We start from the raw sequence: 57,671 nt of genomic DNA on the forward strand, positions 1-57,671 counted from the left end.
CGCGTTGTTCGTCACTTGCCCGTGAACCAGTGCCACCCATCAGCAACATCTCCCCATCTCAGAGAGCGTGTTGCATCCACCCCTTGAGCCCGCCTCATCGGAACCGGTGTGACATTGGTCAGGGTGCACAGTGCAAAATGAACGGGTGTTCGACGCACACGTACATATACTCGATCCCCGCTACCGGCTGATCGAGAATCACGGCTACCTACCCGGCCCGTTCACTCTGGCCGATTACCGGGCCCGGACGAAGGGGCTCGGGGTCACCGGCGGTGCCGTTGTTTCTGCGTCTTTCCAGGGCACCGACCAGCGTTATCTTCGTGCAGCACTCGGCGAACTCGGTGAGGGCTGGGTAGGCGTCACCCAACTGTCCCCCGACGCCACGGACGAGGACATCATCGCGCTGAACGAAGCGGGGGTTCGGGCTCTTCGATTCAATCTGCGGCGCAGCGCGATCGACCTGACCCAATTGGCGATCCAGGCGATCAGGGCGCACCAGCTCGTTGGCTGGCACGCCGAGTTCTATGTGGACGCGTCACTGCTGATGTCACTCGAGCCGGTCTTCGCTCGCCTGCCGGCCGTCAGTATCGACCATCTCGGCATGTCCTCCGAGGGCCTGCCCTACCTGCTGAATCTGGTGGATCGTGGCGCACGGGTAAAGGCCACCGGGTTCGGCCGCGTCACCATCGACGACATCCCGGACGCACTGCGCCGCATTCACGCCGTCAATCCCGAGGCACTGATGTTCGGCAGCGACCTGCCTGGCACGCGCGCTCGACGTCCGTTCGAAGCATCGGATCTCGACATCATTTCCGACGCGGTCGGCGAGGACCTCGATGCCGTTCTGTCGACCAATGCGCTCCGTTGGTATCGCTGCGAACCGGCCGTGAAGAAGTAGCTACCGAGAAGTAGCTGCGGGCGCACACCTGCCCCACCTATGATCGTGTGATCGGGGAATATCGGCCTGCAGGTGGATCGAGGAATCCCAATGCGCATCGCTGAGGTACTCAGAAACAAGGGCTCGTCGGTCACCACCGTGAGTCCGGAAACGTCCGTCGAGGATCTACTCGAAGAACTGACACGGCGAAACATCGGCGCTCTCATCGTCGTCGATCACGATGCGGTGATCGGCATGGTGTCCGAACGCGATGTGGTTCGCCGAATCCAGAAGCGCGGTGCGGCGGTACTCCAGGAGCGGGTATGCGACATCATGACCACCGAGGTCTTCACCTGCTTGCCCACCGACAGTGTCGACAGTCTGGCCGAGACGATGACCGAGCATCGCATTCGGCACCTACCGGTGATGGTCGATCGTTCACTCGTGGGAATCGTCAGTATCGGAGACGTGGTGAAGAGCAGGATGGACGAACTCCGGCACGAGCGTGATCAGTTGGAGTCCTACATCGATCAGGCCAGGTGAGCCCCTATACCCGCGAACGCGATTGCGAGATCGACCCAAAACTGGATGGTGAGTGGGCACGCCAAGATGCCCGGCAGAGTCGTATCCGGGCCCGAAATCGCAGAACTCGACGTCTGGGTCCGAGAGCAGGTGGAAGATGACGGTGACCTCCGAGTTGCCTTGGCCACGATCGCCTTCTGTTTGCCGCAGCGTCGCTCGAGGCACCGATAGCGGGTGTCCAGGAAGGTGTAGGTGCAGGAGGTGGCGAACGCGATGCGGCCAAGAGTGCCGGCTAGCCACAAGTTGCCCTTGCCGCGGCCCTTGCTCATGGACCTGCCAGGCGGACTGGTAGGTCTGCGGGCAGAACTTCTACCGCGGCAGCGCAGCGACCGTGCGACGATTCCCTGAGCCACTCCCAGCACAGCAGTATCCGCCCTTACCGAAGAAGTTCGTTCCGAGAGAGATGACCACATACGTATACAATTGCCGTTGCCCTAACTGTTCTTCCCGCAGACGGCGCGGACCGCTCGAGACGGTCCTGCCTGATGGCGGCCTGCAAGGAAAGCCTTCAGCTTCGACGTGGAATGATGGGCAACACGACTTGGCAGCTGCGGTGTCCGGCACGCCGTGCAACGCAGAATCGGAGTAGATACGTATGGCAACGAGCAGGGACGTCGCGAGGCTCGCAGGGGTGTCCCAGGCCACGGTCTCGCGCGCGCTCAGCAATGGCAAGGTCAGTGCAGTCACCCGTAAGAAAATTCTGGAAGCTGCGGCATCGGTGGGGTATGTCCCGAACCTCGGTGCGCGGGCAATGAAGACGGGCCGCGTCGAAACCATTGGGGTGGTCGTTGCGGATCTGACCAATCCGTTCTACCCCGAGATCCTCGACGCACTGACCGAGTATCTGGACCGAGCGGGACAGAAAGTGACGCTGTGGAATTCCGACGGGCCCGGCAATGATGCTGCATTGGAAGCGATCAACGCCGGATCGATCGACGGCGTCATTTTCACCACGGTGGTCGAAGCCTCGGCTCCGCTGCGCGCCGCGCTGGCCAAGCACAGTCCCGTCGTGCTGATCAATCGAGTCGTCGAGACATTGCGGTGCGATCAGGTGGTCAGCGACAATGCGGTCGGCGGCAGAACGGTCGCCGACTACTTTCTCGCCAACGGGCACACCAAGATTGCGATGCTCGGAGGCCCGTCCAGCGCGAGCACCGCCCGTGACCGGACTCGTGGTTTCGCTGAGCGGTTGAGCGAGGCCGGGGTGCCTTTGCGGGCCGACTGGACTATGGAGGGAACCACGTTCAGTCACGACTACGGGTACGCCGCTGCGAGCGAGATCCTCGCGTCCGAAGACCGGCCGACGGCAATCTTCTGCAGCAACGACCTGATCGCGTTCGGTGCGCTCGACGCCGCACGTTCCGCGAATATCGCTGTGCCGGAAGAACTGTGGGTAGTCGGATACGACGACATCGCGATGGGTGCGTGGCCGGCGTTCGATCTGACCACGATGCACCAACCGACGCGAACGATGGCAGAGGCAGGGGCTGAAGCTCTGCTCGAACGAATCGAGAATCCGAACGCACCGTACAAGACACTGGCTTTTCGTTCCCACCTGGTTCAGCGGAGGTCGACGGCGGCCACACCACCGACCGCTTCGGCACCGCCCCGAACCGACGAAACTCCTCGACGCGACGAAGACGGAGCGCCGGTGTTCAGCCGCGGCGGGTAGCTCTCCGCCCGGGCGCTCGCACCGACAGAGACCAACGTCCGGGTCGCGAAGTCGCGACCCGGACGCATCTCACGCCGGTCAGTGGTCTCGCATCTACCGACTTGTGGTGGGGTCGTGTTCTTCGCTCAATCCTCGGCTCAGCCGCACCCGAGGTGCCGTTTCCGGGGACCAGAACGCACCCGTGATCGTGATGACCGAGGTGAGCACCATGTATCCGGCGACGAGCCAGTAGCGATCGAAGTCGGGGCCGACCAGGGCGGTGGCGAGCAGTGGCGCGAATCCACCGGCCAGCACGGCGGCGACCTGAGGTCCGACCGACGCCCCCGAATAACGCAGCTTCGGCTCGAACAGCTCGGTGAAGTAGGCCGGTTCCACCGAATAGCACAGGTCGCGGCCGATGTTGCAGGTCAGGATCAGCATCAGCAGGATCATCAGGAGGTCGCCGGTCTGCACGCCCCAGAAGAACGGATACGCCATCAGCGCCATGACCACCGCGCCGGCGATCACCGAGGACCGGCGGCCCCACCGGTCCGAGACCCAGCCCCAGAACGGAATGGTGAACAGGCCGAGGCCTGCCATGATCATCGTCGCGAGCAGGATGTCGTTCTTGGCAACCAGAATTTCGGGACCGTAGGCCAGCAGGAACGTGGTGTAGATGTAGTAGTTCGCGTTTTCGGCGAAGCGCATCATGATGACCCGCACGATGGTCGCCGGCCGGGTCCTGATGACCGTGACGACGGGCATCTTCTCGATTTCGCCCTTCGCCTTGATTTCTTCGAAGACCGGGGATTCGGCGACCTTGCTGCGAATGTAGAAGGACAGCGCGACCAACACGATCGACGACAGGAACGGAATCCGCCAGCCCCAGGATTCGAAGGCTTCCTCGGGCAGCAACCCGACGACCAAGAAGAAGGCTCCGTTCGCCAGCAGAGTGCCGGCCGGCACGCCGATCTGCGGCCACGAACCGAAGAATCCGCGACGCTTCGGTGGCGCGTACTCGGTCGCCATCAGCGCCGCGCCGCCCCATTCTCCACCGACCCCGAGGCCTTGCACGATGCGCAGCAACACCAAGATGATCGGGGCTGCGATGCCGATCGACGCGTAACTAGGCAGGCAGCCGATCATGAACGTCCCGAAGCCCATGAGGCCGAGGGTCATCATGAGCATCTGCTTGCGGCCGACCCGATCGCCGAAGTGCGCGAAGATCACACCTCCTATCGGGCGCGCCGCGAAGCCGATCGCATAAGTGCTGAACGACAACAAGATCCCCACGAAGGGGTCGACGTTCGGGAAGAACTGGCTGTTGAGGATGATCGCCGCGGCGACCCCGTACACGTAGAAGTCGTACCACTCGATACACGAGCCCAGTACCGAGGACGCCATCGCCCGTCGGCGCATGACCGGATCGACGGTCACTGCTGGGGCCGCAGAACTCGGTGGTGGCGGGTTCGTCGACGCGTCGACAGACATGTGAGCTCCAATACTGAGGAAACGGAGAGTGGCGCAGATTGCATCTAATCCAGCCTGACACAGAGTGTATACGTAATCACTCTTAATGCGAAGAAGTTTCTGCACGCCTCGGACCCGATGCGTGACCCCATCAAGGGAATCGCACATATACGCAGTTCAGGGAGCGGATTCCACGGGGGCTGCCGACGGAAATCGCGCAACACTCTTGCAAGTTCGATGTGCATACGTATACAATACGTATCAGTGACCGGCGCCACGTTGGGAGCGGTCACGTGACTTCCATCGGCGGGCGACCGTCCGCCGACCACTCGATGGAGGAGTTCTCTGATGACGACCGCCGCAGCTCACCGCCCAGCTATCCGTACCCTCGACCTCAAGATTCCCCAGAAGGAGAGCGTCGAGCGAGGCAGCACCTCGTCGGTGCGGTCGACCGTGGAGAACGTCATCGAGGACATTCGGCAGCGCGGCGACGCCGCCGTGCGGGAGTACTCGGAGAAGTTCGACAACTACGCGGCCGACAGCTACCTGCTCAGCGACGAACAGCTCGACGAGATCGTTGCGCGGGTGCCGCGCCAGGTGATCGAGGACATCACGTTCGTTCAGGAGCAGGTCCGGCTGATGGCCCAGAAGCAACTCGAATCGCTCACCGATTTCGAGATCGAAACCCTCCCCGGCGTGTTCCTCGGGCAGAAGAACGTCCCGATCCAGGCGGCCGGCGCGTACATCCCCGGCGGCAAGTACCCGCTGCTCGCCAGCGCGCACATGACGATCATCACCGCCAAGGTAGCCGGCGTCGAACGCGTGGCCGCCTGCACACCGCTGATCCGCGGTGAGGTGCCGGACGCAACCATCGCCGCGATGCGCCTGGCCGGGGCCGACGAGATCTACCTGCTCGGAGGCATCCAGGCGGTCGCCGCAATGGCCGTCGGTACCGAGACCATCCGCCCGGTCAACATGCTCGCCGGCCCCGGCAATGCCTTTGTCGCCGAAGCCAAGCGGCAGCTGTTCGGCGAGGTCGGCATCGACTTGTTCGCGGGCCCGACCGAGGTGCTCATCGTCGCCGACGAACACGCTGATCCGTTCATCGTCGCGGTGGACCTGCTTTCGCAGGCCGAACACGGCCCCGACTCGCCGGCGGTGCTCATCACCACCAGCGACGAACTCGGCCGCGCCGTGATCGAGCACGTCGACACCATCTTGGTCGACATGCCCACCCGTGACTACGCGGAAGTGGCCTGGCGTGACTGGGGTGAGGTCCGGGTCGTCGAGACCTTGGACGAGGCGTACGCGCTGGCCGACGTGTACGCATCCGAGCACGTGCAGATCCTCACCGAGAATCCACGCGAAGCGCTCGACAAGATGCACGACTACGGCGCTCTTTTCCTCGGTGAAGGAACCTGTGTTTCCTACGGGGACAAGGTCATCGGGACCAACCACGTGCTGCCCACCCGCGGTGCGGCCCGCTACACCGGCGGCCTGTGGGTCGGCAAGTACCTGCGCACCGTGACGTACCAGGAGGTGACCAACACCGAGTCCAGCGCATTCTTCGGTGAACTGTGCGGCCGTGCGGCCCGGGTGGAGTACTTCGAGGGCCACGCTCGGTCCGGGGATGTGAGGGCCGCCAAGTATCGGGGCGAGGCGCTGTCGTGGTCTGATCACCGCTTCACCAAATAGGCAGAACCGAACTCGGCGGATACACCATCCGCTGACCGGCCGTGGTCTCCAACGGGGTCGTGTCCCGACAGCTTTCGATGCGACTCGGCCCCTTCGGGGCTCCGCTCCCAATACTTCGGAGCCCTGCTCACCGAGACTACGACGCAGTGTTACCTCCGGAATCCGAAAGTAGGCTATGACCAATCTGGACAAGATCTCACGCACCAGCGTCGTGGGATCGGGGTACATGGGTGGAGGGATCGCGCAGGTCCTCGCCTTGGCCGGGTACCCCGTTTCACTTGCCGATGTCGACGAGGCAATCGCGCGCAAGTCGCGTGAGCGGCTGATCGACCAAGCCGCGCAGTACGAATCCCTGGGGCTGTTCGCCGTCGATGCTGCCGCCACGGTCGCCGACAATCTCAGTGCAGCACGCTCGATCGAGGACGCGGTCTCGGACGCGGACTACATCACCGAAGCGGTCCCCGAAGTCATCGACATCAAGCTGGACACACTGCGCCGGGTATCGGCCTCGGCGCGGACGGACGCGATCATCGGCACCAACACCTCAGCGATCCCGATCGAGGACCTCGCGAAGGAAGTTCACGGTCCCTCCCGCTTCCTCGGCGTGCATTGGATGAACCCCGCACCGTTCATTCCCGGTGTCGAGCTGATCGCCGGCACCGCCACCGATCCGGAGGTTGTCGGCATCGTCGAAGCGTTCATCGGATCGCTCGGCAAGATCACCGCCAGGGTGGCCGACACGCCAGGCTTCGTGGCCAACCGTTTGCAGTTCGCACTGTACAAAGAGGCCCTGTCGATCGTGGAGGAGGGGACCGCGGCGCCGGAGGAGGTGGACGCCGTCGTCAGCAGCACATTCGGTTTCCGGCTCGCCCTGTTCGGACCCTTCTCCATCGGGGACATGGCAGGGTTGGACGTCTACAAGGGTGCCTACGACACTCTCGAACAGGCCTACGGTAAGCGGTTCGCCGCGCCCAACCTTCTCGTCGAGCTGATCGAACAGGGCCGGCTGGGGATCAAATCCGGTCGTGGACTGCTCGACATCGCCGATTCGGACAGGGATGCGCTCGTTGCCTACCGCGAACAGGCCTACGCCCGATTGTCCGCGCTGCGAACGGAACTCGGTCCCGCACCCGGTCTGTAGACAAGGCAATTCGGAAGCATGGTCCACGCAACCGCACGGCTCGTCGCGGTTGCTCACATCGAGGCCCCGCCCCGCGGTCGGAGTGTGCACCCCATTTGTCGGTTCCCACCCAACCTGCAGGTAGCGCGGCGCGCTGAACCTCACGGCAGCGTCGGAAACGCTGGGGTGCGGATTCATCCGGCTGTCGGCTTCGACCAGAACGCTTCTCCTGAGCTCGACCGCATTCTGGACTTTGCGTGCTCCCTACCGCGGTGTTCGCCGGGTAAGGCTCCATCCGGTCCGGTGAACGAGTGCACCGACGAGTGCCCCCAGCACGCCCACGGCCCAGAACCAGTGCGGCCATGTACCCGAAGGGCGAGGGAGAGTCGATGCTGACGGACGCGAAGTCGAGCGGCTGGTAGCCGGCGATGTAGAAGTCGAACGGCCGCGAGGCGAACCACCACAGCACGGCAGCGCCGGCGATACCGCTCAACACACCGAAACCGGTGAACACCAGCACGGTCACGATCGTCGTCCGCGGCTTCATGACCCGTCCGTCACCGAGCCGCCGGATCCGTCCGCCACGGATGGGTGTTCGTCGGGATGCCGTACCCGGGCATCTCCCACAGTTGTGCAGGGTCGAGGCCGCTGTCGTCGTAAATGTCCTCGGGTCCGCCGTCGAGACAGAACTGCCCGTAATCCACCACCGTAGATTCCACGACCGGGCTCGTCTGAGCGTTCACGGCGATGATTCTGGCACGGCTACCCGACAACCGTGCGGTGTCGCGCCGCCGGGAGCCCGGCCCGCCAACCCGGTGGACGCGGCTCCCGGCGGCCACCCGCTACTGGGCGGTCCAGCCTCCGTCGACGCGAATGGACGTTCCTGTGATCATGCGGGAAGCGTCACCCGCGAGGAACTCCACGGCAGCGGCGACGTCGGCGGACTGGGCCATCATGCCCAGCGGGATGCTCCCGAGCACGAACTCTCGAAAAGCAGCATCCTCGAAGAACTCCCGAGTCATTTCGGTCTCGACGAAGGTCGGGGCGACGGTGTTCACCCGGATACCCTCGGGCCCGAGCTCGAGCGCGAGCGCACGGGTCATGCCCTCGACCGCCCACTTCGATCCGCAGTACACGCTCCGCTTCGGTCCGCCGACATGCCCCATCTGCGAGGAGATCATGATGATCGACCCGCGACAGCCGTCTCTGCGCATGGCACGTACGGCCTGCTGCGTGACGAAGAACGCGGCTCGCACGTTCACATCGAACACCGTGTCGAAGTCGTCGGCGCGCACCTCGTCGAGATTCTGCGGAATGTTCGTCCCCGCCGAATTGACGAGCACGTCCACGGTTGCACCCTGGATCAACTCGGTGACGGCGTCGATGTCGGTGACGTCCAACGGGTAGGTATCGGGACGGCGCCCCACCACCGACGCGATGTCGGCTGCGGCCGAGTCGAGCCGGTCCGCGTCGCGGCCGATCAGATGAACGTGGGCCCCGGCGCGGGCCAACGCGAGAGCGCTGGCCCGGCCGATGTCGCCGCCGCCACCGGTCACCCACGCATGTTTGCCGGTGAGTGAGGTGCCGGTTAAGGAACGAGATTCCGGCGCGCTCACTTGATCGCCTGCGGGTTCAGCGGCGACCCGACGGCGGCGGGAATGTTCAAGGGCGGTCCGACGAAGAGGAACTCGTACGTATTGTCCTCGGCGCAGTCAGCGGCGAGATCGTCGAGCTGCCAGATTTCGCCCACGAGCAGCCCCATCGAGACCAGCATGATCAGGTGCAGCGGCTGGAACGTCTCGGGAAGCTCGTTCGGCCGGACCTCTGCGCCCCACGTGTCGGTGGCAATGGCGGCGACTTCCTTCGCGTGCAGCCACGACGCGCACGACAAAGACAGTCCCGGGGCGTCGCCTGCGGAGTAGCCGCCCCATGCCGGCAGATGCTTGCGGGCCTGCATGTCACCGGTGCGAATGAGCACCACGTCGCCCCGCTGTACCTGGACACCGAGCTTCTCGCACGCTTCGTCGAGATCTTCAGGGTAGATCGCCTCGCCCGGCTCGAGGTGTGTGCGTCCCTTCACCTTCGGGATGTCGAGGAGGACACCGCGAGAAACCACGGTCGGGAAGTTCTCGACGCCGCCCTTCTTCGCTCCCGTGGACGTGACCTCGCCGGCGCTGAACCCGTTGTACATGACACCGTCACGGAAGATGTGCCCGAGCGCATCCCACTGCGTACCGCCCTGCAGGAACAGGAAGAGGCTGTCGTCGGCGAACCCCCATCCGAGCGGATCGCTGCTGTACGTCTGGGTACGCGCCAGGTGGTCGGTTCCGGTCGCGGCCATCTGATGCACGGGGTTCACCCTGCCGAATGCGCCTGTCTGCGGACCGTTGCCGTCGAGCGGGAGTTGCAGCGAGATCGCCTTGCCGGTGCGGACGAGCGACGCGGCGTTGCGAATTACTTCGGGGGTGATGTGGTTGAGGGTGCCCCGCTCGTCGTCGTCGCCCCATCGACCCCAGTTGGAGCAGGACTTGTACAGCTGGTGGAACAGATCGAAGGTGATCTCCGGGTGTGCGGTTGACATCGTTGTCGACTCCTTTGTCCAATGCCGGGTGATCAGGGCGTTCTCGCGGATTCGGTGAGCGCACCGCCGTGCTGGGTCACGAATCCTCCTCGAGATGTGACACACATATCATTTATGCATACGTATGCTAAGTCAAGCCCATGCGGTAATACGCGGGCGCGATCTCGACGTGGAAATCGACGCGTGCGTCCCAGCGGGCGCACGAACGGAATGCCGGACTCCGGGCAGCATTGCAACGCATCCGGAACCCCGTCGCCTCGATGGCCCCGTAGAACAAGGCAAATTCACACACGGCGTCGGCGGCACAGCGACCACCAGACCGGTATCGCGCATTGCCTCGATACCATCTACACGAACACGAGAATTGAATGCTTGCGCCGCTGCCACATGTATACGTATTCTACTGCGCAGGGAACTCAGCGATATCTATGCCGCCGGGTTGCCCGAGCGCAGTGCAGATGCGTTACCACCAGACCAGGATGAGGCAGGGGCCGAGAACTTGCCCGACGATTCGACATCGACTCGCCGCCCGAAATGATCTGGATACGGGACGACATCAACCGGTGAAACTTCCGGCGCGGACGAGACGAGAGGCCGGACCATGTTCGAACTGTTGGATCAGCAGCAGAGGCTTTCGCGGCGGCAATTTACGCTGGCTGTGATCGCCGCCTGGGCGGTGTGCCTGGAATTTCTCGACTACTTCCTCATCGGGTTCATCCTGACATTCGTTGCGGGACCCTGGAACCTGAGCTTCGGGCAAAGTTCGGTGATTCTGCTGTCCTCCGGAGTCGGCGCGATCTTTGGGGCGATCTTCTTCGGTCGACTGGCGGACCGGATCGGGCGGCGACGCGTTTTCCTGATGACCATCCTGATCTTCACCGCTGCGACGGCAGCCTTGGCTCTCACCCCTGATTCGGAATCGTACGGGTGGCTGTATCTGACGTTCTTCCGCGTCATCATCGGATTCGGGGCGGGCGGACTCTATGTCGTCGATCTCCCGCTCGTACAGGAGTACATGCCGGCGTCCAAGCGTGGGCGCGTAGCGGGAGTTGTGACCGCATCGGTGCCGCTGGGATTCCTCGCCGGTTCGCTCATGGTGTGGTTGCTTGCCGATGTCATCGGGTGGCGCGGCATCCTGGTGATTGCAGCAGTCATGGGGTTCTTGGTCCTTCTGCTCCGTCTCGCCATCCCCGAATCTCCACGTTACCTGGCTCGCAACGGGGACTTCGAAGGTGCGCGCCGATCGATTGCGTGGGCACTCGACCGTCCTGTCGACGAGGTTCCTCAAGGCGTCGGCTGCGTGGACGAAACGGCAAGCGCCCGTGCCTCGTTCCGTGATCTGATCCGGTACCCCCGGAGCTTCTGGACGTCTGTGCTGGCAAACCTGGGCATGCAGACGGGCTACTACGGACTCACATTGTGGACGCCGACGTTGCTGGTTATCGTCGTTGGAATCTCCCCGACGGAGACCGGATTCTTCATGATCTTCGTGACCTTGGGTGCGCTGGCGGGCCGGTTCGCACTGTCCTATCTCTCGGAGATGATCGGTCGACGCCTTGCGGGCGGTCTCGCCGGAATCTGCGCTGCTGTCACCATTGTCGTGGCAGGGTTGATCGGCGACGTCACGTGGATGGGCATGTCCGCTTTCTTCTTGATAATGGTCGCGGTCTACTTCTTCGGCGAGGGGGGATTCGCGATCGTCGGCCCGTACTCGGCAGAGGTATGGCCGAGCAAGCTGCGCACCACGGGGATGGGATTCTCGTACGGAATTGGTGGTTTGGGCAAGATTATCGGCCCACTCGGTCTGGGCTTGATTCTGGGATCGTCGGATCTCGTCAAGCCCGAGGCTTCCGAGCAGAACCTCCTTCCAGGATTCAGCTACTTCGCGGCGTGGTATCTGCTGTGTGCCGCGATGTTCCTGTTCGTAGGATTCGAGACTCGCGGGAAGTCGATCGAAACGCTGGACGACGAAATCGAAAAGCAACGTACCCGCCGGCGGGGCGCATCGGTGCGCTGAGTCACCGCACGGACCACCGGGCTTGCCGAGCAACGAGTGAAGATACGCTGGCCTCATGTCTTCCGATGAGAGTGGGCATGTCACGTCCGCTCATGATCTGTCGGATCGTCGAACGTCGGGTGCCCGACCAACGAATCGAACCTTCGCATCGATGCTCGGGAGCGGGTTCGTCTATCCGGTGACGACGATCGGTCACGGATCGGAAGTTCGTGACGTCACCGGCGTCGCGATCTATGAACCGACCTCGGATCTCGCTGATTCCCATGATGTTCAGCTGTGGTTGAGCCAGCCCGAGCGGGCCGATGTGGCCCTGCTCGTGGCTTCGCTCGCGGCCTCCTCCGTTCCCGGTGTTGTTCTCGACCACGTTCCGGACTCGTGCGACGTCGCCGCTGTCCAGCGGGTCACCGAGGAGACCGGGGTTGCCGTCTGGTGCAAGCTGGATGGGGTGCCCTGGATCCAGGTGCTGGACGAGGCGAGGTCGGTCGTCGAGTCCGCCGGAATGCGGCCCGGCATGGTCGGCGGTGCGGTCGCGCTGGGGGATATCCACCGACTGGCGGACTCGTTGGCGGACTACCTCGGTGGCGCGGTCATCATCGAGGACGCGCGGCTGTCCGTGCTCGGCTATTCGATCGACTGGGCCGGCAACGATCCGGGTCGCGACGCTGCCATTCTGACGCGCAGCATGCCCGCCGAGTGGGTGCACTATCTGAGAACGACAGGAGCACTCGAGCGGCTTCGCGCGACCGAAGACACCATCGAACTCGACGGCGGACCGTTCCTAGAACGTCACCGCTATATCGCTCCGATCAGAGTGGATCGCCAGTTCGGAGGTGTGATCTGGTTGGCCCAAGGGACTATTCCCTTGCCGGCCGACGCCGCAGAGAGGCTACGCGTCGCGGCTGCTACAGCCGCACCACATCTGCGGCGGCATTTGGAACTCTACGCTTCCGAACGGGCCGCGAAGGCCGGTCACATGCGGGCCCTCCTCGCAGGCGAGCCGGTATCACATTCGGACATCGAAGAACTCGGACTTTCGAATGTTGCCGCAGTCGTACTCATCGTGATTCGCACCAGCGACGCGGCCGACCTTGACGATCGTCAGAAGGAGCGGTTGCAGGACGCCGTCGCACTGGCGTGTCGCGCCGCCCACTCGAAATACGCGGTGTCGACGATCGGGAACGCGGTCTACTGCATTGCGGCGCCACCGTCCACGGACAGCGGAAACGACACCGATTTCGGGGAAGGGCTGTTCGCGTCCTGTTCTCGCACACTGAACACTCCACTCCACGTGGCGGTGACGGACACGGTGGACAGCCTCGACGACCTGTCGTTGCTGCGTGCTCAGGCCGACTTGATGCTCGAATCGCTCCGGCGCCATGAGGCGGGCAATTCCCGCGTGACGACGATTCCCATAGCTGCAGCGGCACTGCTGCTCGATCGGTTCGCCGAGGTCGCCCGGGACATGCAGCGGGTCATCCCGTACGACAGAGTGGACGAGATTCGAGCGTACGACCTCGCGCACGGATCGGAGTACGCGCGGACGTTGCACGTGTACCTCACAAAGAACGGACAGGTCCCGGAGGCAGCACGAACGCTGAATCTGCATCCGACGTCGTTGCGATATCGACTGCGGCGAATTTCCGAACTGTTCGACATCGACTTGAACAGTCCTGATGAGCGCCTGCTGTGCCTCGTGCTCCTGCGCTCGTAGTCCGACCCTCCGAACCGAAGAGCCCGACTTCTGCGGGGACCACCCGCGACTTCATCCTCCAGATCAAGGAGAAATCCAGTCTCTTCTCCTCTTTTTCGAGGAATACATTCCCGCGCTTCTGTGATGGACTCGTACATAACCGGTTGATGTGACACAGACCACCAACCCACTCGACGAAGAGAGTCGACGGTGACCGAAGCAACTTCTCCCCCGCGGGCAGCAACCACAATCCGCGACCACGCTCTTGGCCCTAATCGGCTGATGATCGTGCTCGCGATCATGGCAACGACGAACATGCTGAACGCGATGGATCGTCAGATATTCCCCATTCTCCTGCCGCAAATCCAGGGCCACTACGGCTTCTCGATCGAGGCGGCAGGGCTACTGGCTACCATCTTCACTCTGGGGATCGGCTTGGCGGGCATACCCGCCGGCATCATCGCGGACCGGTTCGATCGCAAACTGGTCATCGTGGCCTCCATCGGCATCTTCTCCGTCGCGACGGGACTCCAGGCGATGGCGGTCTCGTTCGCCGACATGTTCTTCTATCGTGTGCTCACCGGAATCGGCGAGGGCATCCAGAATGCAGCGCTGTTTGCTGTGGCCGGCGCCTTCTTCCACCACCGCCGTACGATGGCTCTGGGGGTGCTGACGGGTGCCTACGGTCTGGGCGCCGCGCTGTCGCCTGTGTTCGGTGCACGCATCATGGAGATGACGGGCCATTGGCAGGCACCGCTGATCGCGCTGGCACTCTTCGGTGTGGTCGTCATGCTGCTGTGGAACTTCGTTCCCCGCTCGGTCACGCAATTGGGAACATTCGATAGCGGCGCCTCGCCCGCCGCGCAGGATCAGCCCTCACGCGAACGAAGCCGACAGTCCACCCGGAATGTCATTCGCCTTTGTGCCATTGCCGCGGTAGCGGGCTTCATGATCTACGGCTACTTGGGCCTGTACCCCACGTACCTCGGCTCGGTGCGCGACTTCTCGACCCAAGAGGCGGCAATTGTCATGAGCAGTTTCGGAATTGGCGGGATCACCGCAATTCCGCTCGGGATGTTGGCTGATCGCTGGAACCAGAAGTGGCTCAACGTGATCGCTTTGTTCGGTTTCATGGTTGTCGGCAGTTCGATATTCCTCGTATCGTCCGATGCGGTCGTGATCCAGTTGATTCTGTCCTTCCTGATGGGCATGCTGTTCACCGGCATCGTCTACCCGAACAGTATGTCTCTGTTACAGAAGAACATGCCCGCAAGCCGGGGCGGATTTGCTACCGGCCTCTTCGTCGCAATGTTGTATATCCCGTCGAGCATCTCCGGCTACGTGATTGCATTCCTCGCCACCGAGTTCGGCTGGCAAGTTGCCGGCGTGTCGACAATGGCCTCCCTCGCCATCATTTCGTTGATCGTCATGTTCACTTATCGGCCCAGTGACCAACTGGTCCGGTAGAAAGTCTTCCCCTCCCCTCGGCGTACCTCTACGCCACAGCAACAATTATCGGATTGGACGCGACCATGTATCTCATCTCCACTGACACCGGCGGCACCTTCGTCGACACCGCCATCGTCGACGCGGACGGCGAATTGTTCGTCGGCAAGGCACCCAGCACGCCACACGAACCGGCCAAGGGCCTCCTGGAATCCATCGATGCCGCCGCCGGCCGGTTCGGGGAAAGTGTGAGCGGAGTCCTGTCCAAGTGCCGACTGTTCGTCAACGGCACGACCGTGACGACGAACGCCCTCATCCAGCGCAAGGGCACGAAGACCGGCTTCATCACCACGGCGGGCTTCGAGGACACACTGCTCATCGGGCGAGTGCGGTCCCGCACGGCAGGCCTCGACGCGATGGAGATCACCGACTACCGGCACGCCGAACGCCCGGACCCGATCGTCCCCCGCGACCTGATCCGTGGCGTTACCGAACGCGTGAACTACCAGGGCGAGGTCATCGCCTCGCTGGATGTCGAGCACGCAACTCGCGTCGTGGATGAACTCGCTGCCGAAGGGATCGAGGGCCTGGCCATCTGCCTCCTCTGGTCGTTCCGCAACTCGGTTCACGAGCAGGAACTGAAAAAACTTGTTGCAGTACGACACCCGCATATCTATGTGACGACATCCAGCGATCTGGTTCCGGTCATCGGCGAGTACGAACGGGCCAACACGACCGCGATCAACTCCTTCCTCGGACCGACGCTGCAGAACTATGTGCGCGGGGTCGAAGACGTCGTATCGAGCACCGGGTATGGCCGCGAGATCCTCATCATGCAATCGATCGGCGGGTTGTCCCCGGCCAGCGAACTCGCCGAGCGTTCGGTCACCTCGCTCCACAGCGGGCCCGTCGGCGGCATCGTAGCGGCGCAGAAACTCGGTGAGCAACTGGGCGAACCGAACATCATCACCGCCGACATGGGCGGAACCAGTTTCGATGTCGGGCTGATCGTCGATGGGGCGCCTCAAACTGCGAGCCAGACAATCGTCGAGCGCAACATCCTGCGGGTGCCCGCGGTGGAAGCCGTGAGCATCGGCGCAGGCGGCGGCAGTGTGGCCTGGCTGGACGAGGTCGGCGCGATCCGGCTCGGCCCCCAGAGCCAGGGGTCGTACCCCGGGCCGGCATGCTACGGACGCGGCGGCACGCTTGCCACAGTCACCGATGCCGACGTCGTCCTCGGCTACATCAGCGCGGACTATTTCCTCGGCGGCGCGATGAAACTCGACCGCGAGAAGGCCATCGAAGTTGTCAACGAGAACATCGCGAAGCCGCTGGGCATCTCGGTTGAGGAGGCCGCGTTCGGGATCTACCGAATTGCCAACTCCCACATGGGCGATCTCGTCCGCCAGATGACGATCGAACGCGGCTACGATCCGCGCACGTTCACCCTCGTGAACTTCGGCGGCTGCGGGCCGACGCACTGCACCGGGTACGGCCCCGAGGTGGACGTGAAGTCCAGCGTCATCCCGTCTGCGGCAACGGTTTTCTCCGCCTTCGGTATCGGGCAGTCGGACATCCGCCATTTCTCGAGTCGTTCCCTCCGTCCGATGACGATCATCCGACAGGGCGAACCCGTCGACTCCTCTGTCGCGGAAGAAGTCAACGAGATCGTCCTCAGTCTCTCGGACGACATGCGCGAGCAGCTGCAGCGCGACGGCGTCCCAGGAGACGACGGTACGTTCGAGATCCACATGGAGTTGCGGTACAAAGGCCAGACGAACGAACTCACGATTCCCGTGCTGGCCGATCTTCCCATCGACCAGGCACACTTCGACGAGATCGTCGCGAACTTCGAGCGCCAGTACGAGATGCTGTACGGCAAGGGCGCACGCTCGACACTGTCGGCATTGGAGCTCATCACCATCCGCGTCGACGCGACGGTGACTCCTCCCGGCAGCGCCTCGACAATCAGCCGACCTCGCTACCAGGAGTCGGGTGACCCACTGGTCGGCGAGCGAGAGGTCTACTGGCCGGATCGCGGGTACACGCCGACGCCGGTCTATCGAGGCGAACTGCTCACCTCCGATCAGCCTGTCATCGGCCCGGCAGTCATCGACACCTACGGAACCACCATCCCTCTCCACCCCGGTCAAATCCTCGAAGTGGATGAAACCGGCAACTACTACGTCCGCCACTGAGGATTGGAACAGACCATGAGTTTGGCACCTACCGAAACAGAACGCTTCGCTCCCCGAACCGACCCCATCACCTTCGAGGTGCTGCGCCACCGGCTGTGGCAGATCAACGACGAGCAGGGCAGGACGGTGATCAACGTCTCCGGTTCGCCGGTCGCGTCGGAAGCAAACGACTTCGGGGTCGCGCTCACCGACGCCGAGGGCAACCTGGTCACGCTCGGCCAGTACCTCATCCATCACACTGCCGCGATCTCCGAGGTGGTTCGGAATGCGATCGAATCGCTGGGAGACGAGGTCGGTGTCGGCGACGTCTACCTCACGAACGATCCATGGATGGGCGCCCTGCACCAGAACGACGTGTGCTGTGTCGCACCTGTGCATCACGACGGCACACTCATCGCCTGGACTGCCTGCATCGTGCACCAGATCGACGTCGGCGGGCCGGTGCCCGGGAGCTGGAACCTCGACGCCCACACCGCATACGAGGAGGCGCCGCGCTATCGATTCCTGCGGGTGATGCGGGACGGACGGATCCAGAACGATGCCGTGTCGACCTACCTGACCAATTCGCGAACGCCAAGCTCCCTCGAGCTCGATCTGCGCGCGATGATCGCGTCGTCGAACGTCGTCAAGGAGCGGCTCGCCGAGACGATCGAGCGTTACGGTGTCGGGGCGGTCTCGGACACCATGCAGGACTGCATGGACTACACCGAACTCCTCCTGCGCCAACGGCTCGCATCGATCGCCGACGGGGAATGGTTCGCCGAGGACTTCATGGACCACAACGGCCATGAGGACGGCGCCTACGGCATCCGGCTCAAGCTCAGCAAGGCCGGCACCACACTCCATTTCGACTACATCGAGACCGATGATCAGACCGACGGTTCGATCAACAGCACCTATGCGGGGGCACTCGCCGGGTCGCTGTCTCCGGTCATGACGCAGCTGTGCGCCAACATCCCGTGGAACCAGGGCGTGATGCGTTGCGTCGAGATCGCGACACGTGAAGGCACTCTCAATCACGCCCGCTTCCCGGCCCCCGTCGGGGGCGCATCCATCAGCGCGACACACCACACGTCCAACGCCGCGATGTCCGCAGTGGCACGGATGATCACCGACAGTGCGTCGGCCGGCGTGGAACCGGCAATGGCGAACTGGAGCGGTTCACCGTACGTGTACAACGTGTTCGGTGAAAACCAGTACGGCGAACCGTTCGGCACCATGCTCATCGACTCCCACTTGGGCGGCGGAGGTGCACGGTCGTTCGACGACGGCTATACGGCCGCCGGGATGCTCTCCGTTCCCCAGGCCAACGTGCCCAACGTGGAATCGGTCGAGGGACTGAGCCCGTTCGTGTATCTCTACCGTCGTCGCGCACAGGACTCCGGTGGCGCGGGTGGTCATCGCGGTGGTCTCGCCGTCACCAGCGCAATGGCGCTCAGTGGTACGAGCCGGCTCAACGTCACTGTGAGCACCCAGGGCGCGCAGCACTCGTGCGCCGCGGGGCACGACGGCGGCTACCCGGGTGCCGGCGTCAACACCAGCGTCGTCCGGCAGCCGGACACGTTGGACCGACTGGTGCGCGAACATCGGGCTGAGGACCTCGTCGAGTTGGGAGGGGAGGTCGAACTGCTGTCGTCGAAGGCCCGACTCCTCCTCGAGGCCGGTGACATCCTCGTGACCTCACCCCACGGCGGTGGCGGACTCAAGGATCCGATTCTGCGCGATCCGGCCTCCGTCGCGGCCGACGTGACCAGAGGGGATGTGTCGGAACAGCAGGCGCGCACGGCCTACGGCGTCGTGATCTCGTCGGGTGAACTCGACACGCACGCAACACGGGAGTTGCGCCTGCAGATCCGAACCGAGCGGCTCGACGGCACCGCCCCGGTGCAGGATTCGATCACCACGCATCGGTCGGACCCCGCGCTGATTCAGCGCGTCGGTGCGGTGGGCGGTGCGGGACCGCTCATCGGACGCAAGTGGGATGGCGACAGCCCGTTCTTCCAATTGCACGAGTACATCTGCCCGGCGAGCGGCTACCTGGTGGACGTCCAGATACGTAAGCGCGGCGACACCCGTCGCGAACTCGGCCCGATCATCTCCGACGACTGAAGGACACGACACATGCTGTACACACGATCGAACGCCAAAACCTATGCGCGCGAGAATATGACAGGCGTCTGGGGAGCAATCCCCTATCCGTTCACGTCCGACTTCGAACTGGATGAGGCCGGGCTGCGAAGCAACGTCCGCTACTACGTCGAGAACAATCTTCTCGACGGCATCTTCTGCGGCCACTTCATGAGCGAATTCTGGTCACTGGATCTCGACGAGAGGCGCAGCGCCGCCGAAGCCGTCGTGGAGGAGGCCGCCGGGCGAGTCCCGGTCGTCGTCCAGACAGGCCATCACTCGGCGCGGGAGAGCGTGTCGCTGACACACCATGCCGAGCAGATCGGTGCCACCTACGCCGCACTGGGCAACCCGTACTTCATGGTGAGCCCGACGGAGGGAATCTACGACTACTTCAAGTGGATTTCGGACCGGACGGACATCGGGATCCTCATCTCGAACACAGGCTACACCGGCATCAATCTGACCCCGGACATGCTCAACCGGCTCGCCGACCTCGAAAATATTGTGGCGGTGAAGAATCCACAACCATTGGAGCACACCCTCGAAACCGTGCGAGTGGCAGGAGATCGCCTGATCGTCGCGGATCCGGACGAGCGGAAGTGGCTGAAATTGATCACAGAGCACAACTTCCGTCTCTACACGTCCTCTCCCGCGCCGTACATCATCCAATATCCCGGTCACACCCCTATCAAGGACTACACCGCGCTCGCCTTCAACGGCGACATCGAGGGAGCCAAGGCGATCGCCGACACGCTGGACGCACAGCGTGACCTCATGGACAAGTGGCTACACCACCCGTGGGGTGCATCCAAGCTGATGCCGATCGCGAATCTCAAGGTGTGGACCGAGGCACTCGGAATGGCCGCCGGCCCGGTTCGCGCGCCGCTGACACAGATGGACGACGCTGCGCGCGACGAACTGCACGGCGACCTCCGCAACATCGGTCTGCCACTCACGCTCCAGCGGGCGTAGCGCCGGCGGGGAACGAACGGCCAGGTAGCGGACCTCGCTCACAGCGCGTGCTGGTGTCTCGTGCCTCGTCAGGCAACCTTGGCGGATAATGCGGGTGCTCGGCCCACGACCGGATATGTGAGTCCGGCGCGAAGTTGGTCTTCGGTTCGGCGTGGGCGTTGTGCCACCGCATGTAAGCGGCGTTGGCGGCGTTCTGTTCGGCGTGACTGCGGCGATCGGTGCCCGAAGTACCGCAGCGCGGCGAACTCGGACTCGATCCAGTCAGCCACGACCCGTACGTCGGCAGGAACACAAACTCGACATCGTGGGCGGCACCCCATTCCCGGAAGGTCGGGTGCCGGTGCGGGGAGAACTTGGTGGTCGACTGCCAGGTGATCCTGCCGTCCCGCAAGATCCAGCGCAGCGTCTCGCGGCTGATCGCCGGCACCACATTCCTGGCGATCAGGTGCTCGGGCGAGCTTTGTCAGACTCCACGTGGAGAACGCCGTGCCCCCAGTCTGCTGGGGACGTCCGAGCGATCGGGCAGATCCTCTCTCGGGCCTGCTCATCGATCGTTCTCGGTCGTCCCCCGCACGCCGAGGAGCAACGGCTACGCGAGATTGTCGACAGGGTAAACCTTGCAGGATGCGGCACTAGTAGGACTTTGTTAGGTCGGAAAACGGTGGTGACACAGTGGGCAGGTGCCGATCCAGATGGCAAGTGCGCGTTGGATGTCGCGGACGATGCCGTAGAGGGTCAGCCCTGCCCATCTGCTTTGGGTCGGTCAACCGAAGGGTGGTGAGGAACAGATGTGCGGCGGTGACGAGGGTGGCGTGGTGGTGCCAGCCAAGCCAGGAGCGGCCCTCGAAGTGGTCGAGACCGAGTGCGACTTTCAGTTCGCGGTAGTCGTGTTCGATGCGCCAGCGCAGTTTCGCGAGTCGGACGAGTTCGTCGATCGGCGTGTCGGCGGGCATGGTGGATATCCAGTAGTCGGTGGGTTCTGCCGCGTCGGTGGACCATTCGGCCAGGAGCCACACCTGTTCGACCGATCCGTCGTCGGCGCGGGGTACTCGATGGCCCGCGGGGCGAGCCCGCAGCGCGACGAATCGCGAACGCATAACGGCATCAGGGTTGTTCGGTGCGGTCTTGGTGCCGCGCCGCCACCACACCTGCTGCAGCGCCTCCGACCCGGCGGTGAGCACCAGGTCCTTGCAGCTGGATTTCGGAACTCGGTAGCGGGCGGTGAAGGGGCGGCCGGGGCCAATGCGGGGCGGGGTCTCGGGCACCGCGTCGTCCGGGTAGACGCTGGTGGTGGCCTTGACCGCCACCATGTACGGAAGGTTGCGGTCGGTGAGGGCGGCACGGAACTGCGCGCACTCCCCGTAGCCGGCGTCCGCGACCACGACACCGGGCAGTGGTCGGCCCCAGCCGAGGAGTTCGTCGATCATTTCCACCGCCATCTCCCATTTCGGGCGGTGCCGCTCAACCTCGGGTATCGCCGACTTCTTCCGGAGGGCCGCGATCACGCTCGCGGTCCGGGTCGTCGGTGCAGGTATGGTCCCAGCTCTGCGGCACGAACAACCGCCAGTCCAACGGGCACGACGCGGTGTCGGAGGCGGCGTGCACGCTGACCGCGACCTGGCAGTTGCCGACCTTGCCCAACGTGCCCGAATACTGCCGGGCCACACACGGGGAGGATTCGCCGTCCTTGCCGAACCCCGTGTCGTCGACCACCCACGCATCCGGTGTTATCAGCTCACACGTCTTGCGTGACAGCGTCATCCGCACCGGTTCGACCTTCCACGGTGAGCTCGTCACGAACTGCTGCAACCGCTGATGATCCACGCCAAGCCGCTGTGCCATCGGCTGCATCGACTTACGCTCGCCGCCCATCATCAACCCACGCGCGTACACCCCCGCAGTCGCCACCCTGTCCTCACGCGTCAGCGACGAGAACACCTCACTCACAAAGGAATCGAGACGTTCATCGACTTCGGTCAGGGCTGCGGCATCCACTCCGTCATCGTCTCGAGAATCACGCCTAATCTTGAGTCCCCACACCCAATCGTGACAAACCTAACAAAGTCCTACTAGGCGAACACCACGGCACCCAACCACACGGCAGAGGCCAGTAGCGCACCGAGCAGCTCGACCAGTATCGACAGACCGACCGCCTTGCACGCATGCCACGTCGACGCCCACGCCCTCGTGTGGCCACGAAGGCGATAGAGTTCGCCCGCATAGGTTCCTGCCACGAAACCGAGGAACAATCCGACGACGGGGATCACGAAGAATCCGATGATCCCGGCTGCCCCGCCCACGATCAGCGAGTCGGTGGGGACCCCGGCGGTGCGCATTCGTTTGCCCGGCCAAGCGTACTTCACGACCCCCGACACCACGAGAAGTGCTGTGACAACACCGAATACGGCCCACGCCGCCACATCCGCGGTGATGATCGCCCACACCAGCACGGCCGCGAAGATCAGGATCGTGCCCGGCAGGATCGGAACGACGATCCCGAAGAGCCCCACCAGAATGACCAGACCGACGAGAAGCTCGCCCCCTGCACTCACCGAACGGGCCGCACCTTCGATGCCGCTTCGCGAGCGCGGGCCCGCGCCGTCTCGATGTCCGCAGCGGTCGAGACCGCGACTCCCATACGACGACGAACGAAGCTCTCCGGCTTGCCGAACAGACGCAGGTCGGTTTCGGGAACGGACAGGGCTTCCGCGACCCCTTCGAATCCGATTCCGGTGGCGTCGATTCCGCCGTAGATCACTGCAGAGGCGCCCGCTGCGATGGCAGTGGTGTCGACTGGAAGGCCGAGTATCGCGCGGGCGTGAAGTTCGAACTCCGACAACCGTTGCGACCGCAGTGTCACGAGTCCGGTGTCGTGCGGGCGCGGGCTGACTTCCGAGAAGTAGACGTCGTCGCCCTTGACGAACAGTTCGACTCCGAAGACGCCGCGGCCACCGAGGGCGGAGGTCACCTTCTCGGATATCTCGCGAGCTCGTTTCGACGCGAGTTCGGTCATCGGCTGTGGCTGCCAGGACTCGACGTAGTCCCCGGAGTCCTGCAGGTGGCCGATCGGGTCGCAGAAATAGGTGCCCGTTTCACCGTCGGCACCGATGGCGCGGACGGTGAGCTGGGTGATCTCGTAGTCGAAGTCGACGAAGCCTTCCACGATCACACGTCCGTGGTTGATGCGGCCCCCGGCCAGCGCGTACTCCCATGCTGCCTCGACATCGTCGATGCTTCGGATCGTCGACTGTCCCTTGCCGGACGAGGACATCACGGGCTTGACGACACACGGTGCGCCGATGCGCTCGACCGCCGCCCGAACACCGTCGAGCGAATCGGTGAACTCGTACGGCGAGGTCGGTAGGCCGAGTTCCTCGGCAGCCAGTCGGCGGATCCCTTCACGATCGAGTGTGAGCTGCGTGGCGCGAGCCGTCGGAATTACCACGGCGAGTCCACGCTCCTCCACCTCGGCGAGGGAGTCGGTGGCGATGGCTTCGATCTCCGGGACGACGAAATCGGGCTTCTCGGTCTCGACGAGCCGCAACACGGCCTCACCGTCGGACATGTCGATCGTGTGCGCACGGTGCGCAACCTGGTGCCCGGGAGCGTTCTCGTACCTGTCCACGGCTACGACCTCCACCCCCAGCCGCTGCATGGCGATGACAACTTCCTTACCGAGCTCCCCCGAGCCGAGAAGCATGACGCGTACCGCGCCGGGTGCGAGAGGTGTACCGAAACGCGTGAGTACCTGTTGCTGCATGCCGGGAACTATATTCGGCTGTCCCCGCCGGCCGCCCGGTCGTGGTGCTCGAACAAGGACAACACGTTGCCGTGTGGATCGCGGAACCACGCGACTCGCATGCCGTCGGGTGCCGTCCAGGTAGCGTGTTCGTCCTGGTCGAGCCCTCGATAGACGGTGAAGTCGATTCCGTGGCCCCGGAGTTCGTCGACGGTGGCATCGAGGTTCGGTACCTCCCAGCCGAGAACCGTGTATCCGGTGTCCGCTTTCGACTGCACGAGGGTGATTCGTAGTGGACCACCCCCTGCTTCGACGGTGAGGGCAAATTCGTCACGTGCGAGCACCGGCAGCCCGAGGGTGTCCACGTAGAACATCGCGGAGACGTCCAAGTCGGTACTGGCCACGAAGCTCACTAACCGGCCGGGGAAGGTCATTCGTCAACTGTGCTCCAAGTCACAGTCGGTAGCAAGCGACACACCGCGCCTGGACCGGTAGTCGTGACCCGGGGCACACTCGTGCAACCGAACAAGTTAACGTCCATTCCACAGGGTCGTCACCACGGAAGTCGAGGAAACGCGTGTCCGCTGAAACCACCGAGAAGACAGGCCCGCTCGCGGGCATTCGCATCGTCGAATTCGCCGGACTCGGCCCCGCACCACACGCGGCCACACTCCTCGCCGACATGGGCGCCGACATCGTCTGCATACAACGCGCCGGACTCATCCCGCAGGACGAGAACGCACACGACCAGATCAAGCGTGGCCGACGCGTCGTCGAGGCCAATCTGAAGGATCCCGCCGACGTCGAGAAAGTACTGCAGCTCGTGGAACGCGCCGACGTACTGATCGAAGGATTCCGCCCTGGCGTGACCGAGCGGATGGGCCTCGGCCCCGACGTGTGCCTCGAGCGCAACCCCCGCCTCGTCTACGGCCGCATGACCGGATGGGGCCAGGAGGGGCCACTGGCGAACGCGGCAGGCCACGACATCAACTACATCTCCCTCACCGGTGTCCTGCACGCCGTCGGACGCAAGGGTGAGCGCCCGGTACCGCCACTGAACATGGTCGGCGACTTCGGCGGCGGATCCATGTTCCTCGTGTTCGGCATCCTCTCGGCGATCGTGGAACGCCAGACGTCGGGCAAAGGCCAGGTCGTGGATGCAGCCATGGTCGACGGTGCACTCGCACTGTCACACATGATATGGGCATTCCGTGGTCGCGGCGTCTGGTCCGACGAGCGGGGCGTCAACCTCCTCGACACCGGTGCACCGTTCTACGACACCTACGAGACTGCGGACGGCAAGTACATGGCTGTCGGGTCCATCGAACCGCAGTTCTACGCACTGCTCCTGAAGGGCCTCGAACTCGATCCGGCCGATCTGCCTAGACAGATGGACGTCTCTTCCTGGCCGAAGATGAAGGACATCTTCGCCGAGAAGTTCCTGTCCAAGACGCGAGACGAGTGGGCGTCCGTGTTCCTGGGCACCGACGCGTGCGTGTCGCCCGTGCTGACGTTCGCGGAGGCACCGACGAACGAGCACATCGCCGCCCGGGCGTCGCTCGTCGAACTCGACGGGGTCACCCAGCACGCCCCTGCGCCTCGCTTCTCCCGCACCCAACCCGATCTACCGTCGGTGCCCGCGCGCGAGGCGACGGACATCGACACGGTCTGGGCCGACTAGTCAGACGACCAGGCTGGGCTCGGCCCGGGTTCGGTCGAGCGCCAGCAGGTCGTAGGCCGAGGCGATGGCGTCCACTCCGCGAACCAACTCCTCCGACGAGCGCGCATACGGAATTCGGAGGAACCGCTCGAACGCGCCCTCGACGCCGAACCTCGGGCCGGCTGCCAGGATCGCCCCGTGGTTCGGTGCCGAGGCGGCCAGTGCCGTCGACACCGGTGCGGTCATCCGCATCCACAGCGACATACCGCCGGTACCGACCGTGGGCTCCCAATCGGGCAGCCGATCGGCGAGCGCCGCGAGCAGGGTGGCGCGCTGGCCCCGCAGTTGTTCACGCCGCTGCTCCAGCACGTCGGTGTCGTTGGCGAGCAGGTACGCCGCAGCGAGTTGATCCATCACCGGGGTGCCCAGGTCGGTGGCCGCCCGGGCGCCCACGAGACGAGTGATCAACGCCGGATCCGCCCTGATCCAACCAACTCTCAGACCACCCCAGAACGATTTCGCGGTCGAGCCGATGGTGACCATGTCCGCTTTCGCACCACCACGACTGTGCGCGGCCACAGGGCCGGGAGCGGGCGCGTCGAGCCACAGATCGACCATGGTTTCGTCCACCACCAACAGCATTCGGGTGTCCCTGGCGATCTGCGTCAGCTCAGCACGACCCAACTCGTCGAGGCACATGCCGGTCGGATTGTGAAAATCCGGAATGAGGTAGGCCATCCGCGCCGCCGTCTGGCGGGCCGCATTACGGATACCTTCGAGATCCCAGGCCATCTCACCACCACCCTCAGGCCGTACCGGAACCGGAACCGGACGTGCACCTACCCTTCGAATCGCTTCCAGCGCATTGGGATACGTCGGATGATCGACGAGTATCCGCTCACCGGGCGCCGTCATCGCGTCGAGCAGAAGACGCAACGCGTGCTGGGCACCCGAGGTGATCATGATCTGGTCGGGTGACGTCGCGACCCCACGTGCGGTGTAGCGCGCCGCGACGACCTCTCGCAGGCCTTCCACACCCATCGGCTCCATCCCGTGGGTGGACAGGAAGTACGGAAGTTGTTGCAGCGCAGAGTCGTAAGCACTCGCAACAGCCTCTGATGGAGCGGCCATCGCCGCATAGCTCAGATCCACGACACCAGCGGCGGAACCGGAACCGGGCTGATGGGGGCGGAACATCAACCCGTTCGGCCTCGCGTCGTCGGGCAATACGACGGTGCTCCGCGAGCCCTGTCGGCTCGTCAGATATCCCTCATCGCGCAACAGTGCGTATGCCGACGTGATGGTGGTCCGACTCAGTCCGAGCACGGCCGCGAGTTCACGTTCGCTCGGCAGTGCCACTCCCAGCGGGATGCGTCCGTCGTGTACGAGCAGGCGAATCCCGGCCGCGAGAGCCCGATAGACGGGCCGTGCCGTGGAACGGCGACCCGGTTCGTCCTGCCAGTTACCCAGATCTCGCGACAGACTTCGGGCACCCAGCACACGGTTCATCATGCAGTCCAGTATCGACCCTTTGGCTATTTAATCCAAGGCCACTGCCCGTCAAGGTGGGTGCATGAGCAGCCTGATCGCAATACTGGTCCTTGTCGGGTCCGCGTACCTGTTCGCCCGATACGCGCCGGCCGACGGCAAACGCGGAGTCTTTCGAGCCGAGCAGTTCCGCCTTGCAGCCCCACTAGCTGGCATTTTCCCTACCGAACCATCCGAACCTCGCCCGACGAATGTCACACCCGTTCAGCTGGGCTGAACGCGTGTGACATTGGTCAGGGGTGGCAGTCCAGAAATTGACAACTGGACTGGTTGAATCAGCGGGTCGGCGGCGCGAGCACCTGAGTGAACAGCACTCGACCGGTCGCATCGAGGAGGTCCACTCGCAGTTCGGACGTCTCTCCGTCGATGAACACCTCACCGAAGTGCTGATATCCATCGAGCGGAGACGAGTTCGACTCCGGCGGTGCGTGCACGAACACCGCCTCGGGTCCGAACGTGCCGTCGAGATCGTTGGGCCCGAATCCGCCGGCATTGAGTGGACCGGACACGAATTCCCAGAACTCGACGAAGTCCTTGAACGCGGCGCGATCCGGGGAGTACTTGTGCGCGGCGGTGTAGTGGACGTCAGCCGTCAACCAGACGGTGCCCGTCACCGCCTGTGCCTTCACCGCGGACAGAACTCGGGCGATCTCCGACTCGCGCCCCGACGGCAAACCCGGGTCACCGTTGGCAACACCTTCGAACGCAGTGTCACCATCCGGGACGACCAGGCCGATCGGTAGATCGTTCGCAATGATCTTCCAGGTCGCCGTCGACTTGCCCAACTCGTCGATCAACCAGTTCGTTTGTGCCTCACCGAGAATCCGGCCCGGCGCACCCACGTTCGCGCCGTTCGCATCCTTGTACGTTCGCATGTCCAGCATGAAGACGTCGAGCAGCGGACCGTATCCGATCTTGCGGTACACCCGGCCGTCGACGGACTCTGCGGGGTCGACGGGCTGCCATTCGTGAAAGGCCTGGATCGCACGGGCCGCCAGTACGTCGACGTTCTTCTCGCGGTACTCGTCGAGGTCCAGAATCTCGCCCGGGTACCAGTTGTTGACGGTCTCGTGATCGTCCCACTGAACCAGTTGCGCAACCGAGGCGTTGAATCGTCGGTAGTTCTCGTCGGTCAGGTTGTAGGCGTACTGACCGCGGTACTCGTCGAGCGTCTGGGCCACAGCACGTTTCGCATCGGAGACCGTGTTCTTCCACACCCGGCCGTCCGGGAGCGTAACGGTCTCTTCGAGCGGTCCGTCGGCGTACACGACGTCGCCCGAGTGCAGGAACAAGTGCGGGTCACGATCGGCCATCGTCCCGAAGATCCTCATTCCACCGATGTCGGGATTGATGCCGTAACCCTGGCCCGCGGTGTCCCCGGACCATTGGAGGCGAATGTCGCCGGGCTCGCTCGGGGCGGTCCGGAACATGCCCGAAATGCCTTCCGACGTTTCGCCGTCCTCACCCTCGAGAGTCACCCGATAGTGCACCTGCTCTCCCGACGGCAGTCCCGAAATACGCAGTCTCCCCGTTCCGTCCGTGTCCGGGGTGAGCAAGCCACCCTCGAACCGTTCGGGGTTCGCGAACGACTCGGACGCAGACGTCTCGACGATCAGCTTGGCCGGGCGGTCCGACCGAGCCCAGATCAGAGCACCGTCCGCACGCACGTCACCGGCAGCGACACCATGCGTCAGACGTGGCCGATCCCGAACGAGAACAGGACCGGACTCCCCCGAACATGCGGCGGCGACGGGAACGGACATGAGCCCGAGTGCGGTGGCACGCAACACGGCGCGGCGAGACAGATACATCGGAAGCTCCTCCTGAAGTAGTTTCTCGAAGATCGTCGATCGAAGCCAACAGTCGGTGAACCCGAGGTATGCAGCGCATACTGAAGAAGTGACCACCGGATTCGCACTGTTCGACACGTCGCTCGGAACCTGCGGCGTGGCGTGGCGAGCGGCGGGCCTGGTGGGCGTGCAGCTCCCCGAAAGATCACCCGAATCGACCCACGCTCGAATGGAGGAGTGTTTCCCGGACGCGATGGAACACGCCATTCCAGCACCGGTTCAGCAAGCTGTGGACGGAATCCGCGACCACCTCGCGGGGTCGCTCGACGACCTACGTTGGATCGACCTCGATTTCGAGGGCCTCACCGAATTCGACTGCGCCGTTTACGAGATCACCCGCACTGTCGGCCCAGGTTCGGTGCTCGAGTACGGCGAGGTTGCGGCCAGACTCGGAAACACCGGCGCGGCCCAAGCCGTCGGGCAGGCACTGGGACGCAATCCCCTACCGATCGTGGTGCCCTGTCACCGAATCCTGTCGAGCGGCGGCGGGATCGGCGGGTTCTCGGCGGGTGGCGGGACGGTCACCAAACGGGAACTGCTCGCCCTCGAACATGCTCCGGGTTTCGACGACCCGGTCCTCTTCTAACTCTCACCCCGACCAATGTCACACCGGTTCGCGTGAGCTGAACCGGTGTGACATTGGTCGGAAAAGGTCAGCGGACGACGTCGCGGCGCACGATCGTTTCGTCGCGGCCGGGGCCGACCCCGATGCAAGAGATGTACGCACCCGAGAGTTCTTCGAGTCGGAGAACGTAATTCTGTGCGTTCTGCGGGAGTTCCTCGAACGTGCGCGCGTGCGAAATGTCTTCCCACCAGCCGGGCATCTCTTCGTAGACGGGCTTGGCGTGATGGATGTCCGTCTGCGACATGGGCATTTCCTCGTGCCGCACTCCGTTCACGTCGTAGGCGACGCAGATCGGCACGGTAGCGAGGCCGCTGAGCACGTCCAGCTTGGTGAGGAAGTAGTCGGTGATTCCGTTGACACGTGTTGCATACCTGGCGATGACAGCGTCGAACCAACCGGTACGGCGGCCGCGACCGGTGGTGACACCGACCTCCCCACCCTGCTTCGCGAGGTACTCACCGTGGTCGTCGAACAGCTCGGTGGGAAACGGACCGGCACCCACACGAGTCGTGTAGGCCTTGAGGATTCCGAGCACCGTGGTGATGCGTGTCGGCCCGATTCCCGAACCCACCGCTGCGCCACCGGAAGTGGGGTTGGACGACGTCACGTACGGGTACGTGCCGTGGTCCACGTCGAGGAGGGTGCCCTGCGAGCCTTCGAGAAGAACGGTCTCGCCGCGCTCGAGAGCCTTGTTGAGTTCGAGCCGGGTGTCGGCGATGCGGTGCTTGAATCCCTGTGCCTGTTCGAGGACTTCGTCCACGACCTGCTGGGACTCGAGCGCCTTCCGGTTGTAGATCTTGGCCAGAATCTGATTCTTGACCTCGAGCGCAGCCTCGACCTTCTGAGTGAGGATCTTTTCGTCCAGAACATCCGCCACGCGCACGCCGACGCGAGCGATCTTGTCCTGGTAGCAGGGCCCGATTCCCCGCCCGGTGGTGCCGATCTTCTTGGCGCCGAGGAAGCGTTCGGTGACCTTGTCGATGGCTACGTGGTACGGCATGATCAGGTGCGCATCGGCCGAGAGCAGAAGCCCGCTGGTGTCGACGTCACGCTTCTCGAGGCCTTCGAGTTCTTCGAGCAGAACACCCGGGTCCACGACGACGCCGTTGCCGATCACGTTGGTGACGCCGGGGGTCAGGATTCCCGAGGGAATGAGATGAAGTGCGAACTTGTCGCCGTTCGGGAGAACCACCGTATGCCCGGCGTTGTTGCCGCCCTGGTAGCGAACGACCCACTGCAGGCGTCCGCCCAGTAGATCGGTAGCTTTGCCCTTACCTTCGTCGCCCCACTGGGCGCCGATCAGGACGATTGCCGGCATGACGTTGTCTCCTACTGTCGACGTACAGTCGTGTCCGACTGCGTGGTCCTGCCGCATGAAGGCAGTGGCCGGGGAAACAGTCTAGCCGAGCGCGGACGGAACAAACCCGACAGTCCACTGGAACGCGCGGGGCACGTGTGGCCTGCGAGGCCACGCCGCCCCGACCACTAGGATGGTACGGCGAGGACGCTGTGAACGACTCACGGCAGGACGACCGGGCTAGGAGTGGTTTTGACCCCCATAGTGCTCATCTGTGGCGACGCGCCGTTGCCGCTGCCGCTGGGGTCGATCAATGCCACTCGCGTGCCCGCCCTGCCCGAGAAGGACGACTTCGACGAGGCGTTCTCGAAGCTTCAGGTGGTACCCGAGCCGCGATTGATCGTGGTGGGTGACGATGCGGCCTTCGCCGCCACGCTCACCCGGCTCATGCGCACGGACCGTCTGCACATCGAGTTGGCGTACGTGTCCGAGCACAGCACCGCGGGCACCGACGCCTACCGGCTGGCCACCGGCGCGAAGGCCGCGAAGGCCGCCCTCGAGGGCAAGGCGAAGTCGGTTCCCCTCATCCGTGACGATGCGGGGATCGCACTGGTCGGCGCCGCAACCCTCGAGGGCCCCGAGGGCGAGAAACTGGTCGGCGAAGCTTATGCCGACGACAGCCTGCTGTTCTCCGGAACCACCCGACAGGTGACGATAGTGCCCAGCCACCGGATGCCGGGTGTGCGTACGGCGGCGGCGCCCAGGTGGCGGTGGCTGCCGCACAAGTGGCTGGAAGGCCGCGCTGTCCAGTTGGGTTCCCCTGCCGCAATGCTCACCCGCGACGGCGTCCGCAATCCGCGACCACTGAAGCGATCGACCTTCTACCGCCACGACGAGGAATGGCTGCTCGTTCGGTGACGATCCCGTTTTCGAGCGCGAAAGGCCACCGGTCGGTCCGTCCGAGTCCGGTGTTTCTCGCGGTCGTCGCGGCTGCCGTCGTCGGCGGCCTTCTCGCGTGGCAGGCAGAACCGAGATCCGTACTCGGTCATGCCGGCGTCATCGTGCTGGTCGTGGCCGGTTGGGTCGTGACGCTGTGCCTCCACGAGTTCGCGCACGCCTACACGGCATGGCGGCACGGCGACACCGACGTCGAGATTCGCGGATACCTGACGCTCAACCCCCTGAAGTACAGCCACCCTCTGTTGTCCATCGGGCTGCCGGTGCTGTTCATCGCGCTCGGCGGAATCGGACTGCCGGGCGGGGCCGTCTACCTGCGAACGGGACTCTTCTCACCCCGAGTACAGGCACGTGTTTCCCTGGCCGGGCCTGCGGTGAATGCCGTATCGGCGATCGTGTTGCTGGTGGTGATCCGGATCTTCGCGTTCGGAAGTGAGCACGTCGCGTTCTGGACCGGACTCAGCTTCCTTGCCTTCCTGCAGGTGATGGCCACCGTCTTGAACCTTCTCCCCGTCCCGGGCCTGGACGGGTACGGGGCACTGGAGTCGTTCCTCGCGCCGAACACCCAGCGCCAGGTCGCGCAGTTCAAGCCGTACGGACTGCTGATCCTCGTGGCGCTGCTGTTCGTGCCAGAGATCAACGTGATCTTCTTCGATGCCATCTACTGGCTGTTCGAACTGTCCGGAGTTCCGGCAGCGTTTGCCCAGTTCGGTGGACAGTTGATGCGGTTCTGGCTCTGACTCAGGCGAGCGAGGTGACCCATCCGTGCACGTCGTCGGTTCGCAGTGCAGCCGTGTGCCGCTTACGCAGCGCCGTACTGATCGGGCCGTGCGCACCGCCGGACACGAGGCGCCCGTCCACCTCGGTGACCGGTGCGACTCCGGCGGACGTGCCCGTCACGAACACCTCGTCGGCGATGTACAGCTCGGTGAGGTCGACAGCGCGCTCCACGAAGCGGATTCCGTCCTCTTCCGCGAGCGTCAACAAGGTGCGGCGGTTGATGCCGTCGAGGATGTCGAACGACACATCCGGAGTGATCAGCGTGTCGCCGCGGACCAGGAAGATGTTGGCTGCGCTCAACTCGCACACGTGCCCGTTGACGTCGAGGAAGATGCAGTCGTCGTAGCCACTGTCGATGGCATCCTGCTTCGCCAGCACCGAATTCACGTACGCGCCGTTCACCTTGGCCCGCGAAGGAATCGCGTTGTCCGGGATGCGGCGCCACACACTGGTCTTCAACCGCATGCCGTCCTGCGGCACGATCGGAACGGCGTCGTACACGAACATGCTGACCTTCACGCTGCAGCCACGCACCCGTGTGCCCGGAATCGACGCATCGACGTGCACCGATGCACGCACGAACACGTCTGTCCGCGGGTCGTTCTCGGCGACGAGCTGCTTGGCGACGGACACGAACTTCTCGTAGTCCCATTCGGGCGCGAACTGGTCGATGCCGATGATCTTGCACGATTCGAGCAGACGCTCGAAGTGATCACGGAGCCGGAACGCGGTACGGCTCGTGCCTTCGACGTGCACCGGGAACACGGTGTACACGCTCAGCCCGTACAGCAGCGCCGAGGTGGCGACACCCAAGGTCGCCTCTCCGGCGTCGACGAAACGGTCACCGAAGTACACGCGGGGATACGGGTTTGCCATGCGGTGATGTTATAGACGGCCCCCGACCCCGGCAATCGATTCGACCTCAGGCGTTGCGCGCCGCGACAGCTGTCCCGACTTCACGCAACGCTTCCCGGAGTGACCGTGGTTCCACCACTTCCACGTCTGCACCGAGAGCGGTCAATTGGTGGAGCGCGACCTCTTCGGTCTCCAATCGGAGATCGAAGGTGAACCAACCGATGTCGTCGGGTGGTCCGGGTTCAACGCGGGCTGCCTCGGTTCCGACTGCCTCGGGCAACCTTCGGAGACCGGTCTCGGACAGGCGCAATCGACACGGAAAGCGCAGCAGTGAGCGGTCGAACTCGGCGACCGAGTCCGCCCACCAAGCGGCAAGATCGAAGTCGTCCGGCCGCGTCACCTCGGTGTCGAGCACGTCGGCAGCCTCGATTCGTGACACTCGGTAGGACAGGATGCGCCCCCGGTTGCTCGCGACGAGGTACCACACCCCGGCCTTTGCGACGAGTCCCAGCGGCTCGAGGATCCGTGTGCCGGCACGACCGTACGAGATCTGCAACTCACACCCCTCGAGGACGGCCCTCGCCACCTCGTGGAGTCGGCCGGTGTCACTCGGAGTGCGGAACCATCCCGGCGCATCGACGTACAACCGGTCGCGCCACACCTGGGCGTCGGCACGCAATGGCAGCGGAAAGGCATCGAGCAGCTTCGACCTGGCAGCTGCGGTCACGTCACCGAGTCCGAGGTCGTCTGCGATGCCGGGCACACCCAGCAGCATCAGCGCGGACGTCTCCGCACCGGTCATCCCGCTGAGGTTCGACTGCCATCCGTCGAGCAGCCGGATACCGCCACCGGGGCCGCTCTCCGTCCACAGCGGAACGCCGGCAGCCGACAGTGCCGCCACATCCCGGTACACGGTCCGCACGGATACTTCGAGCGCGTCCGCCAATTCCTGTGCGGTCGATCCCCGCGTTCCCTCCAAGCGCAGCATGATCTCGACGAGACGACTCGATCGCATGTTTCGCAGTCTAGGCAGAATCACTGACAGGAGGTGTCAGTGATTCGCCCGCACACTGAACCCATGACCACATGGACGCAGTTCGCGCACGAATCCCCCGACCTCGCACGCGCCGTGAAGGCACGCCTGGATGCGCACAAACATCACGTGATCGCCACCCTCCGCAAGGACGGCTCACCGCGGGTGAGCGGGACCGAGGTGGAGTTCTTCGAGGACACCCTGCTTCTCGGGTCGATGGTCGATGCCCGCAAGGCCGAGGACTTGCGCCGGGATCCCCGGTACTCCCTCCACAGCAATCCAGGACACCACTCCATGGAGGGCGGGGACGCGAAGATCGGCGGGAAGGCACACGAAATCGTCGGCACCGAGAAGGATCGGATCGTCGCGCACTACCCCGACGACATCGACGAGGCCGACGTGTTCGAGCTCGACATCGAGGAAGTCACGCTGACCACCGTCGACGACGACCACCTGTACGTCGACCACTGGCAACCGGGCCGAGGCGTCACTCGCTTCACCAAGTGACGTCCTTCTCGCAGTGACGACCCGCAGCGTTCGATTCGATCTGGACCGTGGCGTGGGACAGACCGTGCGACTCGAGCAGCGTCCGCGCCGAGTGGAGCACCGATTCACCGTCGCCGTCTGCCGTCAGGTGCACAGTCACCACGTCCATGCCGGTTGTCAACGTCCACACGTGCAGGTCGTGGACGCCGGAGACACCGGGCAGAGCAGCCAGATCCGCTTCGACGGAGTTCACGTCGACGTGCTCGGGTGAGGCCTGGGTGAGGATCCGTAGAGACGCGGCAGCGAGTTTCATCGCGCGGGGAACGACCCAGATCGAGATGAGAACGGCCACCACGATGTCGGCGTACCCCCAGCCGAACGCGAGCACGAGACCGCCGGCAACGAGGACACCCACACTGCCCACCGCGTCCGCGAGGACCTCGAGATATGCGCTGCGCACCGCCAGACTGCCCTTGGCGTCTGCCCTCAGCATCACCATGACCACGATGTTCGCGGCGAGACCGAGCGCTGCGGTGACGATGAGTGCGACTCCGGGGATTTCCGGCGCATCGCCGATTCGTTGGATTGCCTCGTAGAACACCCACACGGCCACACCGAGCAGAAGGACGGCGTTCGCCATCGCGGTCAGCACTTCGGCCCGATGCCACCCGAAGGTGCGAGCAGCGGTCGCACTGCCCTTTCGCGCCAGTAGCAACGCCACGAGGCCCATGGACATACCGACGACGTCGGTGAGCATGTGGCCCGCGTCGGCGAGCAGCGCGAGGGAGTTGACGAGGATTCCGACGCTCGCCTCGACGATCAGGAAGATCACCAGGATGACGAGGGCGATCACCATTCGCCGTATACGCGCCTTCGACGGCCCGACATCATCCGCACCGGACTGCGGTATGCCGTGTGAATGCCCGTGACCCATGCCTTGTCCATTCCCTCCCGAACGTGAACGACGATCATATGCATGATCGTGCATGTGTTTCAACAGGGTCGTCGCCCTGGCGGCAGTATCTGCAATTCAGAGCGTGGGTGGATACGCCGGATGTTCGACGGTCGGCGGCAATGTTGCGATGGACGAGATACGACTGACACCCGCAACCTGCATCAAGTCCACGATCAGTGATCTGATCTGCGCGAAGACGACGGTCGCGGACAGTCCCGCGTTCTCCACCACGGACGGTTTCATTCCGGATGCCACCAAACGCAGGACGCGCGCGGCTTCCGCCTGATCCGGCTGCTTACCGGGATCGGCCATCACCATCTGCCGAAGCACTTCGACTGCGTGAGACAGCTTCTCCACTTGGTCCACCAGCCGCGGGTCCAGGATCTCGTCGTCTCTGACCAGGGTCAACGACCGCCGGGCGAGAACTCGGATGTTGCGCATCGCGTTGTCGATCGGATCCGAAGTTGCCTGCAACTGCTCCAGTCGACGACGCGTGTTCCAATAGAGCGGAGAGATCCGGCTGATCTCGCGACCACCGAGAAGATGAGTACGCATCGTGTCGATGTCGTCCTGGGTGGTGCGCGCCTTCCGCAGCGCCGATTCGATCGGCTTCTCGTCGTTCTCCATGAGGCCGTCGGCCACGAGTTGCAGAGTCTCGGCCGCAGTAGCCAACACCTGCCCGGCGTACTTGCGAGCCCGCCCGACCGGATGCGTCGGCATCAGCGCCACGATCAGGATTCCGACGACACCGCCCACGAGGGCGTCCACCATCCGGTCCAGCCCGCCGTGTCCACCCGGGGGAAGCAGGGTCGCAACGAGCACCGCCGAGTTGCCGGCCTGCATCGAGAAGATCGGACCACTGTTCAACAGGACGGCCGCCGACATCGCCAGCAGCACCACCAGCGAGATCTGCCAGACACCTCGACCGATCACCGAGACCAGAAGGTCACCGATTCCGACCCCGATGACCACACCGGCCACCAGTTCGACCGACCGACGCATCCGCGCGCCCAACGACAGACCGAGCGACACGACCGCGGCGATGGGCGCGAAGAACGGCGCGGAGTGTCCGACGACGACGGTCGCCACCCACCATGCGAGGCCGGCTCCGGCCGCACATTGGACGATCGGCAATGCGGAGACCCGCAGCCGCTGCAATGACTTCTCGACTCTCGCCCTCGTGGAAACCTCGGGGACCCGAGAGAGAGGAAAGCGCTTAGCCGAGTCCAAGCGCTTCAGCTGCTCGCGGATCGCTGTCCTCGAGCAGGTCGAGGCAGCGTGCGTACTCGTCGCCCTCACCGATCGCCTTCGCCGCCTTCGCGAGGACCGCGACGCAGCGGAGGAACCCGCGGTTCGGTTCGTGGCTGTACGGGACCGGGCCGAAGCCCTTCCAACCGTTGCGACGCAACTGGTCGAGACCCCGGTGATATCCGGTACGGGCGTACGCATAGGCGGCGATGGTCTCGCCCGCCTCGAGCGCGCCTTCCGCCAGGTAGGCCCAGGCGATCGACGCGGTCGGATGTTCGGCAGCCACCTCGGCGGGTGCCTTGTGATTCAGCAGATCGGACTCGGCGTCCTCGTCTCCCGGAAGGAGAGTGGGCTGCGGTCCGAGAAGGTCACCGAAAGACGTCATGCGTTCATTGTGCCCCGCCACGGCCCCGTCGTGCGCTCCGGTACACCGTCGTGTCGATAGGCTGCTACGAAGTCAACTTCTCTGCAGACCGAGGGGCATCGCGTGCAGCACCCGAAAGACGACGAAACACCAGCCGAGCGTTCGGCAAAGGCCGAAGAATCGGGTAAGCCCGACGCCCCTTCGAAGACCGAGAAGACCGACAGCTCGGACAAGGCGGCCGGCACCGAGAGGGCAGAAGGCTCACAGAAGGCGGCAACACCGGAGAAGGCTGCAACACCGGAGAAGGCTGCGCCCGCCCCATCAGTCGGGGCGGAGAAGAAAAAGCCCGGGACGGAGAAGAAGCAGCCCGAGGCAAAAGTAGAGAAAGCAGAGACGAAGGAGGCGGAGTCTTCGACCGCCGCGGTCCCTGCCTCCGAAGCGAAGACGCAGGCGATCCCGACAAAGAAGAAGCCCGCCGATTCCGAGGCTCCGACAACCGCGATCCCCAAGTCGGATACCGGCAAGAGCAATGCTGCCAACAGCGACGCGACCAAGTCCGATACCGCTAAGCCCACCGCTGCAGCGGCCGGCAAACCTGGGGCGCCCGGCAAACCTGCGGCGCCTGGCAAACCTGCGGCGCCTGGCAAACCTGCGGCGCCTGGCAAACCTGCCGCGCCTGGCAAACCTGCGGCGCCTGGCAAACCTGCGGACGCTTCCAAGGACTCGGAGGCGAAGACCGAGGCCATTCCGACGCAGAAGCCGAAGGCCGACTCCGAAAAACAGGCTTCGCCTGCTTCGGAAGCGAAAACCGAGGCGATCCCGTCACAGAAGCCGCAACCGCCTGCGCCGCGTCCGGCAGCAGGTGCGGCGCAGCCGAAGAACCCTCCCCCGCCCTCACGTCCGACACCGCCCGCACGTCCGACACCGCCCGCACGTCCGACACCGCCTGCCCAGTCGGCTCCCTCGAACCGTCCGGCTCAGCAGCAGCCCGCCCAGCGTGCGCAGCCACAGCGCGTTCTCCCCCCGCAGCAACAACAGCGAACACCGCAACGCGTCGAGACGGCTGCCGCTGCACCCACCGCAAAACCCGACAGCGGAAAAGAGAAGAAGGAGCGGACGTGGCTGTTCTCCGCCGTCACCGCGGGAGTCGTGGTTCTGCTCGTCATCGTGATCGCTGCGGTCGTGCTGTATCAGAAGTACCAGTCGGAGAACTCACCGGAAGCGAAGGTGCAGGCCAGTATCGACACGTTCGTCAATGCTCTACGCGACGGTGACCTCACCACGTTGCAGAACTCCACGTGTGGGGGGCTCGCCGAGTACTACAACACGATCAGCCCGGAAGAGTTCGCCAACGTCCACAAGGTCGCCACGGCGCAACAGAACCTGCCGGTGGTGGGTGAGGTCGATGCGGTGCAGTTCAACGACAACACCGCGATTGCCCAGGTGAACGCCCACACCGTCGCCCATCCCGGTGAGCAGTCGTGGCGCACGTTCAATCTCGAGCAGGTCGACGACACCTGGAAGGTCTGCGACCCACCGCAGTAGCGCATCGAAACGTCGAGCCTCCTCCCGACATTTCGGGAGGAGGCTCGATGTTCGTCCTGCGCGCGCTGCGGACTATGCGGAAACCGAACGCCCTGCGGACTTCAGGTCGTTGCACGCCTCGACGACGCGCTCGGCCATGCCGGTTTCGGCCTTCTTGAGGTAGCTGCGCGGGTCGTAGACCTTCTTGTTGCCCACCTCGCCGTCGATCTTCAGGACGCCGTCGTAGTTGGCGAAGAAGTGCCCGGCCACGGGACGGGTGAATGCGTACTGCGTGTCGGTGTCGACGTTCATCTTGACGACGCCGAATGCCAGCGAGTCCTCGATCTCGGACTTCAGCGAGCCCGATCCGCCGTGGAACACGAAGTCGAACGGCTGCGATCCGTCTGCCAGGCCCAGCTTGGCGGCGGCAACCTTCTGGCCCTGGTCGAGGACCTCGGGGCGCAACTTGACGTTGCCGGGCTTGTAGACGCCGTGGACGTTGCCGAACGTGGCGGCGAGCAGGTACATGCCGTTCTCGCCGGCTCCGAGTGCGTCGATGGTCTTCTCGAAGTCCTCGCTGGAGGTGTAGAGCTTGTCGTTGATCTCGGCCTCGACACCGTCCTCTTCACCGCCGACGACACCGATCTCGACCTCGAGAATGATGTTCGCAGCCTTGGACAGGGCGAGCAGTTCCTTCGCGATCTCCAGGTTCTCGTCGATCGGGATGGCCGAGCCGTCCCACATGTGCGACTGGAACAAGGGGTTGCGCCCGGCGTCGACACGCGCCTTGGAGATCTCCAGCAGCGGGCGGACGAATCCGTCCAGCTTGTCCTTGGGGCAGTGATCGGTGTGCAGGGCGATCGTCACGTCGTACTTCGCGGCGATGACGTGTGCGAACTCGGCGAGAGCAACGGCGCCCGTGACCATGTCCTTCACACCCAGGCCGGACCCGAACTCGGCGCCACCCGTCGAGAACTGGATGATGCCGTCACTGCCGGCATCTGCGAAGCCCTTGATGGCTGCGTTGATGGTTTCGGACGAGGTGCAGTTGATGGCGGGGAAGGCAAAGGAGTGCTCCTTGGCCCGACCAAGCATCTCGGCATAGACCTCGGGAGTCGCGATTGGCACGGCGGCAGTCCTCCATACGAATTCGATTGGGCACACACCGTCGGGGTACGGCGGGCCTGCGGTTTCCTAGTTGTGGTGTCCTAGCAGTATTGCAGTCCCGGCAGTAATGCAAGTGGTGGCCTTGCATCGCGCCCTCCGTGACCGCTCACAACCGCCCCGGACGACCGTTTCCGTCCCGCTTACCGCACGGTGACCTGCCTTGTTCCGGCAAACTGACATAACGCCGGTACGCTTGGCCCCGTGATTGTGCAGGCAGCATCGGAATCCGTGACCAACTTGGCCCTTTTGCCCGGATTCCTGGATCCGGTGAACCTCCTGAACTCGTTCGGCACCTGGGTGCTGGTGGGACTCCTACTGGTGGTGTTCATCGAGTCCGGCCTGCTGTTCCCACTCCTTCCCGGCGATTCGCTGTTGTTCACCGCCGGGTTGATCGCAGCATCGAAGTCGACCGAGATCGAGCCCTTCGCGCCCATCGGGGTACTGCTGGTCCTCATCCCGATCGCCGCGATCCTCGGTGATCAGGTGGGCTTCTTCATCGGAACCAAGGGTGGAACCGCGCTCTTCAAGAGCGACGACGCCCGCTTCTTCAAGAAGAAGTACATCGACGAATCGCACGCCTTCTTCGAGAAGCACGGCCCGATCACCATCGTGCTGGCGCGCTTCGTCCCCATCGTGCGAACCTTCGCACCCGTGGTGGCGGGCGCCTCGAAGATGAAGTACTCCCTGTTCCTCACGTACAACGTCGTCGGCGGCGTCGTGTGGGGCGCCGGTGTCACAATGCTCGGCTACCTGCTCGGTCAGATCGAGTTCATTCGCGACAACGTCGACGTCATCTTCTTGCTGATCGTGTTCGTATCCGTCCTGCCGATCATCATCGAGGTCGGAAAGCGCATCCTCGCTTCACGTAAGGCCACGGACGCCTCTGAGAGCGCAGAGGGCCCTGTCGGGACCGAGACGGTCACGTCCCCCACCGACCCCACTTCCTGATCTCGATCGAGGTAGCGCGCGCAACATGGTGACCCTCGCGTCCGGCACCTTCGGGCCCCTCGAGTCGGCAGGCCCGACCTTGGTGTGGCTGATCGTGGTCGGCTTCGTCTTCATCGAGTGCGCAGTCATTCTGGGCCTCTTCCTGCCCGGCGACTCCATGCTGATCACGGCCGGGATCGTGCTGGCCGGTCATGCCTCCGGGGCCGCACACGTGTGGTCGCTGTCGCTCGGTGCGATGGTGGCCGCCATCTGCGGCAATCAGGTCGGGTACGTCATCGGTCACCGCGCCGGGAACAAGATTCTTGCCCGGAAGGGCGGAAAGTACCTCAACTACGAGAATCTGCACCGAGTCAACGTGCTCCTCGAGAAGCACGGATTCTGGTCCGTGTTGATCGCCCGCTGGATTCCATGGGTACGCACGCTGTGCCCGATGGTGGCCGGTGCGGCGCGGATGAACCACACCAAGTACACGATTGCGAGCACCATCGGCGCGATCATCTGGGCGCCTGTACTACTCCTGCTCGGTTTCTACGGCGGCGGCTTCCTGCAACGTGTGTCTTGGCTGATGCCCGCTGTCGTCGGCGGCATGGTGGCGATGCTGATCGTCGGCACCGGCCTCGGCATCTGGCACTACCGGCAGGAGATGGCGCGCCCACCCGAAGAGGTCGAAGTGGACGAGGTCGCCGACCACGCCTGAGCCGGCAACACCATCGCACGTTCGACCCCCTGTTTCGGCCCACCGAGGCCTTCCGCCCTCTTACGCTCGAAGTAGAGCATTCCGGCATCGACCGGAAAGGGGTGTCGTGCGATGAATATCGTTCGGTTGTGGACCGGTGCCCTCGCAAGTGCGGTGGTCGCGGCACTGGTGGCCATCGTCGGGTACATGGTGGTCGATCGGCTGCTCGAGATTCCCGTCGTGACACCGGCTTGGAACTGGGTCGGAAACACACCGATGACGACCATTGCGGTACACGCGGCCGCCGCAGCTCTGATCGCGGCGGCTCTGCTGCAGTTGCTCACGTGGACGACACCGCAACCCCAGACATTCTTCAATTGGATCGCGACCCTTGCCACGGCGGTCGCCGCGCTGTGGCCGTTCGCTGTCGACGCGACGACCGAATCCAGGGTCGGTAGCGGCGTCATCTACTTGGTCGTCGGTCTGACGATCGTTTCGCTCACGAACGGAGTGGCGAGCTCCGCACGCACGTCCTGACACATTCCTCGGGAGACGTTCATATGGCAGCCAATGCGAAGTCGGCCTCGGCGAGCATCCTCGAACAGCAGCGGGTAATGCGCGAAACGCTTCCGTTCGCCGACGACCAGGACTTCATCGACGCGGGTCGGGGACTGATTGCACGTCTCGACCCTCCGGCGGTGACCACAGCGGACGGTCGCGTCGTCTGGGACAACTCCACATACGACTTCCTCGCAGACGAAGCACCCGATACCGTCAACCCGAGCTTGTGGCGCCAGTCCCGCCTCGCCGCGATCGACGGCCTGTTCGAGGTCGTCCCGGGCATCTACCAGGTGCGGGGGCTCGACCTGTCGAACACGACGTTCGTCGAAGGGGACGAGGGCGTGATCGTGGTTGACACCCTGCTGTCCGAAGAAACAGGTCGCGCCACGCTCGACCTCTACCGCGAACACCGCGGTGATCGTCCAGTGAAAGCGGTGATCTACACCCACTCCCACGTGGACCATTTCGGCGGGGTCAAAGGGTTCGTCTCCCAGGAGGAGGTCGACACGGGCCGGGTGAAGATCTTCGCTCCCGAGGGGTTCCTCGAACACGCGGTGTCCGAGAACGTGTACGCGGGCACGGCGATGAGTCGCCGTGCGGGATACATGTACGGCGCCGCACTCGATCGATGTCCCGCAGGTCAAGTGGGTGCGGGATTGGGGCAGACGGTGTCGACCGGCACCGTCACGCTCATCGCGCCCACGGACATCGTCACGACGACCGGCCAGGACGCCACCGTGGACGGAGTTCGCATGGTCTTCCAGATGGCGCCGGACACCGAGGCGCCATCCGAAATGCTGATCTATTTCCCAGGTTTCAAGGCGCTGTGCGCCGCAGAGGACGCCACGCACACCTTCCACAACCTACTCACTCTGCGTGGTGCGGTCGTCCGCGATCCACATGGCTGGGCGAAATACCTGTCGGAGACGGTCGCGCTGTTCGGCAACGAGGTCGAGGTCGCATTCGCGTCGCATCACTGGCCCACGTGGGGGAACGAGCGCGTCGTCGGCTTCCTGTCCACGCAACGGGATCTCTATGCGTACGTGCACGATCAGACCCTGCGGATGATCAACCGAGGGCTCACCGGCCCAGAGATTGCCGAGCAGATCACTCTCCCACCCGCCCTCGAAAACGCGTGGAGCGCGCGAGGCTACTACGGGTCGTTGAGCCACAACGTCAAAGCGATCTACCAGCGCTACCTCGGCTGGTTCGACGGCAATCCGGCAAGCCTGTGGGAGCACACACCCGTCGAGCAATCGAAGCGCTACGTCGACTTCATGGGCGGCGCCGATGCCGTTGTCGCCAAAGCTCGCGAGTATTTCGACGCCGGCGACTTTCGATGGGTCGCACAGGTTGTCAATCATGTCGTCTTCGCTCAGCCCGATCACGCGGCGGCCAGAGAGCTCCTGGCGGACACCTACGAACAGCTCGGATACGGCTCCGAAAACGGAACCTGGCGCAACTGGTACCTGTCCGGAACGACCGAATTGCGCCACGGCCAGTTCGGAACGCCCACCGACACCTCGGCGTCCGACGTCGTCGCGCAACTCACGCCCGAGATGCTCTTCGACGCCATGGCTGTCCAGGTGGACGGACCCAAGGCATGGGACGAGGACCTCACCATCGAGATCGTTCTGACCGATGTGGACGAGCGTTGTCGCTTGCGACTCGCCAACGGCGTTCTCACCCACGGCCCGCATCTTCGATCGGCCACGCCCGACGCCACCGTCACCACCACCAGGTCCGGTTTACCCCGCCTTTTAATGGGAACTGTCTCATCCGAAGGCCTCGCCGAAGCGGGAATCGCAGTCGAGGGCGACGTATCGGTGCTCGAACGACTCGTCGTCGTCCTCGACCCCGGGGACCCGAACTTCGCGATCGTTACTCCGGATCGTCCGGAGACCCCCACGGAAGGAACACTCCAATGACTACAACACCCGATAGGGCTCAGGACTTCGCGTCCGGCGCCCATCCTGTCAAACAAGGCGTCGCAGGCTTGACGACGGTGATCGCAGCCATCCTGCTCGCAGTGGCCGGCATTCTCGCCGTCCTCCAGGGGATTGCTGCCATCGCCTCGGACGAGATCTTCGTGACCGGGCTCCAATACACCTACGCTTTCGACGTCACCACGTGGGGATGGATCCACCTGATCGTCGGCGTACTCGTGGTACTCACCGCCTTCGCCCTGATGACGGGCGCAACGTGGGCGCGCGTCACCGCTGTCGTACTTGCCGGAATCTCCATCGTCGTGAACTTCGTGTGGCTGCCGTACTACCCGATCTGGGGAATCATGGTCATCGCGCTCGACGTGGTGGTGATCTGGGCAGTCTCCACTTGGGACCGTGACGCGGCGTAGTCCGACCACTCAGTGCTGATGGACGGGTTCCCAGGCCGGTAGTGGGTCTTCGAAAGTCACCCATGTGCGAGGCCCCGCTGCCAACTCCTCGTCGGTCAACAGTGCCGGATCCAGAATTGCCTTCGGCCCGCCCGGGTCGAGTTTCACGCCGATGAACACGATTTCCTGACCCGGGGTTTCGTCGGTGGAGTCCCAGTATTGTGCGGGCTCCATGACGAGGTTCGGGCCTGCCTGGGACCAGATTGCCGCGATCGCCGGACGACTCGCCACCCAGCAGAATCCTTTGCTGCGCAGAACCCCGGCGAGTTGCCCCAACGCGGCCTCGAGCCGTGCCGGGTGAAACGGTCGCGAGGCGCGGTAGGTCACGCTGCGAATGCCGTATTCCTCGGTCTCCGGTGTGTGTCCACCGGCGATCTCCTCCGCCCACCCCGGAGAGTTGGCCGCAGCCTCCGGGTCGTACAGCCCGGTGCCGAGCACGTGACCCAACGGCACGACGCCCTTCTCCGTACGGTGCAGTGCGGCAGTGGGATTGAGCCTGCGCACCGTGGCTTCGACAGTCCCCGCGACACTCTCGCTCACGAGATCGGTCTTGTTGATCAGGATGACGTCGGCGAATTCCACCTGATCCACCAGCAGGTCCGAGATGCTCCTCTCGTCGCCTTCGCCGGCTTCCAGGTCGCGCGCATCCAGCCTGTCCCCCTTCGCCAGCTCACCGAGGAACGTCGACGCATCGACGACGGTCACCATCGTGTCCAGGGCAGCCACACTGCCGAGACTGAACCCGTCCTCGAACTCCCAGTCGAATGTCGCGGCAACCGGCATGGGTTCGGAGATGCCGGTCGATTCGATCACCAGGTGGTCGAATCGCCCCTCCTGTGCGAGGCGCGCGACCGACTCGACGAGGTCCTCGCGAAGCGTGCAGCAAATGCAGCCGTTAGTGAGTTCGACCAACTTCTCCTGAGTTCGATCCAAGTGCCCCTGCCCTGCCACCAGGGCCGCATCGATGTTGACCTCACTCATGTCGTTGACGATCACGGCCACCCTTCGCCCCTCTCGGTTGGCGAGGATGTGATTGAGGAGAGTCGTCTTGCCTGCGCCGAGAAACCCGGACAGGACGGTGACAGGAAGGGCCGATTCAGTCATGTCATAATGATAACCGTTTTCATTACTGTTCTTCTCCTCCCCCTCAGGCGAGCTCTGCGACGTCGCCGGTGTCGGCGTACTGACTCACCGGACGCGGCAAGCCGAAGTGATCACGCAAAGTCGTGCCCGAGTACTCGATCCGAAACAGTCCCCTTTCCTGCAAGATCGGCACAACCTTGTTCGCGAACACTTCGAGCCCACCCGGGTAGTACGGCGGCATGACGTTGAAGCCGTCCGCCGCTCCGCGGGTGAACCATTCCTCGATGGTGTCCGCCACCTGAACCGGCGTTCCGACGAACACACGGTGACCACGCGCACCAGCAAGGCGATGCAGCAACGTGCGCAGAGTCGGCGCCTCACGCTCGACGATTCCGGCGATCACCTGAACCCGACTCTTCTTGTTGTCGGTGACATCACCTGCCTCACCGAAGATTCCGGCAGGCACCTTCTCGTCCAAGTCGAGATGTCGCACATCGTGTCCGGTGATGTTCTCGAGCTGATCAAGTCCATAGTCGGTCGAGGTGAGCTCGTTGAACTCGCGTTCCAATTCACGAGCCTGTGCCTCGGTATCCGCGATGAAGGGGCTGATCCCGGGAAGAATCTTGACGTGCTCCGAACGACGCCCGAACCGAACGGCCTGGTCCTTGATATCCGCGTAGAACGCCTGCGCATCCGACAGTCGTTGATGCGCGGTGAAGATCGCCTCGGCGTACTGCCCGGCGAACGTGCGGCCTTCGTTGGAGGCGCCCGCCTGCACCAGCACCGGATGCCCCTGCGGCGTACGGGGGGCATTGAAGGGACCTCTGACCCGCAAATGCCTTCCCACGAAGTTGATCTCGTGAATCTTGGTCTTGTCCGCGTAGAGACCTGCTTCCACGTCCGCCAGCACGGCGCCGTCTTCCCAGCTGTCCCACAGCTTGACGGTGGCATCCACGAACTCACGGGCGCGGGCATAGCGCTCGGCATGATCCGGGTGCTTGTCGAGACCGAAATTCGCTGCTGCCAGATCGGTTCCGGTCGTGACGATGTTCCAGCCCGCCCGTCCTTTCGAGATGTGGTCGAGCGATGCGAACAGTCGTGCGAGGTTGTACGGCTCGTAATAGGTGGTGGACGCCGTGGCGATGAGTCCGATGCGTTCGGTCGTCGCCGCAATGGCCGTCAGGAGCGTGATCGGCTCGAGCACTCCGACTGCTCCGTGCTCCACATCGCTACGGAGCGCGGGCCCGTCTGCGAAGAAGATTGCGTCGAGTTTCGCAGCCTCGGCGGTGCGCGCGATCTCCTGGTAGTAGGCGGCGTCGAAGAGTCGCTCCGGAGTCGTGGACGGATGACGCCAGGCCGCCTCGTGATGACCCGCGGGATAGACGAAGGCGTTGAGACTGAGTTGACGCTCGGGCGTCGGCGAATCGGTCATGCCAATTTTCTAACAGCGGACTCAGTCGCCGAAAACCGTTAATGAGCGCGCTGATTCCAACCCGACCCCCGACGAATGTCACACCGGTTCGCGTGAGCTGAACCTGTGTGACATTGGTCAGGGCCTGGGTTGGAATCCGAAGGGTCGGGAGCAGGCCAGGTCAGGCTCAGGAACGGGGATAGCCGGCGGCGGAAACGAGGTGCGCCGCCTCGAGTAGCATCCAACCTCCCAATTGCACCGACAGGTCGCGCTCGGCGATGTCCGACGGACGAACCGTGCCGCCGGCGAACGTGGCGATGCCTGCACCGAATCCCGGAAGCTGGGCGCTGCGCAGCCAGTCGTGCCCGAACAACGGTAGGCCTTCGATGTCGAGTCGGTTCTTCCATGCCGACTCCGCGGACGCCAGGACGATCCGTGCGGCCGTGTCACGAGCCTCGATGTCCCCAGGCCCCTCCCACGGCAGAATGACCGCAGTGAGCGCCAGGTAGCGCGCGAGGATTCCGTTGAACAGGCCACCGTCTCCGCCGCTTCCACCGGTGATGACATTACGGTCGGTGAGCCGCAGATCGATTGCCTCGACCAACCGGTGGACACGTTCTCGGTGCCGGGGTGCGCCGATCCGCGCGGCAAGCTCGGTCTCCAGTCCGAGGGCCACACCCTGGCAATACGAATAGACGACCCGCTCGAGTCCGTCCACGAAGTCGGTACCCAAGTGGATTCCGTCGAAGATCAGACCGGTGTCCTCGTCGCGCAGAGTTGCGTCGATCCAGTCCGCCGTGGCCTGCGCCCGCCACAATCTGCCGGTTCGCGCCAACATGATTCCTGCCGGTCCGTTGGCGGGAGCGTTGAAGAATTCCGACCCCTTGCACCACGGGATGCCGCCGTGCTCACCCGACCAGGCGTCGAACAACTCCGACTCGAGTGCCTGCACCGCGCGTCGGTTGTCGATGAAGTGCATGCGCTGCGCACGATCGAGTGCGATCCCCAGCCATGCCATGTCGTCGTAGTAGTTGTTGGTCCACCCGGTGAGGTTTCGCATCCGGTGACTGCGTGCGATCCGGACGATCCTGCGACGACGCTTGGCCGTCGGGTCACGTTCGAGCGCGTCGACAGCGCAGTCGATCAGGTGCGCCTGCCACCAGTAGTGCCAACTGAAGAACAAACGCTCGCGCCGCACCGCAGGCCACGCGACCACGCCGAGCCCGGTCCCCGGTAGTGCCCACAACCGTCGAAGATGGCGACCGACGACCGCTTCCTCTGCAGCATCCGCGCGCGCCGACCAATCTTCGTGCATGAGAGTTGATCTTGCCTATCCGTGGCTGTTTTCGCTACCACGCTGCGCCGAGATCGGCGTGCTCGCGAATCCAGGCGTGCATTGCGATGCCTGCAGCGACGCCCGCGTTGACGCTTCGGGTCGACCCGAACTGGGCGATCGACACGGTCATGGACGCCACCTCGCGCGCCCGATCGGTGACACCCGGGCCTTCCTGCCCGAACAGCAGCAGACATTCGCGGGGAAGTTTCGCCGTTTCGAGCGGCACCGATCCTGGTGTGTTGTCGACGGCCACCACGGTGAGACCGCGCCGGCGTGCGAACTCCATCAGCTCGTCGATGTCGGCGTGATGCACAACGTGCTGGTAGCGGTCGGTGACCATGGCGCCGCGCCGATTCCACCGTCGACGTCCGACGATGTGGACCGCGGCGGCGGCGAAGGCGTTGGCCGTGCGGACCACGGTGCCGATGTTGGAGTCGTGGCCGAAGTTCTCGATCGCGACGTGCAGTGGATGCCTTCGGGTGTCGATGTCGGCGACGATGGCGTCGCGCGTCCAGTACCGGTAGGCATCGACGACGTTCCGGCGGTCCCCGTTCTCGAGGAGGTCGGCGTCGTACCGCGGGTCCGTCGGCGTCGGGGTGGCATGTTCGGTCTCCCACGGACCGACACCGTTCGGGTGTTCACCCCATTCGGTGGGTCCCGACTGCTCCGCGTCCGTCACGGCGTCAGAACGTCTCGTTCGAGTTGGTTGCGACGGTGAACCCGTGCGAGGTCTCGTCGTTGACGCAGGTGACGTCCTCCTCGGTGGTCTTGCAGGTGTAGCCGAGTTTGCTCAGGTCCTTGCCCGGTGGCAGGACGGGATCGCCGCCTTCGTCACCGGAGGTGTAGACGAGTCCGCCGGAGCACATGAACGCTCCTTCGCCCTCGTTCTCCACTCGGATTCCGTTGCCCCAGCTGACCATGCAGGAGTCCGGTTTCGGGGGAATCGGCGAGGTGACGCCCTGGCAGCCTGCCTCGGTGCGGTTGGGCAGTTTGATGATGCCGCACTGGAAGCCGCCGCTGGGCGAGCTGAAGTAGTACGACTCGTTCCGCTCGAATTCCACGTCGGTGAGCGTGGTGGTCGGTGCCTCGGTGGTCTCGACGGGAGGCGGAGGGGGCGGCGGCAGCTCCGTGGTCGTGCTGGACGGCGGGGTCGTCGCCTGCGTCGTGGTGGTCGCACTGCTGGTCGGCGTGGTACTCGCCTGGGACGAGACGTCCGAAGAACCTCCACAGCCCGACACAGCGAGCGCTGCACCCAGACCCACACATACGAATGCTGTCCGGAAAACGGAATTTCGACGCCACGCCACCCGACTTACCTCCACACGCTCGACCCTGTCGGCACTGCACTCTAACGGCCGACACTGCACTCTAACGGCCGCCTTCGAGCGCAGTAGTATGGACATGGAGGGATCGACATGAACCACCCGCGAATCGTCCGAACGGTCTGCTTCGTCACTGTCGGGTACGTAGTCGTACTGGCGGTCTGGCTCGGCTGGCTCGTCGGCCACACCCCTCCCGGAACTGTTCCGTACCAGGTCATGGGACTGCTCGCGGCCTTCGGTGTCGCATTGGGAGTGGGCATGATGCTCGCCGAGCGCCCTACCCGGGCCGACCGCAAACTCGAACGTCACGGCGTCGAAGGTTGGGCGCGCATCGAACAGGCCACACCACTGAAGCACACCGTCGACAACGGCGAACTCACCCGACTGGATCTTCGTCTCACCGTTCCGGGCTCGTCGAGTTACTCCGGACGAGTCGTATACGAGGTGCGGCGTGAGGATGCTCCGAAATTCGTTGCGGGCGAGACCGTGAGTGTTCGGGTGGACCCACGCAATCGAGACCGCATCATGCTCTGCCCGTGAGTCGCGCAGTCCTTCCCTTCCGGCCCAGTGCCAGCATTCCTTCGATCAGGAAGAATTGCGCGGCCGCATAGGTTCCGAGCACGACTGCTTCGGATACTGCCCGGCCCACCTTGCCGCGGACGAAAATCTTTCGAATCACGATCAGCCCGTCCGAGGATGTGAACAACAGCCCACCGAGTCCGATGCGGCTACGAGGATCGCGGGACGGCACCGCCATGCCCGCGCGCACCGCGGACCCGGGTGCCAGTGCGGGATCTGCCGAAAGGGTCGACGTCGTGCCGAGCACCAGTCCGTAGGCGCCGAGTTGGGGAGCAACCTCACGAGCGCGCGCGCCGAGCATCCCCGCTGCGCCCGCCCAGCTCGCCAACCGCGGAATCACGGCGGCCGCCTTCGGGCGGGCTCCGTGCCGCGTGAGAAACGTGGAGTATCCGGCCTGCATCACCGCGAAGGATGTGGCTCCGCTGACCAAACGCGCGTCGTCGTCCGGGTCGATCATGAACACGTCTCCGACCGTTGCGGCGGAGAGGGCCCCGACCAAGAGTGCGGCATCGACGGGTTCTAGTTCGTGACGTCTACGCAAGACCCGAACGGCGAGGGCAGGCCCGAGCAGCGGTTTCGCCACTTTCTGGAGCCCCTCGACGCCGAGGACGGCTCCAGCTACGGTGACCGCTGTCGCTCCCAGGAACACCGTGTGTTCGACGCTCCGACCCGACTTGTGCATGGTTTCTCCTGACCTCGCGGTGTGGTTGGAACGTACCCGCCGAAATTCTGGTTGACTTGCAGGCGACGTCGATGGCGCGAACTCACGATTGCGAGGCTTGCCATGCCGCAACAGGCACGAGCAGAGATCACCCGGAAGCAGGTGATGGAGGGTGCCGCTCGAAGCTTCGACAAACTCGGATTCGGCGGTGCCAGCCTGAGCGGCATCCTCGCGTACGCGAACGTGACGAAGGGTGCCTTGTACTTCCATTTCGACTCCAAGGAAGCCCTGGCCCAGGCAATCATCGGCGAGCAACACGCGATGGCGATGGAAGGTGCGGGGCGCGCCGTCGCGGCGTCGTCGACCGCTACCGAGGCGATCATCCGATCCGGACACGAAATGGCTCGGCAGTTGATGGAGGAGCCGATCGCCCGCGCCGGAATCCGGCTGTCGCTCGAGATCGGCGTCACCGAGCACCCGGACAAGAAACCGTTCATCGACTGGGCGGACGCCGTTGCACAGATGGCTGCGCAAGCGGTGAAGGACGGTGAGCTTCGACCTTCCGTGGACGCTGCAGGCTTGGGCCGGGTGCTGTCGAGTTCGTTCACGGGACTCCAACTCGTGTCCCAGGCGATGTGCGGCCGTGCCGATCTGTTCGACCGTCTCGCCGAGTTGTGGCGGTTCATCCTTCCCGGAATCGCGACCGAGGAATCCTTGCCCCGCCTCCTGGAGATCGCCACCTCTGATCCGACCCCGGTCTGAGGGCGTTGCCGGTCGCGGCCGTCAGGTCGTGCGTTCGTAGTGGACGAGGGTGAGGTCGTCACCCGAGGGAGCGCTTCCGACTGCGCGGCCGGTTTCGACGAAGTCGGCGCCCGCGAGTATCCGTTGCGAGGCAGCGTTGTCGGTCGCTGTGCGAGCAGTGAGCCGCGCCAGGCCGGTGCGACGAGCGAAATGCGCCGCGAGATCGAGGGCTGCGTACGCGATGCCTTTCCCACGGTGGGCCGGGTGTACCCAGAAACCGACTTCCGCTCGATCTTCGGTGACGTCGAAGATGACCAGGCTGCCCGCGAAGTCGTCCGTCTTCACGTCGGCAATCGCCAGCACTGCCAGATCCCCACGTTCGAGCCCGGCCCGTACGTCGCCGTCGATCATCGCTCGCACCGAGGTCGGCGTGTACTCGGAATCGGGTAGGTGCCCGAATCTCTGGACGTCCGAGTCTTCCGTGCCGGCGGCGTACGCCTCGGCGTCGTCGTATCGAAGCGGACGCAGGCGAGCGCGTTCGTTGCTCAGTGGAAGGAAGGTGGCGTCGAGCATGCCCACGAACCTACACATCAGGAACCTCACCAGTCTTTACATAAATAGTTAGCTTAGGTAACATTACCGTTCGTGCCGACCGCCGAACCTCACCTCCGCAACCTCCTGATCGAACTCGTTTCCAGTTCGCATCGGTTCAATCGCCTGGTCGCCTCGTTCGGCACCGACGCACATCCGCGGTCGTGGCTGCGCGCCCTCTCCCTGCTGAGTGAGCACGAGGAACTACGCATCAGCGACTTCGCGCGGATCGACCGCTGCTCCCAGCCGACGGCTACCGCCCTGCTCGGCAAGCTCACCGAGGCCGACCTCGTCACCCGAAGCTCCGACCCCGAAGACGCACGGGCAGTACGTGTCGCACTGACCGACGCCGGCCGTCGATACCTCGACTCCGGTAGGTCCGAGATCGCGGACCGGCTCACTCCGCACTTCGCGCATCTCGACGAAGCACAGATCGGACGACTCACCGAAGGACTCGACGAACTTCGAACGATCCTGCAGGCGCAGGGCACCCCCAATTCCTGAACATTCCACCGACAACCGGATCGAAGGAGGTGGCCGTGAGCACCACGACCGTCGAAGAACATCGGACCGAGGCCCCGCCGAGCCTCCTGCATCAGCCCAAAGCGGTGTGGGCGGTGGCGTTCGCCAGCGTCATCGCCTTCATGGGAATCGGCCTCGTCGACCCAATCCTCAAGCCCATCGGCGAACAACTCGACGCGTCGCCGTCCCAGGTCTCACTGCTGTTCACCAGCTACATGCTGGTCACCGGCGTCGCCATGCTGGTCACCGGCGTCGTGTCCAGCCGCATCGGCGCGAAGAAGACGCTACTGCTCGGCCTCGGCATAATCGTCGTGTTCTCCGCTCTCGCCGGCAGCTCCGGAACCATCAACGAAATCGTCGGGTTCCGTGCCGGGTGGGGCCTCGGCAACGCACTCTTCATCGCCACGGCTTTGGCCGCGATCGTCGGCGCCGCCAGCGGCGGAGTCGCGCGCGCCATCATCCTGTACGAAGCTGCGCTGGGCATCGGCATCGCGATCGGGCCGCTGGCAGGCGGCGTCCTGGGCAACATCAGCTGGCGCGCCCCCTTCTTCGGGGTCGCAGCACTCATGGCCGTCGCATTCATCCTGATCGTGATCTTGCTGCCGTCCGCACCCGCGCCCGAGCACAAGACGTCGATCACCGCACCGTTCAAGGCCCTCCGCCACCGCGGCCTCCTGACCGTGGCCATCACCGCACTGCTGTACAACTACGGCTTCTTCACCCTCCTCGCCTACACCCCGTTCCCCCTGGACATGGGTGCGTACGCGATCGGATTCATCTTCTTCGGATGGGGACTCGCGCTCGCCGTGTCCTCGGTGTTCCTCGCCCCTCGCTTGCAGAAGCGCTTCGGCACACTTCCCACGATGATGGCCGCTCTGGCACTCTTCGCGGCCGACCTCGCGACGATGGCCGTCTTCACCAACTCGAAGCCGACTCTGATCGTCTGCGTCGTGCTGGCCGGCCTGTTCCTCGGGGTCAACAACACCCTCATCACCGAGACCGTCATGATCTCGGCACCCGTCGAACGCTCGACCGCCTCCGCGGCATACAGCTTCGTTCGGTTCGTCGGCGGTGCCGCCGCTCCTTGGCTTGCGGGCAAGCTCGGCGAGTCGAACGTTCACGCTCCGTTCTGGGTGGGCGCGGTCTGCACTCTCGTAGCCGTGCTGGTGCTCTCGACGGGCCGCAAGGTTCTCGCCCATGTCGACGATCACGACCCCGCACCGCACAGCGCCGACGAGGCCGCTGCGGTCACCGCCGGCAGCGACTGACCACCACCTGAATCCCGCTACCTGCGCGAATCCGGTACCTACTCACCAGTCGGCTAGCATGCGTGGTCGTGAACGACAGCGTTGTGGGAGCGGAAACACCTCCCGGAAACCGTCCGAATCACAAGCCCGGGGCCACCCCCGGTGGGGGCCGATCGCTCCGATCCATGCGGATCGTCGCGATCGTCGCCGGGTTACTGGGCATAATGCTGACGCTGTCGGTGCCCTTCCTCCCCGTGAAGCAGGACACCGCCACCATCACCTGGACCGGCGGCCAGAACGTCGAGGCCCCGCTCGTCGGGTACGCACCTCTCACCTTCGACGCCACGATTCCGTGCGAGTCGGTGCAGTCGCTCGCAGGGACCGGTGGACTTCTCGCCTCGACCTCACCGGCAGGTACCCCGGACGCCGAGAGGTACGGATTCGTCGCCAAGGTGACGGCCGCATCGGACGATGCACCGGGTGCCGCGGAGGTCATCTTCCGCAACCACGCAATCCTGTCGGTTCCACTCGACCAGCTCCCGGCCGGATGCACGATCGCCATCAACTCGGACGCTACGTCCACGACCGCTGAGGTGACCGGCAGCGACCGCCCGGTCGGCCGGTACGACGGCGATCTGCGACCGCAGACGGTCGGCATCTTCGGTGACATCGGGCAGGCCGACGGCCTCGAGGTGAACGCCGAACTCGACACCCGGTTCACGACTTCTCCCACCGTCTGGAAGATCCTGGCGATGGTCGTGGGCGCACTCGCGACGGTGGTCGCGCTGTACGCCCTGCACCGCCTCGACGACACCGACGGACGCCGGTCACGCCGATTCCTGCCGACCAGGTGGTGGTCGTTCACCGCCGCCGATGTCGTCGTGCTGGGCACCCTTGTCGTGTGGCACTTCATCGGCGCCACCACCTCCGACGACGGCTACCAGTTCACGATGGCCCGCGCCTCCGAAGAGGCCGGCTACATGGCGAACTACTTCCGCTACTTCGGTGTTCCGGAAGCGCCGTTCGGTAGCCCCTATTACGACTTCTTCGCTCTCCTCGCGCATGTGACGACGGCGAGCCCCTGGGTCCGACTGCCCGCACTGATCTGCGGCATCGTCGCGTGGTTGGTGATCAGCCGAGAGGTACTGCCTCGACTGGGTGCCGCAGCGAAATCCAGCAAGGTCGCACTGTGGACCGGTGGCCTCGTGTTCCTCGCGTTCTGGCTGCCCTACAACAACGGTCTGCGTCCCGAACCTGCGGTTGCGGTCGGTGTGCTGCTGACGTGGTGTTCCGTCGAGCGGGCTATCGCGACCCGTCGTCTGCTCCCCGCGGCCGTCGCGATTCTCGTCGGCGCCGCCACGCTCACCGCCGGTCCGTCCGGACTGATCTGTTTCGCAGCACTCGTCGCCGGTCTCCGACCGCTGACGAAGGTCGTGGTGGAGCGGGCCCGCACCGTCGGTTACTGGCCGCTGCTGCTACCGCTCGTCGCATCCGGAACCCTGGTGCTCGTCGCGGTGTTCGCGGACCAAGGACTCGCCACCGTCTTCCAGATGCAGCACGCCCACGAGATCGCCGGGCCGAATCAGCACTGGTACGAGGAGTACCTGCGCTACCAGTGGCTGTTCAACGCCAGCGTCGACGGATCACTGGCCAGGCGGTTCGGCGTGTTCGCGATGGTGCTGTGTCTCGCGGTCTGCATCCTGACGATGATGCGCAAGGGCGGCCGCATACCGGGCACGTCGACCGGACCCTCGCGCCGCATCGTGGGGATCACCCTCGGCGCGATGGTCCTGATGATGTTCACACCCACCAAGTGGACGCACCACTTCGGTGTGTACGCCGGTCTCGCCGGTTCACTGGCGGTGCTCGCCACCGTGGCGGTCAGCGCGAGCACGTTGCGCTCGCACCGCAATCGCGCACTGTTCGCCGCAGCCGTGAGCTTCCTGCTCGCAATGTGCTTCACGAGTGTCAACGGCTGGTGGTACGTGTCGAGCTATGGGGTGCCCTGGTTCGACAAACCGGTAGAGGTTGCAGGTATCAGCGCCGGCTCCGCCTTCCTGGGCCTCACCGTGCTGCTGCTGATCGCCGCGATCTGGTACCACGTCCGCGAACCGCTGGGGGTCGTGGAATCGAAGCGCTCCGCTCGGTTCTGGGCGATTCCTCCGCTGACCATCGCGGCCGGGATCATGGTGGTGTTCGAGGTGCTGTCGATGGCCAAGGGCGCCGTTGCCCAGTACCCGGCCTTCTCGATCGCCCGCTCCAACATCGACGCCGTCACCGGTCAGCCTTGCGGCCTCGCCAACGACGTCCTGCTCGAGAAGGACGCCAACGCCTCGCTGCTGGCACCGGTATCGGGTGATCCGGCTACCGCACTCGGCGGAGCCGACAGCACCGGATTCACGCCCAACGGCGTCGCCGGTGACCTCGAGGCCGACAAGGAGGAGACGACGTCCGGCACGGCCAACTCGGTGCGGAACCAGGACAACGCCAACTCTTCGAGCAACACCCCGGCCGGTACCGGCGGCGGCTCGGGCAACACCGGCATCAACGGCAGCTCGGTGGCTCTCCCGTTCGGACTCAGCCCTGCCACGACTCCTGTCATGGGCAGCTTCGCTCCCGGTGAGCAGACCTCGGCGCAGCTTACCTCCGGCTGGTACCAGTTGCCGCAGGCCGGCCCCGACGGCAAGCGCGGTGCCCTCATCTCGATCGCGGCCGCCGGTCGTATTCAGTCGATCGACAGCCAGGGCGTCATCACACCGGGCCTCCCGTTGGAGGTCGAGTACGGGGTCCGCCAGCCGGATTCTGCAGTCACCTCGCTCGGTTCGGCGATCCCGATGGACATCGGCCCGGCTCCGTCCTGGCGAAACCTGCGGGTACCGCTCGATCAGTTACCCCAGGAAGCAGACGTCGTTCGTCTCGTCGCCTCGGACACCGACCGCAGCCCCGAGCAGTGGCTCGCCTTCACGCCACCACGTGTGCCGGTCACCGAACGTCTCGACGATGTCGTCGGTTCGGACAGCCCGGTTCTCCTCGACTGGGCCGTCGGCCTGCAGTTCCCGTGCCAGCGTCCGTTCAATCACC

The 57,671-nt window shown here is 64.3% G+C and carries 53 protein-coding genes and 1 pseudogene (1 of these 54 running past the window's edge); 28 read left to right on the forward strand and 26 right to left on the reverse strand.

All coding sequences use genetic code 11. The features are described 5' to 3' along the window. Positions 1 to 145 precede the first annotated feature (145 nt). Together ACFWO3_RS20830 and ACFWO3_RS20835 are read left to right on the forward strand one after the other, a co-directional pair. Entirely contained in the window at positions 146 to 898 is a 753-nt protein-coding gene (locus tag ACFWO3_RS20830) for an amidohydrolase family protein (protein WP_378581335.1), read from the forward strand. Positions 899 to 988: 90 nt separating this feature from the next. Beyond that, complete coding sequence (locus ACFWO3_RS20835) at positions 989 to 1,420, forward strand: CBS domain-containing protein (protein ID WP_378581337.1); 432 nt, start codon at positions 989 to 991, stop codon at positions 1,418 to 1,420. Here the strand turns inward: ACFWO3_RS20835 and ACFWO3_RS20840 are convergent. Then, complete coding sequence (locus tag ACFWO3_RS20840; RefSeq protein WP_378581339.1) at positions 1,408 to 1,728, reverse strand: hypothetical protein; 321 nt, start codon at positions 1,726 to 1,728, stop codon at positions 1,408 to 1,410. The genes ACFWO3_RS20835 and ACFWO3_RS20840 overlap by 13 nt on opposite strands. A 326-nt stretch (positions 1,729 to 2,054) precedes the next feature. Between ACFWO3_RS20840 and ACFWO3_RS20845 the strand changes: the two genes are divergently transcribed. Next, positions 2,055 to 3,131 (forward strand): LacI family DNA-binding transcriptional regulator, encoded by a 1,077-nt coding sequence (locus ACFWO3_RS20845; protein WP_378581341.1) that lies wholly within the window; start codon positions 2,055 to 2,057, stop codon positions 3,129 to 3,131. A 93-nt stretch (positions 3,132 to 3,224) separates the two neighbouring features. On the opposite strand, the gene ACFWO3_RS20850 is transcribed toward ACFWO3_RS20845, so the two are convergent. Continuing rightward, complete coding sequence (locus ACFWO3_RS20850; protein WP_378581344.1) at positions 3,225 to 4,601, reverse strand: MFS transporter; 1,377 nt, start codon at positions 4,599 to 4,601, stop codon at positions 3,225 to 3,227. Between the two features lie 327 nt (positions 4,602 to 4,928). Between ACFWO3_RS20850 and hisD the strand changes: the two genes are divergently transcribed. Together hisD and ACFWO3_RS20860 are read left to right on the forward strand one after the other, a co-directional pair. After that, positions 4,929 to 6,275, forward strand: a complete 1,347-nt coding sequence (gene hisD / locus ACFWO3_RS20855) for a histidinol dehydrogenase (protein ID WP_378581346.1) — start codon at positions 4,929 to 4,931, stop codon at positions 6,273 to 6,275. A gap of 175 nt (positions 6,276 to 6,450) precedes the next feature. Further along, entirely contained in the window at positions 6,451 to 7,416 is a 966-nt protein-coding gene (locus ACFWO3_RS20860) for a 3-hydroxyacyl-CoA dehydrogenase family protein (RefSeq protein ID WP_378581348.1), read from the forward strand. Between the two features lie 536 nt (positions 7,417 to 7,952). Here ACFWO3_RS20860 and ACFWO3_RS20865 read toward each other — a convergent pair. From ACFWO3_RS20865 to ACFWO3_RS20875, 3 genes are all read right to left on the reverse strand, one after another. Then, the gene (locus tag ACFWO3_RS20865) at positions 7,953 to 8,138 is read right to left on the reverse strand and encodes a hypothetical protein (protein ID WP_378581350.1); all 186 of its coding nucleotides are present in this window, start codon (positions 8,136 to 8,138) and stop codon (positions 7,953 to 7,955) included. A 99-nt stretch (positions 8,139 to 8,237) separates the two neighbouring features. Then, positions 8,238 to 9,011, reverse strand: coding sequence for an SDR family NAD(P)-dependent oxidoreductase (locus ACFWO3_RS20870; protein ID WP_378581352.1), 774 nt, complete (start codon positions 9,009 to 9,011; stop codon positions 8,238 to 8,240). Beyond that, positions 9,008 to 9,976: a cyclase family protein gene (locus ACFWO3_RS20875; RefSeq protein ID WP_378581353.1), complete on the reverse strand. Its 969-nt coding sequence runs from the start codon at positions 9,974 to 9,976 to the stop codon at positions 9,008 to 9,010. The genes ACFWO3_RS20870 and ACFWO3_RS20875 overlap by 4 nt, the downstream gene beginning before the upstream one ends. Before the next feature lie 601 nt (positions 9,977 to 10,577). Here ACFWO3_RS20875 and ACFWO3_RS20880 point away from each other — a divergent pair. From ACFWO3_RS20880 to ACFWO3_RS20905, 6 genes are all read left to right on the forward strand, one after another. Further along, positions 10,578 to 11,993, forward strand: a complete 1,416-nt coding sequence (locus tag ACFWO3_RS20880; protein ID WP_378581355.1) for an MFS transporter — start codon at positions 10,578 to 10,580, stop codon at positions 11,991 to 11,993. Positions 11,994 to 12,048: 55 nt separating this feature from the next. Continuing rightward, positions 12,049 to 13,704, forward strand: coding sequence for a PucR family transcriptional regulator (locus ACFWO3_RS20885; protein ID WP_378581357.1), 1,656 nt, complete (start codon positions 12,049 to 12,051; stop codon positions 13,702 to 13,704). Positions 13,705 to 13,893: 189 nt separating this feature from the next. After that, on the forward strand, positions 13,894 to 15,150 hold the full coding sequence (locus tag ACFWO3_RS20890) for an MFS transporter (protein WP_378581359.1): 1,257 nt from the start codon (positions 13,894 to 13,896) through the stop codon (positions 15,148 to 15,150). A 53-nt stretch (positions 15,151 to 15,203) separates the two neighbouring features. Continuing rightward, positions 15,204 to 17,327, forward strand: coding sequence for a hydantoinase/oxoprolinase family protein (locus ACFWO3_RS20895; protein ID WP_378581361.1), 2,124 nt, complete (start codon positions 15,204 to 15,206; stop codon positions 17,325 to 17,327). A 15-nt stretch (positions 17,328 to 17,342) separates the two neighbouring features. Continuing rightward, entirely contained in the window at positions 17,343 to 19,436 is a 2,094-nt protein-coding gene (locus tag ACFWO3_RS20900) for a hydantoinase B/oxoprolinase family protein (RefSeq protein WP_378581363.1), read from the forward strand. Positions 19,437 to 19,448: 12 nt separating this feature from the next. After that, the gene (locus ACFWO3_RS20905; protein ID WP_378581365.1) at positions 19,449 to 20,429 is read left to right on the forward strand and encodes a dihydrodipicolinate synthase family protein; all 981 of its coding nucleotides are present in this window, start codon (positions 19,449 to 19,451) and stop codon (positions 20,427 to 20,429) included. On the opposite strand, the gene ACFWO3_RS20910 is transcribed toward ACFWO3_RS20905, so the two are convergent. From ACFWO3_RS20910 to ACFWO3_RS20930, 5 genes and pseudogenes are all read right to left on the reverse strand, one after another. After that, positions 20,410 to 20,856, reverse strand: a complete 447-nt coding sequence (locus tag ACFWO3_RS20910) for a hypothetical protein (protein WP_378581367.1) — start codon at positions 20,854 to 20,856, stop codon at positions 20,410 to 20,412. The genes ACFWO3_RS20905 and ACFWO3_RS20910 overlap by 20 nt on opposite strands. Positions 20,857 to 21,124: 268 nt before the next feature. Further along, positions 21,125 to 22,424 (reverse strand): annotated as a pseudogene (locus ACFWO3_RS20915) (IS701 family transposase); the annotation flags it as partial. A gap of 74 nt (positions 22,425 to 22,498) precedes the next feature. Then, a complete protein-coding gene (locus ACFWO3_RS20920; RefSeq protein ID WP_378581368.1) occupies positions 22,499 to 22,981 on the reverse strand; it encodes a DUF456 domain-containing protein in 483 nt (160 codons plus the stop codon). Continuing rightward, positions 22,978 to 24,189: a formate-dependent phosphoribosylglycinamide formyltransferase gene (gene purT, locus ACFWO3_RS20925; RefSeq protein WP_378581370.1), complete on the reverse strand. Its 1,212-nt coding sequence runs from the start codon at positions 24,187 to 24,189 to the stop codon at positions 22,978 to 22,980. The genes ACFWO3_RS20920 and purT overlap by 4 nt, the downstream gene beginning before the upstream one ends. Before the next feature lie 8 nt (positions 24,190 to 24,197). After that, positions 24,198 to 24,602 (reverse strand): VOC family protein, encoded by a 405-nt coding sequence (locus ACFWO3_RS20930; RefSeq protein ID WP_378581371.1) that lies wholly within the window; start codon positions 24,600 to 24,602, stop codon positions 24,198 to 24,200. 143 nt (positions 24,603 to 24,745) lie between these two features. Between ACFWO3_RS20930 and ACFWO3_RS20935 the strand changes: the two genes are divergently transcribed. After that, entirely contained in the window at positions 24,746 to 25,849 is a 1,104-nt protein-coding gene (locus ACFWO3_RS20935; protein WP_378581372.1) for a CaiB/BaiF CoA transferase family protein, read from the forward strand. On the opposite strand, the gene ACFWO3_RS20940 is transcribed toward ACFWO3_RS20935, so the two are convergent. Beyond that, positions 25,850 to 27,340, reverse strand: coding sequence for a PLP-dependent aminotransferase family protein (locus ACFWO3_RS20940; RefSeq protein ID WP_378581373.1), 1,491 nt, complete (start codon positions 27,338 to 27,340; stop codon positions 25,850 to 25,852). Positions 27,341 to 27,401: 61 nt separating this feature from the next. Between ACFWO3_RS20940 and ACFWO3_RS20945 the strand changes: the two genes are divergently transcribed. Next, a complete protein-coding gene (locus ACFWO3_RS20945; protein ID WP_378581374.1) occupies positions 27,402 to 27,593 on the forward strand; it encodes a hypothetical protein in 192 nt (63 codons plus the stop codon). A gap of 58 nt (positions 27,594 to 27,651) precedes the next feature. Here the strand turns inward: ACFWO3_RS20945 and ACFWO3_RS20950 are convergent, their stop codons facing one another. After that, positions 27,652 to 29,187 (reverse strand): alkaline phosphatase D family protein, encoded by a 1,536-nt coding sequence (locus ACFWO3_RS20950; RefSeq protein WP_378581376.1) that lies wholly within the window; start codon positions 29,185 to 29,187, stop codon positions 27,652 to 27,654. 88 nt (positions 29,188 to 29,275) lie between these two features. Between ACFWO3_RS20950 and ACFWO3_RS20955 the strand changes: the two genes are divergently transcribed. Beyond that, entirely contained in the window at positions 29,276 to 29,812 is a 537-nt protein-coding gene (locus tag ACFWO3_RS20955) for a methylated-DNA--[protein]-cysteine S-methyltransferase (protein WP_378581379.1), read from the forward strand. 67 nt (positions 29,813 to 29,879) lie between these two features. Here the strand turns inward: ACFWO3_RS20955 and ACFWO3_RS20960 are convergent, their stop codons facing one another. Then, the gene (locus ACFWO3_RS20960; RefSeq protein ID WP_378581381.1) at positions 29,880 to 31,169 is read right to left on the reverse strand and encodes an adenylosuccinate synthase; all 1,290 of its coding nucleotides are present in this window, start codon (positions 31,167 to 31,169) and stop codon (positions 29,880 to 29,882) included. Positions 31,170 to 31,394: 225 nt separating this feature from the next. Between ACFWO3_RS20960 and ACFWO3_RS20965 the strand changes: the two genes are divergently transcribed. Continuing rightward, positions 31,395 to 32,066, forward strand: a complete 672-nt coding sequence (locus ACFWO3_RS20965) for a hypothetical protein (protein ID WP_378581397.1) — start codon at positions 31,395 to 31,397, stop codon at positions 32,064 to 32,066. Then, positions 32,048 to 32,845, forward strand: a complete 798-nt coding sequence (locus ACFWO3_RS20970) for a site-2 protease family protein (RefSeq protein ID WP_378581399.1) — start codon at positions 32,048 to 32,050, stop codon at positions 32,843 to 32,845. Before ACFWO3_RS20965 ends, ACFWO3_RS20970 begins: the two co-directional genes overlap by 19 nt. A gap of 1 nt (position 32,846) precedes the next feature. On the opposite strand, the gene ACFWO3_RS20975 is transcribed toward ACFWO3_RS20970, so the two are convergent. Together ACFWO3_RS20975 and ACFWO3_RS20980 are read right to left on the reverse strand one after the other, a co-directional pair. Further along, a complete protein-coding gene (locus tag ACFWO3_RS20975; RefSeq protein WP_378581401.1) occupies positions 32,847 to 33,761 on the reverse strand; it encodes an aminotransferase class IV in 915 nt (304 codons plus the stop codon). Positions 33,762 to 33,807: 46 nt separating this feature from the next. Beyond that, positions 33,808 to 34,755 carry a helix-turn-helix transcriptional regulator gene (locus tag ACFWO3_RS20980; RefSeq protein WP_378581403.1) on the reverse strand — a complete coding sequence of 316 codons (948 nt, stop codon included), beginning with the start codon at positions 34,753 to 34,755 and terminating at the stop codon, positions 33,808 to 33,810. 63 nt (positions 34,756 to 34,818) lie between these two features. Between ACFWO3_RS20980 and ACFWO3_RS20985 the strand changes: the two genes are divergently transcribed. Then, a complete protein-coding gene (locus tag ACFWO3_RS20985) occupies positions 34,819 to 35,280 on the forward strand; it encodes a pyridoxamine 5'-phosphate oxidase family protein (RefSeq protein ID WP_378581404.1) in 462 nt (153 codons plus the stop codon). Here the strand turns inward: ACFWO3_RS20985 and ACFWO3_RS20990 are convergent. The 3 genes from ACFWO3_RS20990 to ACFWO3_RS21000 all read right to left on the reverse strand — a co-directional run bounded on the left by ACFWO3_RS20990 (position 35,270) and on the right by ACFWO3_RS21000 (position 37,847). Continuing rightward, positions 35,270 to 36,193 carry a cation diffusion facilitator family transporter gene (locus ACFWO3_RS20990; RefSeq protein ID WP_378581406.1) on the reverse strand — a complete coding sequence of 308 codons (924 nt, stop codon included), beginning with the start codon at positions 36,191 to 36,193 and terminating at the stop codon, positions 35,270 to 35,272. The genes ACFWO3_RS20985 and ACFWO3_RS20990 overlap by 11 nt on opposite strands. A 96-nt stretch (positions 36,194 to 36,289) precedes the next feature. After that, positions 36,290 to 37,372, reverse strand: coding sequence for an aromatic acid exporter family protein (locus ACFWO3_RS20995; protein WP_378581408.1), 1,083 nt, complete (start codon positions 37,370 to 37,372; stop codon positions 36,290 to 36,292). 58 nt (positions 37,373 to 37,430) lie between these two features. Then, positions 37,431 to 37,847, reverse strand: coding sequence for a DUF3151 domain-containing protein (locus ACFWO3_RS21000; RefSeq protein WP_378581410.1), 417 nt, complete (start codon positions 37,845 to 37,847; stop codon positions 37,431 to 37,433). A gap of 102 nt (positions 37,848 to 37,949) precedes the next feature. Here ACFWO3_RS21000 and ACFWO3_RS21005 point away from each other — a divergent pair, with 102 nt between their 5' ends. After that, on the forward strand, positions 37,950 to 39,371 hold the full coding sequence (locus tag ACFWO3_RS21005; protein ID WP_378581412.1) for a transcriptional regulator: 1,422 nt from the start codon (positions 37,950 to 37,952) through the stop codon (positions 39,369 to 39,371). Positions 39,372 to 39,443: 72 nt separating this feature from the next. Here ACFWO3_RS21005 and fbaA read toward each other — a convergent pair whose 3' ends face one another. Then, entirely contained in the window at positions 39,444 to 40,478 is a 1,035-nt protein-coding gene (gene fbaA, locus ACFWO3_RS21010; RefSeq protein WP_378581427.1) for a class II fructose-bisphosphate aldolase, read from the reverse strand. Between the two features lie 240 nt (positions 40,479 to 40,718). Here fbaA and ACFWO3_RS21015 point away from each other — a divergent pair, with 240 nt between their 5' ends. The 5 genes from ACFWO3_RS21015 (at position 40,719) to ACFWO3_RS21035 (ending at position 45,058) form a co-directional block, all read left to right on the forward strand. After that, positions 40,719 to 41,465, forward strand: a complete 747-nt coding sequence (locus tag ACFWO3_RS21015) for a VTT domain-containing protein (RefSeq protein ID WP_378581429.1) — start codon at positions 40,719 to 40,721, stop codon at positions 41,463 to 41,465. A gap of 25 nt (positions 41,466 to 41,490) precedes the next feature. Next, positions 41,491 to 42,162, forward strand: coding sequence for a DedA family protein (locus ACFWO3_RS21020; RefSeq protein WP_378581431.1), 672 nt, complete (start codon positions 41,491 to 41,493; stop codon positions 42,160 to 42,162). A gap of 111 nt (positions 42,163 to 42,273) precedes the next feature. Further along, entirely contained in the window at positions 42,274 to 42,678 is a 405-nt protein-coding gene (locus ACFWO3_RS21025; RefSeq protein ID WP_378581433.1) for a DUF6069 family protein, read from the forward strand. 23 nt (positions 42,679 to 42,701) lie between these two features. Next, positions 42,702 to 44,630, forward strand: coding sequence for an alkyl/aryl-sulfatase (locus tag ACFWO3_RS21030; RefSeq protein WP_378581434.1), 1,929 nt, complete (start codon positions 42,702 to 42,704; stop codon positions 44,628 to 44,630). Beyond that, positions 44,627 to 45,058, forward strand: a complete 432-nt coding sequence (locus tag ACFWO3_RS21035; RefSeq protein ID WP_378581436.1) for a hypothetical protein — start codon at positions 44,627 to 44,629, stop codon at positions 45,056 to 45,058. The genes ACFWO3_RS21030 and ACFWO3_RS21035 overlap by 4 nt, the downstream gene beginning before the upstream one ends. A 9-nt stretch (positions 45,059 to 45,067) precedes the next feature. Here ACFWO3_RS21035 and ACFWO3_RS21040 read toward each other — a convergent pair whose 3' ends face one another. The 5 genes from ACFWO3_RS21040 to ACFWO3_RS21060 all read right to left on the reverse strand — a co-directional run bounded on the left by ACFWO3_RS21040 (position 45,068) and on the right by ACFWO3_RS21060 (position 50,234). Then, positions 45,068 to 46,201: a GTP-binding protein gene (locus tag ACFWO3_RS21040; protein WP_378581438.1), complete on the reverse strand. Its 1,134-nt coding sequence runs from the start codon at positions 46,199 to 46,201 to the stop codon at positions 45,068 to 45,070. Between the two features lie 43 nt (positions 46,202 to 46,244). Continuing rightward, positions 46,245 to 47,612 (reverse strand): LLM class flavin-dependent oxidoreductase, encoded by a 1,368-nt coding sequence (locus tag ACFWO3_RS21045; protein WP_378581440.1) that lies wholly within the window; start codon positions 47,610 to 47,612, stop codon positions 46,245 to 46,247. A gap of 166 nt (positions 47,613 to 47,778) precedes the next feature. After that, entirely contained in the window at positions 47,779 to 48,906 is a 1,128-nt protein-coding gene (locus tag ACFWO3_RS21050; protein ID WP_378581442.1) for a glycoside hydrolase family 76 protein, read from the reverse strand. A 34-nt stretch (positions 48,907 to 48,940) separates the two neighbouring features. Further along, a complete protein-coding gene (locus ACFWO3_RS21055; protein ID WP_378581444.1) occupies positions 48,941 to 49,606 on the reverse strand; it encodes a TrmH family RNA methyltransferase in 666 nt (221 codons plus the stop codon). Positions 49,607 to 49,610: 4 nt separating this feature from the next. Further along, entirely contained in the window at positions 49,611 to 50,234 is a 624-nt protein-coding gene (locus ACFWO3_RS21060; protein WP_378581446.1) for a DUF6636 domain-containing protein, read from the reverse strand. A gap of 108 nt (positions 50,235 to 50,342) precedes the next feature. Between ACFWO3_RS21060 and ACFWO3_RS21065 the strand changes: the two genes are divergently transcribed. Continuing rightward, positions 50,343 to 50,789 (forward strand): hypothetical protein, encoded by a 447-nt coding sequence (locus ACFWO3_RS21065; protein ID WP_378581448.1) that lies wholly within the window; start codon positions 50,343 to 50,345, stop codon positions 50,787 to 50,789. Here ACFWO3_RS21065 and ACFWO3_RS21070 read toward each other — a convergent pair. Further along, the gene (locus ACFWO3_RS21070; RefSeq protein WP_378581450.1) at positions 50,773 to 51,510 is read right to left on the reverse strand and encodes a lysoplasmalogenase family protein; all 738 of its coding nucleotides are present in this window, start codon (positions 51,508 to 51,510) and stop codon (positions 50,773 to 50,775) included. The genes ACFWO3_RS21065 and ACFWO3_RS21070 overlap by 17 nt on opposite strands. Positions 51,511 to 51,612: 102 nt before the next feature. Between ACFWO3_RS21070 and ACFWO3_RS21075 the strand changes: the two genes are divergently transcribed. Next, entirely contained in the window at positions 51,613 to 52,251 is a 639-nt protein-coding gene (locus ACFWO3_RS21075; RefSeq protein WP_378581452.1) for a ScbR family autoregulator-binding transcription factor, read from the forward strand. A gap of 21 nt (positions 52,252 to 52,272) precedes the next feature. On the opposite strand, the gene ACFWO3_RS21080 is transcribed toward ACFWO3_RS21075, so the two are convergent. Further along, positions 52,273 to 52,803 (reverse strand): GNAT family N-acetyltransferase, encoded by a 531-nt coding sequence (locus tag ACFWO3_RS21080; protein WP_378581454.1) that lies wholly within the window; start codon positions 52,801 to 52,803, stop codon positions 52,273 to 52,275. Between the two features lie 72 nt (positions 52,804 to 52,875). On the opposite strand from ACFWO3_RS21080, the gene ACFWO3_RS21085 reads away from it, so the two are divergent. From ACFWO3_RS21085 to ACFWO3_RS21095, 3 genes are all read left to right on the forward strand, one after another. Further along, positions 52,876 to 53,325: a MarR family winged helix-turn-helix transcriptional regulator gene (locus ACFWO3_RS21085; protein ID WP_378581456.1), complete on the forward strand. Its 450-nt coding sequence runs from the start codon at positions 52,876 to 52,878 to the stop codon at positions 53,323 to 53,325. A gap of 29 nt (positions 53,326 to 53,354) precedes the next feature. Then, positions 53,355 to 54,611, forward strand: a complete 1,257-nt coding sequence (locus ACFWO3_RS21090) for an MFS transporter (RefSeq protein ID WP_378581458.1) — start codon at positions 53,355 to 53,357, stop codon at positions 54,609 to 54,611. Between the two features lie 68 nt (positions 54,612 to 54,679). Then, on the forward strand, positions 54,680 to 57,671 hold the 5' portion of the coding sequence (locus tag ACFWO3_RS21095) for an arabinosyltransferase domain-containing protein (protein ID WP_378581460.1). It continues 290 nt past the right edge of the window; only the first 2,992 of its 3,282 coding nucleotides appear in the window; the start codon lies at positions 54,680 to 54,682; its stop codon lies beyond the right edge, outside the window.

This window comes from Rhodococcus sp. NPDC058521 (genome assembly GCF_042719695.1).
Taxonomy (GTDB): domain Bacteria; phylum Actinomycetota; class Actinomycetes; order Mycobacteriales; family Mycobacteriaceae; genus Rhodococcus_F.

Coding starts and splice junctions, on each gene's coding strand:
- ACFWO3_RS21070 (WP_378581450.1), bottom strand. CDS start 51,510: ATGCACAAGTCGGGTCGGAGCGTCGAACACACGGTGTTCCTGGGAGCG.
- ACFWO3_RS20990 (WP_378581406.1), bottom strand. CDS start 36,193: ATGGGTCACGGGCATTCACACGGCATACCGCAGTCCGGTGCGGATGAT.
- ACFWO3_RS20885 (WP_378581357.1), top strand. CDS start 12,049: ATGTCTTCCGATGAGAGTGGGCATGTCACGTCCGCTCATGATCTGTCG.
- ACFWO3_RS20985 (WP_378581404.1), top strand. CDS start 34,819: ATGACCACATGGACGCAGTTCGCGCACGAATCCCCCGACCTCGCACGC.
- ACFWO3_RS20850 (WP_378581344.1), bottom strand. CDS start 4,601: ATGTCTGTCGACGCGTCGACGAACCCGCCACCACCGAGTTCTGCGGCC.
- ACFWO3_RS21080 (WP_378581454.1), bottom strand. CDS start 52,803: ATGCTCGACGCCACCTTCCTTCCACTGAGCAACGAACGCGCTCGCCTG.
- purT (WP_378581370.1), bottom strand. CDS start 24,189: ATGCAGCAACAGGTACTCACGCGTTTCGGTACACCTCTCGCACCCGGC.
- ACFWO3_RS21050 (WP_378581442.1), bottom strand. CDS start 48,906: ATGCACGAAGATTGGTCGGCGCGCGCGGATGCTGCAGAGGAAGCGGTC.
- ACFWO3_RS21045 (WP_378581440.1), bottom strand. CDS start 47,612: ATGACCGATTCGCCGACGCCCGAGCGTCAACTCAGTCTCAACGCCTTC.
- ACFWO3_RS21035 (WP_378581436.1), top strand. CDS start 44,627: ATGACTACAACACCCGATAGGGCTCAGGACTTCGCGTCCGGCGCCCAT.
- ACFWO3_RS20875 (WP_378581353.1), bottom strand. CDS start 9,976: ATGTCAACCGCACACCCGGAGATCACCTTCGATCTGTTCCACCAGCTG.
- ACFWO3_RS20930 (WP_378581371.1), bottom strand. CDS start 24,602: ATGACCTTCCCCGGCCGGTTAGTGAGCTTCGTGGCCAGTACCGACTTG.
- ACFWO3_RS20905 (WP_378581365.1), top strand. CDS start 19,449: ATGCTGTACACACGATCGAACGCCAAAACCTATGCGCGCGAGAATATG.
- ACFWO3_RS20835 (WP_378581337.1), top strand. CDS start 989: ATGCGCATCGCTGAGGTACTCAGAAACAAGGGCTCGTCGGTCACCACC.
- ACFWO3_RS21040 (WP_378581438.1), bottom strand. CDS start 46,201: ATGACTGAATCGGCCCTTCCTGTCACCGTCCTGTCCGGGTTTCTCGGC.
- ACFWO3_RS21030 (WP_378581434.1), top strand. CDS start 42,702: ATGGCAGCCAATGCGAAGTCGGCCTCGGCGAGCATCCTCGAACAGCAG.
- ACFWO3_RS20980 (WP_378581403.1), bottom strand. CDS start 34,755: ATGCGATCGAGTCGTCTCGTCGAGATCATGCTGCGCTTGGAGGGAACG.
- ACFWO3_RS20975 (WP_378581401.1), bottom strand. CDS start 33,761: ATGGCAAACCCGTATCCCCGCGTGTACTTCGGTGACCGTTTCGTCGAC.
- ACFWO3_RS20900 (WP_378581363.1), top strand. CDS start 17,343: ATGAGTTTGGCACCTACCGAAACAGAACGCTTCGCTCCCCGAACCGAC.
- ACFWO3_RS20940 (WP_378581373.1), bottom strand. CDS start 27,340: ATGATGAACCGTGTGCTGGGTGCCCGAAGTCTGTCGCGAGATCTGGGT.
- ACFWO3_RS20970 (WP_378581399.1), top strand. CDS start 32,048: ATGGCTGCTCGTTCGGTGACGATCCCGTTTTCGAGCGCGAAAGGCCAC.
- hisD (WP_378581346.1), top strand. CDS start 4,929: ATGACGACCGCCGCAGCTCACCGCCCAGCTATCCGTACCCTCGACCTC.
- ACFWO3_RS21020 (WP_378581431.1), top strand. CDS start 41,491: ATGGTGACCCTCGCGTCCGGCACCTTCGGGCCCCTCGAGTCGGCAGGC.
- ACFWO3_RS20845 (WP_378581341.1), top strand. CDS start 2,055: ATGGCAACGAGCAGGGACGTCGCGAGGCTCGCAGGGGTGTCCCAGGCC.
- ACFWO3_RS21025 (WP_378581433.1), top strand. CDS start 42,274: ATGAATATCGTTCGGTTGTGGACCGGTGCCCTCGCAAGTGCGGTGGTC.
- ACFWO3_RS20840 (WP_378581339.1), bottom strand. CDS start 1,728: ATGAGCAAGGGCCGCGGCAAGGGCAACTTGTGGCTAGCCGGCACTCTT.
- ACFWO3_RS20950 (WP_378581376.1), bottom strand. CDS start 29,187: ATGTATCTGTCTCGCCGCGCCGTGTTGCGTGCCACCGCACTCGGGCTC.
- ACFWO3_RS21075 (WP_378581452.1), top strand. CDS start 51,613: ATGCCGCAACAGGCACGAGCAGAGATCACCCGGAAGCAGGTGATGGAG.
- ACFWO3_RS20860 (WP_378581348.1), top strand. CDS start 6,451: ATGACCAATCTGGACAAGATCTCACGCACCAGCGTCGTGGGATCGGGG.
- ACFWO3_RS20945 (WP_378581374.1), top strand. CDS start 27,402: ATGAGCAGCCTGATCGCAATACTGGTCCTTGTCGGGTCCGCGTACCTG.
- ACFWO3_RS21000 (WP_378581410.1), bottom strand. CDS start 37,847: ATGACGTCTTTCGGTGACCTTCTCGGACCGCAGCCCACTCTCCTTCCG.
- ACFWO3_RS21065 (WP_378581448.1), top strand. CDS start 50,343: ATGAACCACCCGCGAATCGTCCGAACGGTCTGCTTCGTCACTGTCGGG.
- ACFWO3_RS20880 (WP_378581355.1), top strand. CDS start 10,578: ATGTTCGAACTGTTGGATCAGCAGCAGAGGCTTTCGCGGCGGCAATTT.
- ACFWO3_RS20960 (WP_378581381.1), bottom strand. CDS start 31,169: ATGCCGGCAATCGTCCTGATCGGCGCCCAGTGGGGCGACGAAGGTAAG.